This window comes from Actinokineospora iranica, from assembly GCF_900101685.1.
Classification (GTDB): domain Bacteria; phylum Actinomycetota; class Actinomycetes; order Mycobacteriales; family Pseudonocardiaceae; genus Actinokineospora; species Actinokineospora iranica.
The window spans coordinates 1-56,327 of the sequence record NZ_FMZZ01000018.1 but is presented as its reverse complement, the minus strand read 5'-3'; the positions used below and the strand labels follow the sequence as shown (position 1 = coordinate 56,327).

Genomic DNA, 56,327 nt, shown 5'->3' with positions numbered 1-56,327 from the left:
CCTGGCGCTGGACAAGTTCGACGGCGTGACGTGGTCGACCGACGGCGGGCAGCGGTGGCTGGGCGACGCGCTGCCCTCGCCCGCGCACGCCACATCGCACACCGCCCGGATCGAGGGCGCGGCCGGGCCCTGGGTGCCGAGCCAGGCGCTGCCCGCCGCGGTGACCGGTCCCCGACTGCTGGTCGACGAGGCCACCGGCGCGCTGCGCCTGCCCGCGCGGACCGGCCCGGTGTCCTACGAACTGCGCTGGTGGGAGCCATCGGTCCAGGCGGGCGACCTGATCGACGGCGCTGTGGACCAGGTCGAGGCGCGGCGGATCGGCGACCTCGGCCCGGTGCCCCGGGAGGTCGCCGACTTGGCGCGGACCGCGGTCGGCGACATTCGGCCGTCGGCGCAGACCGCGTTGGCCCTGGAGAGGTTCCTCAGCGAGAACTACGACCTCGCCGAGGGCCCGGACATCCCGACGGGCAGCGGATGGCCGCAGTTGCGCGCCTTCCTGCTCAAGAACAAGGTGGGCACCAGCGAGCAGTTCGCCGCCGCCTACGTCGTCCTCGCGCGATTCCTGGGCATCCCCGCGCGGCTTGCCGTCGGGTACCGCGCGCCAGCATCCAGCGGCGGGCCGGTCGTGGTGCGCAACCGGGACGCCCTGGTGTGGCCGGAGGTGGCGATCGAGAACGTCGGCTGGGTCCCGCTCGACCCGACCCGCGCCGCGACGACCGGGGCGGCGCGCGGCGGCCTGGCCGAGGCCGCCGACCGGGCGCGGGCGCAACTGCCGCCCGCGGCCGATCTCGTCGCGCCCGCGCTCCGACCGCCCCCGCCGGACGCGACGAATCCGGACTCCGGGTTCCGGGTGCCGTGGCGCACGCTCGCCCTGGCTGTGACCGGCGCATTCCTGGTGGGGGTGGCCGCTGTTCCGCTCCTGACGGCCCTGCGCGCGTGGCGGCGGCGGCGCGCGCCGGGGACGCGCGCCGTGGTGGGCGCCTGGTTCGAGGCGCGGGACCGGTTGCGGGCGCACGGGATGGCGGTGACGCCAGGCACAACGGTTCGGGACGTGCTGGCCGCTGTCTCCGACCCCACCGTCGCGGCTGGGCTTTCCGATCTGGCGGATATCCTGGACGCGACGCTCTGGTCGCCCGACGGCGCCGACGACGACGCTGGCCCGCGCGCCTGGGCCGCGGTCGGGCTGGTGCGCAAGGGTTTGGCGAAGACGCCGTGGCCGATGCGCCTGCGGGCGGCCGTCGACCCGAGGCTCGTGCTGCGCCGCGACGGGTGGACCATGGCGCGCGAGACGCGGATGGAGGTTGCGGCGGCACCGCGATGACGACCCCCGGCGACGTGGTGGGCGGCGGACCGGTCGCCACCGTCTACTCAGGACAGCGCGACGGCGTTCCCGTCGCGCTGAAGGTGTTTCCGAGGGTGTTCGACCGGCGCACCAGGACCGCGTTCGAGCGGGAGCGGGCCGCGTTGCGCGGCGCCCCGTCGCTGCTGCCGGTCGACGGCGTGGAAGCGCGCGACGGCAAGCAGATCCTGCGGATGGAACTGTGCGCGCGCTCGCTGGCGGATCTGGTCGGGCGCGCGGGCCCGTTGCCCGCCCGGGACGTCGTGTCGCTGGGCCGGGCGCTGGCCACCGCCCTGGTCGCGGCCCACCGGGCGGGCGTGGTGCACGGCGGGGTCACCCCGCACAACGTGCTGTTCCGCGCCACCGGCGAGCCGCTGCTGTCCGACGCCGGTCCGACTCTGCGGCAGGCGTTCCCCCGCGATCCGCTGCACGCCATCGAGTTCCGCTCCCCCGAGGCGATCCGCACCGACGCCCCGGGCGAACGCGACGACCTCTACGCCCTCGGCGCGGTCCTGCACTTCGCCCTGACCGGGGGCTCGCCGCACCCCGGCAGGCTGGGCGAGCGCGCGGGCGACCGGGTGCTGCGGGTCCTGCGGGAACCGGTGCCCGCCGTCAACCGGCCCGGCGTGCCGGTCGAGCTGTCCACTGTGGTCGCCCGGCTGCTGGCCGTCGACCCGGCCCACCGGCCGCAGAGCGCCGACGCCGTGGCCACCCGCATGGCCGAGATCGCCGCGCTGATCGCCCCGCCGCCGACCACCCCGGCTCCACTGGCCACCCCCGTCACGGGCCGAACCCCGGTCGCCGCCTTCGACTTCCGCGCCGCCGCGCCCGACCGGCCGAAGTCCCGGCGCGCCGCGCGCCGCGCGGCGATCGGGTTGTCCGTGACCGCCGCGGCGGCGGCCGTGGTCATGCTCACCCGGACACCGTCCTCCGAACTGTCCACAGAGCCCGCTGCCGCACCGGCATCCACTGTGGACCCAAGTCGTCCAGTGTCCACTCCAGGCAGTCCGACCACGCGACCGTCCACCTCGGTGGAACTGGACGACCCGAGCGAGGAAGGCGGCAAGGCGCGGCTGACCTGGCGCGGCTCGACCCCGCTGGACTACATGGTGAAAGTCATGCCCGAGGGCGAAAAGCCCTGGTTCCTGCCCGCGGGCCGAAACTCCACGATCCTGGTCGATGTCGAGCCCGACCGGAAGTACTGCTTCCAGGTCCGGGCTGCCAACCCCACCGACACCGTCCAATCCCCCGCCAAACCCTTCCGCGGCGCGGTGTGCGCGTGACCCCGGCCCGCAGGCGACACGCGTCCGGACGCCGATGCCCCCGGGCCGCTGAAGGGGTCGTCCGGGCGGTGCGGCTGGCACTATCCCCAGTGGACTCCGGCTCGACGGGCGCTACACCGCCGATTGCTTGAGGAACCGCGATTCCTCTGCGCTGATGTGATACGTGTACTCGGAACCGTCGGGCCAGGTGAGGCGCCGGTGGGCCGGTCGGACCTGGGGCGCGTGCGGCTTCTCGGCGTGCCACAGGATTGTGGGCGGCGGGCTGCCCGCCGGGTCGAGGTAGGTGTGGCCGGTGTCGACCACGGCGACGTGGGACGGGGAGCAGACCAGCCAGGGGCCGTTGGCGGGCCGGGCGGCGTCGACCAGGGCCAGGGCTTGGGCGTTTTCCGGGCCGGTCACCTTTCCGTCCCGGCCGAAGACGTGCCCAGCGGCGCCGCCCGCGACCGACAGGATGACGCAGGCCAGGCCGCCCACCGTGCCGCGGAAGATGTTCCAGAAGAACCGGCGGACCAGTCGTTCGCCCTCGACTGTGCCGTCCTTGCGCCTGCCGGGGACGTCGAACTCGGGCTTGACCTCGCGCAGGTAGACCACGACGACCGGCTCCCGCCACTGGCTTTCGGCCAGCTCGCGGACCCGCCGCCGGAACTCTGGATTCGGTGGTGTCACAAGCGAGCAGGTTAGCTCAGCCGAACGACAGGGCGCGGTCGAACGTGGGCAGGTCCCGCTCGGCGCGGGTCTGCGGTGGGCCGATGATCCGCTTCAGGAAACCGTTGTCCAGCAGCCACTTCACATTCAGCGGCGACGGCGCGCCGGGGATGTGCGCGGCCTTGAGCTGGTACTGCCAGCCCCCTCCGGGCTGGGCGAACCAGGGCGCGATCGGGCCGGAGTCCACGACGAACGGCCGGAGAACCTCATAGGCGCGGTAGTTGCAGTACGCGGCGGGGGTGCTGACCAGGCTCTGCGGGGGAATGGACCGGCTGGCGTACGAGGAACCCTTCGGGGCGAGGAACTGGCCGTACTCGCTGCCGTAGCGGTCCAGAAGCCGTCCCGGGGCGAGTCGGGTGGGGATGATCACCGGAGTGCCCTCCGGGGACAGGAGATAGCCGTCGGCGGGCGGGTAGCGCCAGCTTCCCTGGCCGCCGTTGGCCGCCGAGTCGTAATAGGTCTCCAGGAATCGTCGCGGGGTGAGCTTCCCGGTGCGCCGGTAGCCGACGAGTTGTTCGCCGACGACTCCCCGCTTGGGCAGCACCCTGGGGCCGAACCGCGGGTCGTCGAGCGTGTGGGTCTGCGAGCACTCCGTCAGCCGCCCGGCGGATGGCTGCGCCTGCGCGGTCACGGTGGTCGGCGCCAGCAGCGCCACCGCGCCGACCACCGCGAGCAACGAGCGAATCGGCCAACTCGTCATCGAGCCTCCAGTCGTTGATGATCTTCGCTCAAGTCCACCACCACAAGGTGTGCGCTGTCGACTATCCAACCGGGTATGACTTGTCCGCCCGGCGCAGGCGGCCGACACCGGGGAAGAACCGGCCCACCCGCCGCGCGTAGCCGAGGTAGTCCGCGCCGTGCGTCTCGGTCAGGTAGGGCTCCTCGACGCGGCGCACCAGCGTGGACACCGTGGCGTACAACAGCAGCAGGCCGGTGAAGGACAGGAAGTTGGGCAGCGCCAGGGACAGCCCGAGGCCGGTGAGCAGCATCGCGGCGAAGATCGGGTTGCGGACCACCGCGAACGGGCCGGTGGTGACCAGGTCGGTGCGCTCGGCGCGGTCCACGCCGATGCGCCATGAGGCGCCCATGGACAACTGGGCGAACACCGTGGCCGCGACCCCGGCGACCGCGACGACCAGGCCGAGAACCCGCAGCGGCACGTGGTCGAGCGGGTCGATCCGGGGCAGCGCGCCGAGCAGGTCCAGGACCGGGTTGGCCAGCCCGGTCAGCCCGATCACCCCGAACGCCGCCTCGCCGCACCACTGGAGCGGGCCGGAGATGCGCAAGCCCGCGTCCCGCCCGCCGGTGCGGCGGCGCATCCGGCTCATCGGAACGCCGAAGGCGAGGACGAGCCAGAGCAGGAAGATCCCCAGGGCGACGAGGGTCACCGGACCCCGCCTCGGACGCGCGGGACTGGGCGGGGCACTGGGCTCATCAGGGTTCTCCGAGTGGTGGTGGGAACGGCGGTCATACCGGGTCTGGGCTGGTGACGGCGCGGCGTAGGTGCTCTCTGGCCACCGACTCGACCAGGGGCGAGCCGTAGGCCACCGCCAGGCGCGCCAACTGGGACACCTCGGTGACGTAGACGGCCTCGGTGGCGCCAGCGGCGACGGCGGGCGGGTCGGCCAGGGCCGCCGCCGGGGAGGTGAGCCACGGTCTGGTGGCCACCAGGACCTTGATCTGGCAGGCCAGAACCAGGTCGTCGAGCGCCGCCCCGGTCAGCCCGGCCGCGCGACCGGCCCGCTCGGCGTCCCGCGCCACCTCGGGGTCGTGGTGCGGGCGCAGCGTGGCCAGCCAGTCGTAGATCTCCATCACCTGGCGGATCACCCGCCACCGCACGCTGAACCTCTCCTTGTGCGCCAACGGTTGCACGGCTTCGGGATTGACCGGGCGCAGGGCGTTCCACAGCGGCCGCAGCAGCCGGTAGGCGCGCAGTTCCCAGAAATAGACCCGAATCCGGCCGGGAATGGTCGCCAGCGGCGGCCCGAACGGCGGCAGCAGCAGGCCGACCACGAACGCCAGCAGGCCGACCTGCCCGAACGCGAGCGACAGCGGCAGCGCGACCGCGTCGAAGTCCAGGCCGAACCACTGGCCCGCCATGGCGGTGAACCGGGCCACCGAGAAGCCGAGCCCGCCTGCCGAGCCGGCGGCCACGATCCGCAGGCCGCGCCGCAGCCAGGGCCGCCCCGCGACGTGGTGCGAGCGCGACCAGTTCAGCCCGAGGCTGATCACCCCGAATTGCGCCGCCCCATAGGCGATCAGATAAAGGCCGCTGTACACGGCCACGACCGGCTGCCGCGCGTAGTACGACTCGTAGTCCACCGGGCGCTCGACCGGCACGTCGCTGAGGGCGAACAGCGCGACCAGGGCGATTCCGATCGCGGCCAGCACCCACAGCCGCCTGCGCACCCTGGGCCAGGAATCGGAGATGTCGGCCGACCACAGCAGGAAGAGCACCTGCGCCGACGCGGCCAGCGCGATGATTCCCATGTGGACGATGAGCGCGGTCAGGTTGGCCACGCCGGAGACCCGGTTGATCCAGACCACGACGGGCGGCGCGGACAGGCCCATCACCAGCCCGGCCAGCGCGGCCACCACGGCGATCGTCAGGCGCAGCGCGCGTTTGCCCGCGGCTTCCGGCCCCGGGGGGACCTGGAACGCGTGGCGGATCTTGACCGCGCTGGTGGCGAACGCCACCCCCGCGCAGAGATAAGTGGTCGCGTATGGCGACATGGACTCCCCCAGGACTCGGCGCTATTCCAGCGATCCGGCTATCCGGTGCAGCGCGGTCGGCGCGGACACGGGAAGCGGTTCGCGGCTGCGCGTCGCCGACCAGGCGAACAGCGCCTTGTGCAGCGTGGTGGCCAGCCGTTCGGCGTCGTCCTCTTCCTTGCGGGTGAAGTCGGTCCGGCCCGCGATGAGGCGTTCGGCCTGCGGCTCGAGGTTGCCGAACAGGTGCGGACCCTCGCCGGTGTGCACGATGGCGTCGTGTTTGAGCAGCCGGTGGGCGATCTCGTGCAGGAGGACGCCGAGGCGGTAGACCCAGCTCGGACCGGGCGAGACCACGATGCCCATCGGGCCGGTGTCGTCCTTGGAGATCCAGGTGCAGCCGCTGAGCCCCATCGGCCGGACGTCGATGAAGGCCAGCTTGACCGGCCGCTTCTCCCACTCGCCGAGCACCTCGCACAGCCGGTAGCACAGCTGCTCGGTGGTGATCGCGCTCGTCACGCCCAGAGCCTCGACCAGCTCTCTCGCGACCTTCTTGCGCTCTTTGCCATTCATAGGGTTACCGTGCGATCCCTCTCGTGCCTTCCAGATCGCTGCTGTCAGGTCAGTCATGGCCGGGCTCAGCGTCGGTCCCAGCGGGGTCGTTCGCAGCGCGGTCGTTCCCAGCGGGGTCGTTCGCGGTCAGCAACTGCTCCACCTGGTCGGCTTTCTCCGGGAAGAAGGCGCGCGCCATCTGGGTCATGACCGTGCCCATCACCTGGGAGTCGACCTGCCGGGCGAGGTCGCCGCCGAGGCTGCGCATCACCACGGCCCGGACGTCAAGCTCCAGCACCGTGGAGATCCGCAGCGCGGTGGCCTCTGCGTCCACCCTGCGGGCGTAGTCGTCATCGAAGAAGTACCAGGGCTCGACGCCGAACACGACGGCGATCACCAGGATCTGCCGCAGGCCGGGGTTGTCGTTGGTCCCCTTGTAGAGATCGGTCAGCGTCGGCGCGGACAGCGTCCACCCGTCGCCGGGCAGCGTGGCGACCCGCTCGGGGACCCGGCTCACGATCTCCCGGATGCTGTAGGGGGCGCCGTTGGCCGGGCGGATGGCCTCGAACAGCGCGCGCAGCCGCACGGCGAAGCTGTCGGCGGCCACCGACCCGGGCGCGCGGTCGCGGCGGCCGCCGAGGAACCAGGCGGGGTGCACGTCGAGGACGCGACCTAGCGCGTGCACCAGCGCGTAACTGGGGTTGTCCTTCTTGCCGGAGCGCAACGCCGACAGGTACTGCGGCGTGACCTGGCAGTTCACCTCGGCCAACGCGGCGGCGAGCGCCACATTGCCGACGCCGCGTTCCTTGCAGAGCCGATCGAGGAGCTGCCAGAACCTGGGACGCTCGGTGCCGCTCACAGGCCCCCTTTCCGCAGGTCGGATACCCATGTTCCAAAAACCTGTTGCCCCCCAACGTTTAGCAACCAGAATTTAGCATCCGACCCAACGCTTCTCAAGTCTGGTTGATATCGTCGCTGTCCGGCTCTATGCTTGCAGAGTGTAAGGGAATCGCTGCGAAACGGAAGCGCGGCGGCGCATTTTGGGGGGCGGGCACCAGCCGGACGAGGGGTCGGCCGGTGCTCTTCGCCGAACTCGGGAGGGGAAGAAAGAAGGGGGCCCGATGTACGTGCAAGAGCAACACACACCACCGACCAGAGTCACCGACTCACTCGACTCCGAGCACGTGCCGTGGTGCGACACGTGCGGCCGTCCAACCCGCGACCTGATCACCGGTCTGTACGACCACTGGTCGTGGTCGGACAAGGCGCCCAGAGAACTGCGCCAAGCAGACCACGAGGGCAGCCCAGGGGCGGTGCTCTACCTCGACCTGGACGCTTTCAAGCGGGTCAACGACACCTACGGCCACGCCGCAGGAAACACCATCCTCCGCGCGGTCGCCGAAGTCCTGCGCACCGGCACCGCCCCGACCGACCTGGTCAGCAGGTGCGGCGGAGCGGCCGACGAGTTCCTGATCTGGCTACGCGGCGCCGACCGCGTGGCGGCGGAGGAAAAGGCCCACTGGCTACGCAGGCGCGTGTCAGGCTTGGTCGTCCAAGTCCAAACAGAGCACGGCCGCGAACTGGTCACCGGCCTGTCGATCTCCATCGGCGTGGCCCTGTTCCACCCCGGCCAGGACATGCGCCTCAGCCGCCTCGAACTCAAGGCCGAAGCAGCCATGCGCACCGCCAAGTCCTCGGGCGCGGGCTTCTGGCTCGCCTCCGATCGGAACAAGTGATTACCCAGACCCACCACAGAAGTCCATAATGGACACAACGGATGGCGGTGGCTGAAACGCGGACAGCCGAGCACACCCAACCACCTGCCACCGGGCCCGCCCCTGCCAGGCGCCCGATGGGATGCGCAAGGTGCGCACCCCACCTCCTACCCAGGCCGCACTTGCGCCAGCCCAGTACTCGATGTGCGCAAAGAGGTGGGCACCCGCCCTCCTGTCAGGCCGCACCTACGCTCGCCAGATGCTCGATGGGGTGGAGTGGCTTCTTCAGGGGTGAAGGAAGATCCCTGAACTCGCCGTGGTCGTGGGGCCGAAGGCTCCCCACCCGTCTTTCCCCGCGACGGATCTTCCTTCGTAAGGGCCCCGAAGAAACCACTCCACCCCATCGAGCAACCCCCACGAGACCCAACCCAGCCACAACAAGGAAAACCCGTGACACCGCAGCGATCCGGCATCACCCGCCGCACCCTCCTTGGCACGGCGGCACTCCTGCCCCTAGCCGCGTGCACACGAGAAGCGACACCAGCCGCCACCACCACCCCGACAACGCCGACCACCACGGAAACCCCCCACACCGCCCTAGCAGAGCTGGAACGAAAGTACTCCGCACGCCTAGGCGTCTACGCGATAGACACCGCCACCAACACCACGATCACCCACCACCCCGACGACCGCTTCGCCTTCTGCTCAGCTTTCAAGGCGCTAGCCGCGGCCGCGGTCCTGCACCGCAACCCGCTGTCCCACCTGGACACCACCGTCCAGTACACCCGAACCGACCTCATGAAGCACTCCCCCATCACCGCCCGGCACGTCGCCACCGGCATGACCATCCGCCAACTGTGCGACGCCGCGATCCGCTTCAGTGACGGCACAGCGGGCAATCTCCTGCTCCGCGACCTAGGCGGCCCCGCCCGCCTGACCGACTACGCCCGCGGCCTCGGCGACACCGTCACCCGCATGGACCGAACCGAGCCCGACATCACCGAGGCCACCCCCGGCGACCCGCGGGACACCAGCTCCCCCCGGGCATTCGGCTCCACTTATCACCGAATCTTGCTGGGCGACGCGCTTCCCACCGACAAGCGCGACTTCCTCCGCGACCTGCTGGACCGCGGTGTCGCGGGCGCCGACCGCATCCGGGCGGGCGTGCCGAAGGAGTGGGCCGTGGCGCACAAGAGCGGAACCGGCGATTACGGCACCCTCAACGATTTCGCGGTCGTGCGACCGCCGAACGCCGCCCCGCTGGTCGTCTCGATCATGTCGAGCAAAGCCGACCGCGACGCCGATTCCGACCCCGCCCTGCTCGCCGAGACCGCCGCCTACGTGGTGTCCGCGCTCACGCAAGGGCCCGTGTAGGTTCGACTTATGCGCGTGCTGTTCGCCAGTCTGGGGTCGGTCGGCCACACCTACCCGCTGATCCCGTTGGCGATCGCCGCGCGGGAAGCCGGGCACGAAGTCCACTTCGCAGCGGGCGAAGAGGTGCACGAACCGTTGTCCGCCAATGGGTTGCGTCCCTTTCGTCCCGCGAACTCGTTCTACGAGATCTACGCGGAAGACCTCGCGCCGGACCTGGCGCGGCTGCGGCCAGACCTCGTCATCCACGAGTGGGGGCTGCCGGGTGCGGCGGTGGCCGCGCACCGCGCCGGGATTCCCGGCCTGTGGCACGGTTTCGGCCGCATGTTCCCCGAAGGCATCGGCCTCCAGCGTCCCGCGACCGCCGACGTGCCCGCGCTGCCGCACCTCGACATCTGCCCGCCTTCATTGCAGGACAAGGACTTCGTCGCCACCGAGGAACGCGTCGAGATGCGGCCCGTCCCGTATCCGGCACCGGCCGCCCCCAGTGGCGAGCGCGGTTCCAAGCCGCTGGTCTACCTGACGCTCGGCACCGCGTTCGGTACGCCGGAACTGCTGGCCACCGTCATCGAGGGGCTGGCGCGGCTGGACGCGCACGTGGTCGTCGCCGCGGGCCGGGTGCCGCTGGCGCACCTCGGTGATCTGCCGGACAACGTCTTCGCGCGGACCTGGGTGCGGCAGTCGGACCTGTTGCCGCGTGTGGACGCCGTTGTGCACCACGGTGGCAGCGGCACCACCCTGGGCGCGCTCGGCGCCGGCGTCCCGCAACTGGTCCTGCCGCAGGGCGCCGACCAGTTCGCCAACGCGGCGGCCGTGCTCGCGGCGGGCGCGGGGCTGCGCCTGCTCCCGGCCGAGATGACCGCGGACGCCGTCACCGAGCACGCCCGGAAGCTGTTGCCGCGCAACGGGAACCACCGGGCCGCGGCTCAGGTGATCGCCGACGAGATCGCCCGGATGCCCGCGCCCGACGAGGTGGCCCGCAGGCTTTCCGACTACGCCGCCTGATTCGCCGCGCTCAGGCCCCGGTCACCTTGTCCAGGAACGCGGCCAGGTTCGCCGTGGTCCGCTCGATCTGGTCGGCCAAAGTCAGCGACTCGCGGAGCCTGCCGCCCGGCTCGACCTCCTTCTTTCCGCGCAGGTAGAGCGAGCAGGCCAGGTCGGCGCACAGGTAGGAGCCGACGGAGTTGCCCTGCTGCCCGGCCTGCCCCGCCCTGCGCGCGGTCATCAACGCGACGCCGCCGCCCGGGTGCGTGGTCAGGCACAGCGCGCACATGCTCCGCCGCGCCCGGCCCGCCTGCGCCGCGGCCTGCCGCAGCGCCACCCCGACCAGCCGGTCGCCGGACTCGGCGACCAGGTAGGCCCGCTGCGGCGCGGCCGGGTCGCGCCAGCCGAGGAAGTCCAGGTCGTCCCACGGCTGGGCGGCGAGGTCCTTGGGCACGGCCAGCCGCTTCGCCTCACCCTTGGTGCAGTTGACGAAGGACGCGCGCAGGTCGCGCTCGGCAATCGGTTTCATAGGCAGCAAGCTACCTCCCCTAGGCCGGAGGGTCGAATTATTAAGTTGTATCCTAGGAACCCTAGGAATGGAGGTGGCAGATGGCCCGCGCGGGGTTGACCGCCGAGCGCCTGATCCAGGCGGCGGCGGAACTGGCCGACGAGATCGGCTTCGAGCAGGTGACCGCCTCGGCGCTGGCGCGCCGGTTCGACGTCAAGGACGCGAGCCTGTACGCGCACGTCAAGAGCGTGCGGGAACTGAAGGCGCAGGTCGCCGCGCTCGCCCTGGCCGAACTCGCCGACCGGGTCGCCACCGCGCTGGCTGGCCGCGCGGGCAAGGACGCCCTGGTCGCCTTCGCCAACGCCTACCGCGACTACGCCCGCGAGCACCCCGGCCGCTACGCCGCGATGCGGATGGACCTCGCCCCGGACGCGGCGGGCGCGGACGCGGCGCGGCGGCACTCGGCGATGACGCGGGCGCTGCTGCGCGACTACCGGCTGTCCGAGCCCGACCAGACCGACGCCGTGCGCCTGCTGCACAGCGCCTTCCACGGCTACGCGAACCTGGAGGCGACCGGCGGCATGGGCCACCACCCGCGCTCGCTGGACGCCTCGTGGTCGCGGGCCCTGGACGCCCTCGACGTCGCTCTCCGAAACTGGCCCGCCACCGACCCGGCTGAATCCGCGCGGGAAACAGACTGAGACAGCGCTCGAATCGCCGCGCACTGTCCTCAAAGTACTGTCGGCGGACCCGCGTGACCCGCGTTACGCCAGCCTGGGCCGGGCCGGGGCCGCCTGCCCCGCCACCGTGGGAAGCGGGGCCGTTCACTACGCTGGGCGCATGTCGAAGGTCCTCAGTGAACTTCCGGTCGGCGAGCGCGTCGGTATCGCGTTCTCCGGCGGGTTGGACACCTCAGTCGCGGTGGCGTGGATGCGCGAACGCGGCGCCATCCCCTACTCCTACACCGCCAACATCGGCCAGTACGACGAGCCGAACCTCGACGCCGTGCCCGACCGAGCGCTCGCGTACGGGGCCGAGGAGGCGCGGCTGGTCGACTGCCGCACGGCCCTGGTCGAGGAAGGCCTCGCCGCGCTGGCGTGCGGCGCGTTCCACCTGCGGTCCGCCGGGCAGACCTACTTCAACACCACCCCGCTCGGCCGCGCGGTGGTCGGCACCCTGCTGGTCCGCGCGATGCGCGCCGACGAGGTCTCCATCTGGGGCGACGGGTCCACGTTCAAGGGCAACGACATCGAGCGGTTCTACCGCTACGGCCTGCTCGCCAACCCGAGCCTGCGGATCTACAAGCCCTGGCTCGACCGGGCCTTCGTCGAGGAACTCGGCGGCAGGCACGAGATGTCGGTCTGGCTGGAGCAGCGCGACCTGCCTTACCGCGACTCGGCCGAGAAGGCGTACTCGACCGACGCGAACATCTGGGGCGCCACGCACGAGGCCAAGCGCCTGGAGCACCTGGACACCTCGATGGAGATCGTGTCGCCGATCATGGGCGTCGCCTTCTGGGACCCCGAGGTCGAGATCCAGACCGAGGACGTCACCGTGGAGTTCGCCCAGGGGCGGCCGGTGGCCGTCAACGGGCAGACGTTCGATTCCGCTGTCGACCTGGTGCTGGAGGCCAACCGCATCGGCGGCAGGCACGGGCTCGGGATGGCGGACCAGATCGAGAACCGCATCATCGAGGCGAAGAGCCGAGGCATCTACGAGGCGCCCGGCATGGCGCTGCTGCACATCGCCTACGAGCGGCTGCTCAACGCCATCCACAACGAGGACACCGTGGCCACCTACCACGTCGAGGGCCGCCGTCTCGGGCGGCTGCTCTACGAGGGCCGCTGGTTCGACCCGCAGGCGCTCATGCTGCGCGAGAGTATGCAGCGCTGGATCGGTTTCCCGGTCACCGGCAGCGTCACTCTGCGGCTGCGCCGCGGGCAGGACTACACGATTCTCGACACGCAGGGCCCGGAGTTGAGCTACCACCCGGAGAAGCTGTCGATGGAGCGCAGCGCCGACCCGGCGTTCAGCCCCGGCGACCGCATCGGCCAGCTCACCATGCGCAACCTCGACATCGCCGACTCGCGCAGCAAGCTGGAGCAGTACGCGGCCCACGGCCAGCTCACCGCGTGGGACGGGCTCATCGGCGAACTGCCCCCCGGTGGGGCGGCGGCCATCGCCCAAGCCGACCACGAGGGCGCGGCGGCCGAACCCGACGCCCTCGACCGGGCCGCGATCGAGTCCGGCGCGGACTAGGCCAAGCGCCAACGGATCTGAAGCACCCGGCTCCCTCGGTTCGCCGACGGGAGCCGGGTGCTTTTCGTCGGCGCGCCCGTGTGGAAGCGGTTGGAAAAGAGGACCGAAACCGCGGCTCCCACGGCGCGACGTTGAGCAGGTTGGGCTTGCACGCGGCCCAGCGGCGGGAGCCGGGGCGGCGGGATCGTCGCCGAGGACGATGCGGTGGCGTGCTTCCGCCAGGTGCTCGACCGCGCGGAATCGGTCGCCGTCGAGCGCGACCGCGTTTTCCGAGCCCCCGGGCGGTCACGCCAGGGCGATGTCGACCGGGACCGCGTTGCCGAGTGTGTGGCCCACCGGGGAGGTGCGGGTGACCTTGGCGTGCAGGGCCTCGATGTCCGCGCGCGGGGCCGAGGACTCGATCCGGACCTTCGCGGTGATCGAGTCGAAGCCCGCGTTGCCCTCGGCCAGGCCGAGGAACACCCGCAGGTCGATGTCGCCCTTGAGGTCGATCACCAGCTTGTCGATCGCGATTCCGGCCACGGTGGCGTTCGCCGCGTAGCCCACGGCGAGGCAGTTGCCCAGCGCGCTCAGGAGCTGTTCGACGGGGTTCGCGGCGGTGTCCGCGCCACCGAGCGCGGTCGGCTCGTCCGATGGCGTCGGGGCGAACCCGCGCACCCGCGCCTCGGACTGGAACCCGCCCTTCCAGGTGACGTGCGCGGCCCAGGTGGTCTTGGCCTTGGCTTCGTCCGCCTGGATCGCGGCGACGAGGTTGCCGACCGCCGCGATGTCCACGGCGTTCAAGGGGTTCCGCACTTCCACGGTCATCTGCTTCTCCTTCTCGCGGGGGGTGAACCCCCCTCACCATGCCCGCCCGCGGCGGGCATGGTGAGGGGAACCGCAGTGTGGAACCCCGTGACGACCGGGAACGCTCGTGCTAGGAGGGGTCAGGTGGAGGTCGCCGGTGAAGGTGGCGGTCAGCTTCCCGTATTCGGCTTTCCGGTCAGCGGGGCGTTCGCGATATACCGCGAGAACGCGCCCCGCTAGTCGATCCATGGCGGCCAGGACGCGGCGCGGGCCGAACTCGACGGTCAGGCGGGAGCGGACTGGTCGACGCGGACGCAGCAGTGGTCGGGCCGGGGGGCGAGGCGGGCGGTGCAACCGGTGGCGGCGAGGCCGTCGAGGATGCCGCCCACCAGGCACAGGTTCATCCCGCAGACCAGTTCGGCGTGCCGCTGGGCGAGGCTGCGGAACGGGCAGTTCCCCAGCACCACGGCGGTTTCCTCTTCCCGGGGCGCGAAGCCCATGGACCGCAGCGCGGCCACGGCCGTGCCGGTTCCGGTGGCGCGGGCCGCGGCGCCGAGGTCACGGCCGAGGTCGCGGGCGAGCCTGCCGAGGACGGCGCGGACCGGCTCGCCGGAGGTCTCGGACTCCTGGCAGGCGTCGGCGAGCAGGCGGGCGGCCAGCTCGTAGCGCCGCTCGGGCAGTGAGACCGCGATCTGCGCCGCCGAGCGCCGGTACAGCTTGGCCGGGCGGCCCGCGCCGGGGCCGCTGCGGCCGGTGCGGCGCTCGTAGACGACCTCAAGCAGCCCTTCCGCGACGAGTTTGTCGAGGTGGAAGGCGACCGTGGTGCGCGGGGCTCCGACCGCGTCCGCGGCGTCGTCCCGGCTCACCGGGGCCGGGTGGTCGACCACGAACTCGTACAGCCGCCGCCGGGTCGGCTCGTCGAGCGCGGCGATGGCGGAGACGCGGGCGGCCCAGGCTTCGTCGGCCATTCTAAAATCCACCTTCGTTGACGAAATGTCGGGAGGGCTTCTAAGGTTAGCCTGAGTTGTCGATAGAAGGAGGAGTCGTGACCGCAGAGGCGCCCAGCATCCACCCGACGGAGTGGAGCGCCGACTTTCCGGCGCTGATCCCGCCCTCCGCGCCGCCCGCCTACGGGGACATCGACCTCGACGCGGCGCGGCGGGCCGTGGCGGACCTGCTCGTCGCCCTCGGCCGGGACCCGGGCGCGGCGCACCTGGCCGACACGCCCCGGCGCGTCGCGCACGCCTACGCCGAGATGCTCACGCCGCGCGAGTTCACCATGACGACGTTCCCGAACGACGAGGGCTACGACGAACTCGTGCTGGCCCGCGACATTCCCGTGCAGTCGCTGTGCGAGCACCACCTGCTGCCGTTCCAGGGCGTCGCGCACGTCGGCTACCTGCCCGGCGAGCGCATCCTCGGCCTGTCGAAGCTCGCCCGCGTGGTGGAGCTGTTCGCCCGCGACCTCCAGGTCCAGGAGCGGCTGACCAAGCAGGTGGCCGACTGGCTGCAGACCCGGCTCGCGCCGCGCGGCGTCGGCGTGGTGATCGAGGCCGAGCACATGTGCATGTCCCTGCGCGGGGTGCGCGCCACCGGGTCCCGCACGGTGACCTCGACCCTGCAGGGCGCGCTGCGGGAGGACGCCCGGTCCCGGCAGGAGTTCTTCGCCCTGGCGGGCGTGAACAGCTGAGGCCACAAGGGTTTCCCGCGTCCCAGGGCGGGTAGGCCGGTCACCCGGACCGAGGGAGGCGGGATGGGCGCCGTCGAGATCCCCACCGCGGGTGTGCGGCTCGCCGCGGACGTCACCGCGCCCGCCGACGCCGTGGGCTTGGTGCTGTTCGCCCACGGCAGCGGCAGTTCGCGGCACAGCCCGCGCAACCAGGCCGTCGCCGCCGTGCTCACCGGGCACGGCCTGGCCACGGTGCTGATGGACCTGCTCACCGAGGCCGAGGAACGCTCGGACGCGGCGGACCGGCGGGCGCGCTTCGCCGTCGACATGCTCGCCGACCGGCTCGTCGGCGCCGTCGACTGGCTCGGGAACCACGCGGACACCCAGGACCTCCCGGTCGGCCTGTTCGGGGCCAGCACCGGCGCGGCCGCGGCGCTGATCGCCGCCGCGGCCCGGCCGGACGCCGTGCGGGCGGTGGTGTCCCGGGGCGGGCGGCCCGACTTGGCGGGTCCCGCGCTGCCTCAGGTGCGCGCGGCGACCCTGCTGATCGTCGGGGAACGCGACCCGGAGGTGCTCGACCTCAACCGCCGCGCCCTCGCCGCGCTCACCGCGCCCGCCGAGTCGCGCACGATCCCCGGGGCCACGCACCTGTTCGAGGAACCGGGAACCCTGGCCGAGGTCGCCCGCCTCGCCGCAGCGTGGTTCGTCCGCCACCTCGCCGAAAACCGGTGACACCGCGGGAAAGCGAAACCTCTACGCGCGGGCGGCGGTGAGGCTCAGGGTGTTCCCCGGACCGGACAGCAGGCTGTTCAGGAAGCCGGTGTGCGGGCCGCAGCCGGTGAAGGCGGGAATGGTGTATCCGCCGCTCAGTGGACCCCCTTCGGCCAGGGTGAAGGCGGGGCCCGAGGTGAGAGCGAGGGCGGTGGGCGCGGTCTGGCAGTCCGCGTCGGCGCGGATGACCGGGACGCCCAGCACCGCGAGGTCGGTGACCTTGACGACCAGGGGCGCCTCGGCACGCAGAGTCCCGTCACGTGTCTCGCCCTTGAGCGGTCCGGTCTGTGTCAAGTGGACGGTCGCGGTGGCGGGAAGGACGCCCAGGAAAGCGACATTGGCCTGGATCGGCTCATCGAGCCGCAGAGTGCCGGTCACCGAGTCGTCGGCGTGGTCGAGGTCGGCGCTGAGGGTCCCGGGCCCGGTGGCCGCCTCGACGTCGGGCCGGGCGAGCCGGGTGCTGCCGGAGACCGCCAGGTCGGCGTGCTCGACGCGGGGCAGGACGTCGATCATGTGCCAGGGCTCGAAGTAGGGGACGTGGATGCACCCAGGCCGCACGACTCCCAGGCTGGTGAGGGAGCCGTCCGCCTTGCGTGGAGTGAAGGTGACCCCGAAGGCGACGTAGTGAACGGCGATCTGCTTGCCGGGGGCGGCCATGGTGATCGGTCGCACGAACCCCGTCCCCGACCAGTTTCCCGACTCGGGCGAATCGAGCGGGAGATCGGTCGCCGACCAGGTCGCGGACGCCCGACTGTCCGGGCCGAGGCCGCCGTCCAAGGCCAACTGCACCGAGGCCGTGGCGTCCATCGTCGTCGCACCGACCCTGCGGAACTCCTGGACGAAATCACGGGGGAACGCCGTCGCGGTGAAGGGCGAGGGCCGCGTCGGCACACCGGCATAGATGAGATCGGGGAAGTCCACGGAAATACTCACGCTCGCGCTGATGTACTCCCCGCCATCGGCGGAGAGTTTGCAGCTGGTGGACTTCGAGTGCGACACGGTGGTCGCCTCGGCTGTCGCCGCGCTCGCCACTGCGAGCACGCTCGCCGTCGAGAGCATGGCCAGGAAACCCGCGAACGCTCTGCGCGCCTTCGTCAACCGCATGTGCTCTCCCCAGCGTTGGGACGGCCCCCGACGTCGCCGCTGAATGTAACCCCTTCTGAGAATGTCCTCCAGAATAGAACGAGTCTCCGGAAAAATACCCGCCCGCCGCTAACCAGGGGTCGGAGAAAATGGCACGGGATGACAATCACCGAATACGTCATTCGGCCTATCGCGGCGCATTCGGCCTATCCCTCGGCAAGCCGTTCTGTCGGCGGCGGGGCGGCGAGCGGCAGCCACACCTGGAACCGGGTGTCGCCGGGGGCCGACTCGAACCGGAGGTCGCCGTGGTGCTTGTCGACCACGATGCGCCAGGAGATGTCCAGGCCGAGGCCGGTGCCATCGCCGACCGGCTTGGTGGTGAAGAACGGCTCGAAGACCCGGCCCTTGAGCTCGGGCGGGATGCCCGGGCCGGTGTCGCCGATCTCGACCACCGCGGACTCGTCGCGCCGAAACGTGCGCACGGTCAGGGTCCCGGAGCCGCCCATGGCGCCGATCGCGTTGTCGATCAGGTTGGTCCACACCTGGTTGAGCTCGGCCGCGTACCCCGACAGCAGCGGCAGCGAGCGGTCGTAGTCCTTGACGACCCGCACGTCATCGCCGATCTTGCGGCCGAGCATGACCACCGTGGAGTCGAGCAGGTCGTGCACGTCGACCTCCTGGAACGGGGCGCGGTCCAGCTGCGAGTACTGCTTGGCCGCGCCGACCAGCGTCGACACCCGGGTGGTCGCGTCCTCGATCTCGTTCATCAGCGACTCGGTCTCGACCGTGTAGGCCAGCCAGCGCACGGCGGCCTCGGTGACCAAGCCGGCGCACAGCGCCGCGGCCTCGTCCAGCCACTCGACGTCGAGCCCGGCCGCGACCAGGGTGGGCGCGAGGTCCCAGCCGCCGGTGACGCCGTGCTCGTCGAGCCAGTCGGCGACCTCGTCCTCGCGGTCGCTGGTCTCCATCGGCCCGAGCTTGGGCGCCTTCGCGACCCGCTCCACCGCGCTTTCCTGGAGTTTCACCAGGGCGGGCAGGGTGGCCGGGTCGATCGCGCCGTCGGCGAGCATGGCGAGCTTGTGCCGCATCCCGGCGACGCGCTCGCGCAGGGCGCCGGTCGCGCGGACCGCCGCGGCGGCCGGGTTGTTCAGCTCGTGGGTCAGCCCGGCCGACAGCGCGCCCAGGGCCAGCAGCCGCTCCCGCCTGCCCACCGTCGCCTGGGCGTTCTGCATCCCGAAGAACAGCCCTTCCAGCAGGTGCACGGCCATCGGGAACCACGCGCGGACGACCTGGCCGAACTCGGCGGCGGGGAGCCGGAAGAACCGGGTGTCGGTGATCGACTCGACGGTCATCTGGTAGATCGTCTTCGACGCGACGTCGGCTTCCAGGTAGACCTGGGTGGCGCCGAAGTACGCGCCGCGGTGGTCGGTGCGGTTGACCTCGACGCGGTCGCCGCCGATGGTGCGGCAGAGCGCGACCGTGCCGTCGAGCAGCACGGAGAAGCACTCGGCCGGGTCGCCCTCGCGGAGCACGCACGTGCCCGCCGCCGCGGTCTCGACCTGGCCGTGCTCGGCGAGCCAGGCCAGCTGGTCGGCGTCGAGGCGCTCGAACAGGAACAGCTCGCGCAGGTCGTCCGCCGTGAGTCGCTCAGTCACGACACCTCCAGGTAGCGGTGGACGAGGGTGACGGCCATCGCGCCCTCCCCGACCGCTGAGGCGACCCGCTTCACCGACTGCGCGCGCACGTCGCCCGCGACGAACACGCCGGGCACGCTCGCCTCCAGGTGGTAGGGGGCGCGGTCGAGCGGCCAGCCCGCCGGGGCGGCTCCCTCGGCGACCAGGTCCGGCCCGGCGAGCACGAAGCCGTGCCTGTCGCGGGCGAGCGTGCCCGCCAGCCAGTCGGTGCGCGGCGCGGCGCCGATGAAGGCGAACAGCCAGGACGCGGGCACGGTCGTCGTCTCGCCGGTCTGGTTGTCGCGCAGCGTCAGCGACTCCAGGTGGTCCTCGCCCGAGCCCGCGACCACCTCGGTGTGGCTGCGCACCTCGATGTTGTCGACGCCCGCGATCTGGTCGATGAGGTAGCTCGACATGGACTGCTCCAGCGACGCGCCGCGCACCAGCAGCACGACCCGGCTGGCGTGCTTGGCGAAGTGCATGGCGGCCTGGCCCGCGGAGTTGGCCCCGCCGACCAGGTAGACGTCCTGCCCGGCGCAGTGCGGCGCCTCGGTGGTCGCCGCGCCGTAGAACACGCCGCGGCCCGCCAGCCGGTCCAGGCCCGGCGCGGCGAGCATCCGGTAGGACACACCGGTGGCCAACAGGACGGTGTGCGCGGCCAGTTCGGTCCCGTCGTCGAAGCGCACGACCCGGGCCGAGCCGCGCGCCTCCAGCGCCACCACGTCCCGGGTGGTGAGCATCTCGACGCCGAACTTCAGCGCCTGCCTGCGGGCGCGCTCGGTGAGCTGCCCGCCGGAGACGCCGTCAGGGAAGCCCAGGTAGTTCTCGATCCGGCTGCTGGTGCCCGCCTGGCCGCCGGTGGCCATCCGCTCCACCAGGACGGTCCGCAGCCCCTCCGAGCCTCCGTAGACCGCCGCGCCCAGGCCCGCGGGCCCGCCACCGACGACGATCAGGTCGTAGAAGTCCGCGGACGGCTGCGTGGTGAGCCCGACCCGGCCCGCGAGTTCGGTGTCCGACGGCTGCACCAGCGCGTCGCCGTCGGCGGTCACCACCACCGGCAGCTTGCCGCCGTCCTGGCCCGCGGCCTCCAGCAACCGGGCGGCCTCGGCGTCCGCGCCGTCCAGGGCGTGCCAGCGGAACGGGACGGAGTTGCGGGCCAGGAAGTCGCGCACCTCGTACGACCGCGGCGACCAGCGGTGCCCGATCACCTTGACCTGCCGCGGCGGCTGCCGGTCGGTCACCGACCAGGCCCGCAGCAGGTCGTCCAGCACGGGGTAGAGCTTTTCCTCCGGCGGGTCCCACGGCTTGAGCAGGTAGTGGTCGAGGTCGACCACGTTGATCGCGGCGATGGCGGCGTCGGTGTCGGCGTAGGCGGTCAGCAGCACCCGGCGGGCGTGCGGGAACAGGTCCATCGCCGCCTCCAGGAACTCGATGCCGTTCATCTGCGGCATCCGGTGGTCGGCGAGCAGCACGGCCACCTCCTCGCCGCGCAGCTTGATCTCCCGCAGCGCGGCCAGCGCCTGCTCCCCTGACTCCGCCCGCACGATGCGGTAGTGCTCGCCGTACTGCTTGCGCAGGTCGCGGGCCACCGCCCGGGACACGCCGGGGTCGTCGTCCACGGTGAGGATCGAGGGCCGCGCCGCCCGGGTCTCGGCGGCCTGCGGTGGAGTCAGCGGTGTCGCGGTCATGGCACCAGTGTGAATCAGCCGTGCCGTCCACTGCCGACACCCCGAGGTGAGCCTCCCCCGGGCCGGGGAGCCCGTTCGCGCAGGGCAGAGCCGAAGGGCGCGGTCCCACCATCGTGTCCGGGGACTGCGCGGCGTTCCCGGCTCTGCGACGCTGGCCAGGACGCCTGCGAGTGACAGGAGCGAGAACGTGAGCGAGGACCCACTGCTGTGGCCACCGCCCCCGGTCAAGGTTCTGATCGTCACCGACGACCGGGGCAATTTCTCCGATCGGGCCTGGGGACTGAACGCGCTTATCGCCGCGCTGAAGACCACACCATCGGTCAAAGTCGAGGTGACCACGGCCCACCGCCAGAACACCCTGGAGTCGGCCGAGGCCGACCACAAGAACTTCCGGTTCGACACCCATGATCTCACCCAGTACGACCAGATCTGGCTGTTCGGCGTGTATCGGGAAAAGGAACCGCTGAGCGACAAGGAATTGCGGAAGCTCAGCGAGTTCATGAACGACGGCGGTGGCGTGTTCGCCACCGGCGACCACGAGAACCTCGGCTATGCCATGTGCGGCAAGGTTCCCCGGGTCCGCAGTATGCGCAAGTGGTACTACCCCAAGAAAGATCCGACGGCGCGGACGGAACAGACGGACGAGCCCATCGCCCCGCCCGAGTTCGGCCCGGACCGGCTCGACACGCTGCTGTCGGGAAGCGACGACGTCTTCACGCTCGACGACCAGTCGGACGACATCCCGCAGACGATCTATCCGACCTTCTACTCGGTGAACGATCCCACGGGCAAGCCGTATCGATGGCACACCCACCCCCTGCTGAGCGGGTGCCGGGGGACGATCACCGTGCTGCCGGACCACCCGCACGAGGGCGAGTGCTACGTCCCGGCCAAGCGGGACAACAAGTTCACCTTCGACGGCCACGAAGTGGTCGAGTACCCGCAATCGGTCGCGCCCGTGCTTGTCGCCCACGCCACGGTCGGCGTCGTCCCCGATCCCGCCAAGCACTTCAAGGGAGCGCTGAACCGGCAGTCCTTCGGCGTCATCGGCGCCTACGACGGCCAACTCGCGGACGTCGGCCGGGTGGTGGTCGACGCCACCTGGCACCATTTCTTCAACATCAACCTCATCGGTGACAAAGAAAACTGCGACCCGGTGAAACGCGCGGGCTTCCTCGCCTCGGAAAAGGGGCGGCAGGCGTACGAGGACATCAAGTCGTACTTCCGCAACATCGCGCTGTGGCTCGCCCCACCCCAGGTGCAGTTGTTGATGTGGTGGCGGACGGCCTGGGCGCTGCGCTGGCACCACCAGATCTCGATGAGCCTGCGGCCGGAGTACCTGGCCGATCCCAACAGCCTGACCTTCGATGAGATCAGGCGCGTTGGCCACCTGGCGCGCTCCGCGCGGGTCGAGGGAATCGTGGTCGAGTGGGTGGGCCGCTTGGGCATCGGCGCGCTCCGACCGGAGATCTGGGACACACTGGGCAGTCAGGTCGATCCCTGGCTGGCCACCGCCGCGGAGTCCGGGGGCAGCGCGCTGGACCCCGACCTCGTCATCGAGTCGGCGCTCGGCGCGGTCGTCTACGGCATCGCCGCCGAGTTCCCGGACCCCACCGCCGAAGCCGTCGCCCGAGCCGAGACCGCCGACTGGGCCGAGGTCCTGTCCCCGGCCGTCGACCGCGCGCTCGCCTTGCTGTCCGACCACGTTCAGCGGACCACCGAACAGCTCACCGGCCTCGGCCGCACCCTCTCAGCCGGGTAGCGCGCCCGCGGCCGCTGCTCCAAGCGGGTTGGACCGCTACTGGATCGGCCCAACATGTGCCACGGTTGCGGTATGCGGGGGGTAGCCGACGCGGTCGGAGCGTCGTTGTCGTCGGTGTCGAAGGTGTCCAAGGTGTCGAAGGTGCCGTCGGCGGCATCGCTGTCGTCGGTGGTGCGGGGCCGGTGGCCGCTGCGGGTCGGCGCGGGCCGCGCCGAGTGGCGGCACGCGGTCGTGGTGGGCGCCGGGATCGCCGGGCTGTCGGCCGCCCGGGTGCTGGCCGACCGGTTCGAGCGGGTCACCCTGGTGGAGCAGGACACGGTCGACGCGGACACCGAATACCGCGGCGGCGTCCCGCAGGCCCGGCACACGCACGCGCTGCTCGCCCGCGGCGCGGCCATCCTGGAGGAGCTGTTCCCGGGGCTGCGGGCCGAACTCGCCGGGCGGGGCGCGCCGGTCTTCGACCTCGGGGAGTCCGGGCGGCTGCTGCTGCCCACCGGCTGGGCGCCGCGCGGCGCCATCGGCGTGCCGATCCAGAGCGCCACCCGCGCCGCGCTTGAGGCGGGCATCCGCCGCCGGGTCATGGCGAATCCGGCGGTCACCGTCCTGGGCGGCGTCCGCGTCGACGGCCTGTGCTGGGACGGCGACCGGGTCACCGGGGTGCGCGGCGGCGGGCGGACGATCGAGGCGGACCTCGTGGTCGACGCGAGCGGCCGGACGTCCACGCTGTCCACCGCCGCGTTGGCCGAAGCCGGGCACCCGCTGCCCGCCGAACGCGTCGTGCGGGGCGATCTGTCCTACAGCTCACGGCTTTACCGTGTCCCAGCGGACTTCCAGGCCGACTGGACCGCGACCGCGTGCCTCACCTACGCCCCCGGCACACGCCGGGGCGCGGTCGTCTTCCCGGTCGAGGGCGGGCGCTGGCTGATCACCCTCATCGGCGCGGGCGGCGAGGTCACCCCGGCCGACGAGGCGGGATTCCTCGCCTACGCCCGATCCCTGCCCAACCCGCACATCGCGGACAGCGTCGCGGCCGCCGAACCGGTCGCCCCGCTGTACCGGGTCGTCAAGCTGAACAACCGGTGGACCCTGTTCCACCGCGCGCCGCGCTGGCCGGAGCGCCTGCTGTGCGTCGGCGACGTCGTCTGCGCGCTGAACCCGGTGTACGGGCAGGGAATGACGGTCGCGGCCATGCAGGCGCTGGCCCTGCGCGGCCTGCTCGCCGACCACGCGCGCCGCGGCGACCTGACCGGACTGGCGCGCCGGTTCCAGCGCCAGGCGGCACGGGACCTGCGGCTGCCCTGGCTCATGGCGACCAGCTCGGACCTGGCCTGGAACCTGGACGAGGCCGCCGCGCACACCCGCGTCGCGCACTGGTACTTCGACCGGGTGCTGGACCTGATCCCGCGCGACCGCGACCTGTTCCGGCGCTTCTACCTGACCGCGCACATGGCGGCGAGCCCCGCGGCGCTGCTGCACCCCCGGGTCGTGGCCGCCATCGCGGCGAACTCGGTGCGGCGACTGGGAAGCGCGGCGTGAGCGGCCCCGTCGACGCCCGGGTGCGCCCGCCGCTCGACACTGCGGAGACGTTCGCCCCCGACTGGCACACGGCGGCGGCGGACCATGTGGCCTGGCTGCGGCTGCGCGATCTGGTGCCCGGGCGGGAAATCCACCGCTACCAGGCGCAGGGCCTGTGGAAGCTCATCGCCTACAGCTACCCGCGGGCGCAAGGCGCGGCGCGGCTGCTCCTGATCGACATCCTCGGCTGGTTCACCGTCCTGGACGACCACTTCGACGGCCCGCCCGGCCGCGACCCGGAGCAGGCCCGCGCGTTGGTCGACCTACTGGTGAACGCCCCGGCCGACTCCCCGGCCGACCCGCGCACCGCCGCGATTCTCGCCGCCTGGCAGGACATTCGCCGCCGCCAGTGCCTCGGCATGTCCGACGCGTGGGCGCGGCGGACAGCGGCGGAGTGGGCGCGCTGCCTGGACACGTTCGTCACCGAGGCCCGCCACCGCGCGGACGGGACGCTGCCCACCCCGGACGACGCGGTTCCGCTGCGCAGGCACGCGAGCTGCCTGTACCCGTTCATGAACATGCTCGAACGCGTGCGCGGCGCCGAGCTGCCCGACCGGCTGCGCGCCGACCCCGCGTTCGACCGCCTGCGCGCGCACACCGCCGACGCCGCCACCCTGATCAACGACGTGTTCTCGCTCAGCCGGGAGGAGGAGCGCGACAGCCCGTTCAACATGGTCGTGATCCTCCAGCGCCACCAGGGCGCCGACCGGCCCGCCGCGCTGGCCGCGGTGCGCGCCTGGATTGAGGGCCTGCGCCGGGAAAGCGACGCCCTGCGCGAGAGCCTGAGCCGCGAGTACCCGGACCAGAGCTGGTACCTGCGGCAGACCGCGCGGCTTGTCGACGGCGTGCACCGGTGGAGCAGCACCACTTTCCGCTACCACCACGCGGTGACCGGTCACCCGAACTGAGCGACCGGGGCGTCGGCGTCGGTGTCGAGATAGAAGTCCCGGATGAGCGCGCCAAGCTCGGCGCTGGTGATGAACCCGTCGCCGTCGCTGTCCAGGTCGCGGAAAACCTGCGCGACGTCGACGTCGCCGAACCCGGCGACGGTCAGGTAGTCGGCGAACTCCTGCTCGTCGAGCCTGCCGTCGCCGTTCTCGGCCACGACCCCCACGATCGCGTCGGCCACCGGCTGCGCCACCCGCGACCAGGGCTCACTGGCCACGTCCCGGGGGAAACCGAGGAACAGGTCGATGTACTCCGCGCGCGAGATCCGCCCGACGCTGTCGATCTCGGCCTGGTTCCGCAGCCACTCCCACAGCCCGTAGAACCGCTTCTCCAGCGTCTCGTGCCGCTCGGTGCCCGAGTCGGCGAACCGCGTGTTGAGGCGGTCGATGAACAGCTTCCAGTCCCGCCATTCCAGGTAACCGCTGCGCGTGACGTCGAGGGCGTCGAATTGGCTCTCGATCCGGCGGCGGATGTGGTCGATGGGCATGGGCACTCCCGGGGGTGTCACGAGTCGTGAGCGTGGCTAAGCCCGACGCGGCGGGGGAACTTCCGCGCAGGGGGAAGCCACAGTAGTGCACGGTAAAGCACCCACCCCCGATCTTCACCCGATCGAGGCGATCGTGACAGCGGGTAGCGCGACAATGCCCATGTGTACTGTCTACAAGCGGTGACCGCCACCCGCCCTGTGCTGCGCCAACTGGTTGACGATCTGGAGCACGCGGTCGTCATGCCGCTCGGACACCACCTGTCCCTGCTCCCGATGACCACCGCCCTCCGCGCAGCGGTCGCCCGCGTCGGAGCACCCCCGGAGGCCGGGTTCGCGGACCTGCCCGCCGGGTTCGACCGCGCGCTGGCCGCCTGCTCGGTTCACGGTCCGGTGGCCTATCTGGAAGCCGAGTACTTCGGCGGCGTCGGCGCGCAGAGCGCACAGGTGTGGGACGGCGGGAACGTCGTCCTCGGCCCGCTTTACCTGGCCGAGGGCGAGCCGTTCCCGGCCGAGGGCACGCCGATCTCGCGGGCGCTTCGGCGGCTCGGCGTCACCAGCGGTGGCCACCGCGACGAGTTCGATGCCGTGGGCCTCCACCGCCACCGCGACACTCTGGGTTGGCTCTTGGGTTGAGGGTTTCCGCGCGCTGTCCTGCCTTTTCTTCGGCGAAGTCTCACTGGGGAGGTCAATGACATACTTGAGGGGCGGTTTTCCCCGGCTGAAAGGATTGATCGGCGTGGACGCCCAAGAGATGACGCGCTATATCCGCGAGAGCTTTCCCGGAGTCCGGGTCGCGGAGAACGCCGGGGACGCGTTCTTCATCCACGACCCGGACGGCGACCTTCCCGCCGAGCGCGGGTTTCCCTTCGCGACGGTCGTGACCGGCGATCACTACGACCAGGTCTCCCGGTTGGACCGGCCAGGTGTTTACCGGGTGAACATCGGTCTCACCAAGGCCCGCTACAGCGAGCTTTTCGGGGCCGCCCCGACCACACGCGACGGCGACGGCGTGTGGGAAACGGGTTTTGACTACTCCACAGTGGACACTCTGCTGCCGCATCCGGTCTATGCGGGCCGGCACTGGGTCTGCGTGGTCTCGCCCGGCCCCGCGACGCTGGACACCGTGCGGGACCTGTTGGCCGAGGCCCACCGGTTCGCGGTGCACAAGCACGCCAACCAACGCGCCCGGCGGACCAGGTCGTGATCACCGGTGCGCCGCTCGCCACAATCCCAAGCGCACCAGCTTGTCCGCTGGTGGAATCGAAGGCATGGGCGACCTGCTGCCACCCGAGTTCACCCGGCACACCGTCGACGCCGACGGGGTGCGGATCAACGTCCGCGTCGCGGGAAGCGGCCCGCCGCTCCTGCTGCTGCACGGCTACCCGCAGACCCACCTGATCTGGCACCACATCGCGCCGAGGTTCACCGCCACCCACACCGTGGTCCTGACCGACCTGCGCGGCTACGGCGACAGCGACAAGCCACCGTCGGCCCCCGACCACGCCCCGTATTCGAAACGCGCGATGGCCCGCGACCAGCTGCTGGTCATGCGGGACCTGGGCTTCGAGCGGTTCGCCGTCGCGGGCCACGACCGGGGCGGCCGGGTCGGGCACCGCCTCGCCCTGGACCACCCGGACGCGGTCTCCGCGCTGGCGGTGCTGGACATCGTGCCGACGCGGCACACGTTCCGCACCGCAGACACCGCGTTCGGCCTCGGCTATTTCCACTGGTTCTTCCTCGCAGCGGGCGGCGGCATCCCCGAGCACCTGATCGGCAAGGACCCGGAGTTCTGGGTGCGCAACCGAATGGACATCCGGCACAGCGGCAGCACCCCCTTCTCCCCCGCCGCCCAAGCCGAGTACGTCCGCTGCTTCGCGAACCCCGATGCCATCCACGCCTCCTGCGAGGACTACCGCGCGGCCGCGACCATCGACCTCACCCACGACGACGCCGACGCCGACGCGGGCCGCGGAGTCACCGCGCCGCTCCTGGCCCTGTGGGGCGAACACAGTTTCGTCGGCCGCCACTACAACGTCCTCGACATCTGGCGCGACTACGCCGACGACGTGCGCGGCCAAGCCGTCCCCAGCGACCACTACGTGCCGGAAGAGGCCCCCGAACCCACCACGAGAGCACTCGCGGAGTTCCTGTCCACGGTGCGATAATCGACAGCCTCCACACCGAGGAAAGGCTTGCCATGGCGTCACTGCGCACCCTGGTGTTCATCACGCTGCTGGCAACCGCGCTGGTCACACCGCCCGCATCAGCCACCCCAACCCAGGCGATTCCCATTGCCACGGCAAGGACTCTCCCGTTGGGCACGGTCGTCACCGTGCACGGCACGGTGACCACCCAACCCGGCGCGTTCGAGTCAAGCTTCTTCGACAAGGGCTTCGCCCTGCAGGACGCGAGCGCGGGCATCTACATCAGCCTGCCAACCAAACTCGACGCCAAACCCGGCCACCGCGCCCGGGTGACCGGCACCCTGCGCGACAGCTTCGGCCTACTCATCCTCGTGCCCACAACCGACACCGACGTCACACTAGGACACCCCGGCCCACCAATCCCACCAAAATGGGTGCCCACCTCCGGCGTAAACGAATCAACCGAGGGCAGGCTAGTGCGGGTGTTCGGCAAGGTCACCCAGACACCCACCAGCGACCTCCCGTTCGGCCACAAGTTCTGGGTGGACGACGGCTCAGGCGAGGTCCAGGTCTTCGTCAACCTCGAAACCGGCATCGACGTCACCACTTTCCACCCAGGCCAACGAATGCTGATAACCGGCTTCAGCGGCCAATTCAACGCCGACTACGAAATCCTCCCACGCTCCCCACACGACATCCGCACGCACTAACCTCCAGAAACACCCGAGCGCCTGCCAGGCCGAACCGAGGCTCGCCAGGTGCTCGATGGGGTGGAGTGGTTTCTTCGGGGAGAAGGAAGATCGCTAAGCTGGCCGCGCGTGTGATGCCGCAGGCTTCCCACCCTCTTTCACACGGGCGATCTTCCTTCGTAGGGGCCCTTGGTCTCAACTGGTCAGTGCGACGCTGTGGGATGATCTTGGGGACTGATCGGAGTGTCGTCCTGTGGCGTTGAATGTGTCGTTGTCGTTGGATGAGCGGGAGACGATTTCGCGGGAGTTGGCCTCTGGTCGGTCTCATCGTGGGATCGCGTTGTTGGTGGGCAGGCATCATTCGGTGATCTCTCGGGAGATCGCCCGTAACGGTGGCAACCAGAAATATCGTGCGGTGGCCGCTGATCGGCGGGCCAGGCGGATGCGGGCCCGGCCGAAGGAACGGAAACTGGAACGGGCGGGTCGGGTCCGGGACTATGTGATGGAGAGGCTGGCCTTGCGGTGGTCCCCATGCCAGATAGCGACCCGGTTGCGTGCGGATCACCCCGACGACGAGGAGATGCGCATCTCGCACGAGACGATCTATCAGACGTTGTTCGTCCAGGGCCGGGGCGAGTTGCGGGCGTTGTTGTACCGGGCGTTGCGGTCGGGGCGGGCGAAGCGGGTCTCACCAGCGAAAAGGGCCCCGGCGCATGACCGGATCGCGGGCATGGTCTCGATCAGCGAACGCCCCAAGGAGGCCGACGATCGGGCGGTGCCCGGGTTCTGGGAAGGCGACCTGATCCTCGGGTCGGCCTGCAAATCCCAGATCGCCACACTGGTAGAACGCCAGACCCGGTTCGTGATGCTGATCCGGGTCCCGCACGACCGCTCCGCCGACCGGGTGGCCACCTTGTTGACGTTGAAGATGCGGACGCTGCCCGGGTTTCTGAAGAACTCGTTGACGTGGGACCGGGGAACGGAGATGGGCGAGCACGCGAGGTTCACCCTCGCGACCGGGATGCCGGTCTATTTTTGTGATCCGCATTCACCATGGCAGCGCGGGTCGAACGAGAACACGAACGGGTTGCTGCGCCAGTACTTCCCGAAAGGCACCGACCTGTCGGTGCACTCCCAGGCCCACTTGGACGAGGTCGCCCGCGAGCTCAACGGGCGGCCCCGCATGACCCTGGGCTGGGCAACCCCCACCGAAAAACTCAACCAACTCCTGATCAACCACGGTGTCGCAACGATCACTTGAGACCAAGGCCCCGAAGAAACCACTCCACCTCATCGAGCAAACCACCAGAGCCAACCAGCGAACTAGCCGTCAACCTCCGGAACCGCCACCGTAGACATAATTCGCCCCACCAGCTCCCCAAAGAACTCCGGCCGAACCGCCCCAGGCACGATCCAGTGATCAATCCCCAGCCCAACCCCCAACGCGTGAATCCCCAACGCCAACTCCATCGGGTCAACCGAACCATCGATCCGCCCAGCCCGCTGCTCATCCGCGATAATCCCGGCGATAGCCCGAGGAATCGCCGCGATCCGCTCGATGAACCGCTCACGCAACGCCGGGTCCCGCGCGGCGACCAGTGAGAACTCCAAGTTGAGCAAGAACCGATCCGGGTCGTCCCGAACCTGCCGGGTGCTCGCGTCCGCCAGTGCCTTGACCCGCTCAGCGAACGTCCCACTGGCCTGCGCGAAGAACGCGGTGATCATCTCGACCCGGTCGTCGGTGCTGGCGTCGAACAGCGCGAAGAACAGCTCCTGCTTGCTCTCGAAGTTCGAGTACACGGCACCGTGGCTGTATCCGGCTTCTTCGGCGATGTCGGCGATCGACGCCCCGGCGTATCCGCGCCGGGCGAACACCCGAGCCGCAGCGGCCAGCAGTTCCGCCTTGGTCTGCGCGGCCCGCTCCGCGCGCGGCATTCGGCGTGCAGTCACTGTCGGTCCCGCCCTAGAGGTCATCCGTGGAGTGAACCCGGCGAGAGTACCTGGAGAGATGCTGCCAACTCGCCGCGTTCGCCAGCACCGCTACGCTAACATTGCGACCGCAATCTGGATGACGATCACAATCTGAGGGGGCGTCATGCGCGAGCCGGACAACGGGCCGGACAGCGGCGGCGCGGACTTCGCCGACTCGGCGGGGGCGCTGGACGAGCTGATCGGGCGGCAGGCCCAGATCGAGGCGCTGCTGACCACTGACGGGTTCACCGTCGACCCCGATGGCGCCCGCCGCGCCGCCAAGGCGTGCCGGGACCAGGCCAAACGGGTCGAGGACGCGCTCGCCGCCGCGCGGGTGCTCGCCCGGGCGGACAACTTCGGCCAGTGCGCGGTCGGCGACTCCCTCTCCCGCAAGTTCGCCGCCAAGGCTGGCGACGGGCCAGCGTCGATGGTCGGCCTGCTAACCCAGTCGCGCGACCTGCTCGCGCGGCTCGCGACCGCCTACGACACCGCGGCGGCCGCCTATGACAACACCGAGACGCACGCGACCGCGGAGTTTCGGAACCTGGCCGAGAGGACGCGCGCGTGAACGCCGTCGAACAGCTGCTCAGTCCCGTCCTGGAGGTGCAGTCCGCGCTGGTCGGCACCGACGGCCCCGGCGCGCGCGAGGCCCGGGCCCGCGACCAGGCCCTGGCCACCGCGGACCGCGACGCCCGCCGGGACGCGCTCGCCGCGCAGGGCGACCAGAAGGCCGACGCGGCTGGCGCGGGCTTCGACGCCCCCACGATCGCCGAACTCGACAACTGGCGGGCCTGGGAACTCCAGGAGATGCACGCCCTGCTCGACGGGATCAACCAGGACGGCATCGCCGCGACCGGGTCGGACTGGCAGGCCTTGGGCAAGCAGATCACCGACAGCTTCGAGACCTTCCGCCGCGAGGTGACCTCCGCGGTCGCCGAGACCTGGACCGGCGCCGCCGCGGCGGCCGCCGACGGGTACTGCGCCGCGTTCGCCGAGTGGGGCACGGCGTTCGGGGCTGCCGTCGACGGCACCGGCACCCGGATCCACCAAGCCGCGGCGGCCGTCGACCTCGCCAAGGTGAACCTGCCCGAGGCGCAGGACTTCAACTGGCAGCGCCTGCTGGTCGTGGCCGCCGAGGGCGCGCTGATCGGCGGCGTGGTCGGCGCGGTCGCGGGCGCGGTGGTCGCGGGCCCGGCCGGGGCGCTGGCTGGCGCGGCACTGGGCGCGGCGGCAGGCGGCGCGGTCGGCGGCGGTGGCGACATGGCCGTGCAGTTCGCCGAGCACGAGCAGGCGCGGCAGCGCGCGGCCGAGGTGATGGACCGCTACTACTCCGGCGGCTACGTCGAGGTCGACTCGACCACGCCCGCGTTCGCCGCGGCGGTCTCGTCCGCGCACCCGGGCAGCGGCGGTGGCACGACGGCGAGTTCGTTCGCCGGTGTGCCCGGCGGCGGCTCGGCTTCCGGCCTTCCCGGTGTGGCCACGGGCGTCACCACCGGCGTCGGAAACGGCGTGCCGGGCGGCCTTCCGTTCGGCCGCGGCCCGGTGACCGGCCTGGGCCCGACGGGCGGCGCGGCCCGCCCCGGCTCGCGCGGCGCGGCAGGCGCGGGCGGACGCGGGCTGGGCCACGGCGTGCCCGGCGGCGCGGGCGGGCGGGCGCAGGGCGACGACGACGACGAGGAACGGTTGACCAAGTACGTCCAGAAGGAGGACACCGGCCTGTTCTCCGCGGACGCCCCGTGCGCCAAGCCGATCATCGGCGGGTGAGCGCATGTGGTCGTTGAGCACCACCGAGTTCGACTTCCTGTGGCAGACCCTGGGCCTCGGGGACTACCCGTTCCCGTTGCAGGTCCCCAGCTTCGGCCGCACCGACCGCGAGCGCGCCGCCATCGCCCAGCGCGTCCGCGACGACCTGCGCGGGCGCGGCCTCTTCCACGTGTCCGCCCCCGACCCGGACCTGGAGCGGGCGCTGCGCGTGGTGGCGCGGGCCGACCACTGGCTCGACTCGGTGTGGCTGACCGGCGGCGCCCAGTCCCCGGTCCGGGTGATCACCGCCCGCTGCGCCGACCGGACCGTCCTGCTGCGCCAGGAATCCGGCCCGTCCCCGCACACGGGGGGCGACCTGACACTCACCGACATCGCCCCACAGCGCCTGGTGGACGCGACGCTGGGCGAGCTGCCCGGCTCGACGCCAGGACAGTGGCGCCCGCGACCGGTCCCGGCGGACACACTGTCCACACCGGACTCCCCCGAGCCCGACCCGGACCCGTGGGACCCCGCCCCCGACGCCCCGGCCGACCTGCGCGCCCTGCTGCGCGGCACCCACCCCGCGGGCGGCCAGATCGGCATCACCCTGCGCGATTCGTCCGGCCGCAAACGCCGCGCCCTGGCCGCCCGCTGGTTCGACCGCCGCGACGACGGCCGCTACCTGGCGATCACCTCCCCCGGGCCGGACGGCCGCCTCTGGGTCACCGTCACCCCGGCGGACGCGACCGCCCTGCGCTCCCACGTCCACCGCGCCTTCGGCGAACTCGCCGCAGGCTGAGAAAACCCCGGCGCACGACCTCGCCCTGCCGAAGGGGCTGGTTCCTGCCCGCAAACTGTGGACTCAGGGTCAAGCACATGTGCACGTGCGGACTACGTCCGGCCCCCGGTCCTCGGGCACGCTGGGCAGGTGAGCCGAGAACCGGGGGCGCGAGGAAAGCGCGGCCGCCGCCGGACCAGGGAGTGCGTCCCGCGCCCACCGGGCAGGCCGCCGATGCCATGTGAGCCAAGACCCTCGTCCCGACCGAGTCGCCGCTGGCCGCCGAGGGGTGCGGCCAGATCGACTTCCGGGACGGCGTGGCGCTCAGGGCGCGTAGGTGAGGTGGGTGACCAAGCCGGTGTGCCGCACGCCGAGCGGGGTGAGGTCGATCCGGCCGACGCCGTCGAACAGCCGCTCGCCCCGGCCGAGCAGCACGGGCGCGACGTGCAGGCGCAGTTCGTCGATGAGTCCGGCGGCCAGGAACTGGTTCACCGTGGCCGCCCCGCCCGCGATCGCGACGTCTCGGTCGCCCGCCGCCGCCCGCGCGCGGTCCAGTGCCTCGGTGATGCCGCCGGTCACGAAGTGGAAGGTCGTGCCACCGGCCATCGGCAGCGGCGCGCGCTCGTGGTGGGTGAGGACGAAGACCGGGGCGTGGTAGGGCGGCTCGTCGCCCCACCAGCCGGTCCAGTCCAGGTCCCACTCGCCGCGGCCGGGGCTGAACATGTTGCGCCCCATGATGAACGCGCCCGCGTCGGTGATCTTGGCCAGTTCGGCGGCGTTCGCGTCGGGCTCGTCGAACATCCACCGGTGCAGGCTCGGCTCGGCTCCCTCGCCCAGGGGCTGGTCCAGCCGCTGGTCGGGACCCGCCACGTAGCCGTCGACGGAGACCGATATGTCGCAGGTGACCTTGCCCATCGCTCACTCCTCGTGTCGGGCGGGACGCCGTCGCCCCGCACCGCACCTAAGACGGAGCGAAGCGGCGGGTCTCGACGTCCCCGGACGATATCTCCGGTGTGGGCAGGACCACGACCCCGCGCTCCAGGTCGACGCCGTATCCGGGCGGGCCGCCCTGGGCGTCTTCTTCGCGCATCATCGACATGGAGTCGCGGTGGTCGAGTTCCATCCGCTTGGCGCCGTAGAAGATGGCGGTGAACTCGTTGACATAGGTCGCGGTGACCGGTGTCCCGGAGCGTCCGCGCCGCCGCTGCCGCCGTAGCTCGCACACCCCGGCGGCCACCAGCAGCAGCGTGCTGCCCGGGATGGCCAGACTCAGCACCAGCTCCGTCGTGTCCACCCAGCGACAACGATTCGGTCACCCGAACGGGTTCCACCATCGGGTCTGCGGGCGCGGAACCGACGCGTCCGCCTGGTCGTTGTCCGGACGTGGCGGAGCAGGACCTCTACGCGGTCCTCGGGGTGGCGCCCACCGCGTCGGCCGAGGAGATCGGGCGCGCCTACCGGGACCTGGTCCGCCGACTCCACCCGGACACCCGGGCCGGGGGCGACCCGGCCGCGGCCGAGCGGGCGCTCGCCCGGGTGATCGCCGCCCACGAGACGCTGCGCGATCCCCTGCGCCGGGCAGCGTACGACCGGGCCCACGGCCGCGGCCGCGCCGAACGGGCGACCGGCTCGGCATCCCAGGGCGACATCACGGACCGCGTCGGCGTCCGTCGCGTGCGTGGGCCGTTCATCCGTGTCGGACCGGTCCGCAGGCACCGGTGACGCGGGTCCACCTCACCCGAGATCGGAAAAGCTCACGGCCACGGCTCGGGGCGCTCGGGGACCGGGCGGTGCTGGTCGGCGACGTCGGCCGGGTCCGCCTCGCCGACGGTGGCCTCTTCCAGGTCTTGGGTCTGCTCCGCGTCGTCGACCTCGTCGCGCACCCGGGCGAACCGTCGCTGCTCCACGACGTCGGCGATCGGCTTGTCGAAGTCCTGGTCAGGAAGATTCAGAGGATTCATGGTGGGCACCTCATCGAGTCGTCCGCGAACCCGGGACACGCGGGAGGTCCCGATGGCCGTCTCGGACAGGCGTCTCTCGGACGCGAGGGTGACCCCTGGGGGACGCACCACGACGGACCGGACAGCCACGGGACCATACCCGCTCGGCAATGGCTCACTACGGTTCTCGCACATCACCGCGCGGCCGGAGGCGACCGCTGACGGGAGTCGGCAGCGGGTGTCGACCGGCCCGCTCGCCGCGCTCCCGGACTGGACACCGGCCGGACCCGGACGCCGGGGACTTCGGGGCGCTCGCGCGACACCTCGCCGAAGTTGGCGGCGACGATGGCGTCGAACTCCGCGCGCACCCAGTCCTCGTCGTGGGACACCAGGTCCGCGAATGTCCAGTCCTGCCTCAGGTTCAGCACGTCGGCTCACTCCCCGGACTCTCACCAGGCAACTAACCGATGTAAGATTTATATAGCAACCGCTGTAGGTTTCGTCAAGCGCCTACTGCCGCTATCACCGGGAAGGGAAACGGCCCGTGGGCCTGAGCGACCTCGACGACGAGGACTACCCCGCCTACACCACCGGCCAGGCCGCTGACCTGCTGGGCGTGCGGCAGGCGTTCCTGCGCGGCCTCGACGCGGCCGGGATGCTGGTGCCGCACCGGTCCTCCGGCGGCCACCGCCGGTACTCGCGCCGCCAACTCGCGTTCGCGGTGCGTTTCCGGGCCCTGTTCGACGACGGCCACACCCGCACCGCCGCCGCCCGCATCCTGCGGCTGGAGGACGACCTGGCCGCGGCCCGCACCGAGATCGCCGAACTCCGCGTCCGCCTCGGCCACGCCACAACCACCGACGGCACAACGACCGACGCCACCGCGACCGCCGACGACACCGCGACCAGGGATGGCGGCGCGACCGCCGACGGGGCCCGCTAGCCGGTCACGGCGAAAATCCGGGCCCAGGCGGCGAAACAGGTCACCCGCCACAGCCGCAGGACCGTCGTCTTGTCCGGCCGCGACGGGGCGGCCGAGGCACGTAGCGCGGTCGGGTCCAGCAGGTCGGGCCATTCCTCGGCCGCGCGGTCGGCTTCGGCCCGCAGGCGGTCGAGCGAGTTGTCCAGCAGCCAGGCGACCTCCAGCCCCGAATAGCTCACCTTCTCCGCCCGCCGCAGCAGGCGTGGCGGGACGAGGTCGCGGACGGCCGACCGCAGCACCTGTTTGCTGTGCCCGTTCACCAGTTTGTGCGCGCCGCCCAGCCCGATCGACAGGTCGACCAGGCTCCGGTCGAGGAACGGCGACCGCGCATCCTGCCCGAAGGCCGAGCCGATTTCCCGGTTCTGGCGCAGCAGCATCGGCAGCGCGCCGAAGCGCAGGTGGTGGCGGCACAGCTCGCCGAACGACCGGATCGGCGGGAAGCGCTCGTCCCGCATGGCCTCCGCGCCCACCGGCCGCAGGTCTTCCGCGAGCCAGCCCAGGTGCGCGTGCGGGTCCGCCAGGTGCCCGGGCGGGTGCGACGTGCTCACAAAGGGCAGGCCCGGCACGTGGTCGCCCCGCCGCGGCGCCGCGAACGACCGCTGCCACGGCACGTATCCGCCGAGTTGCTCGTCGGCGCCGATGCCGTCGAGGCTCACCCGGACGCCGTCCTCGGCCATCCGGGCGCGCACCGCCCAGTGGGCCGCGATGATGGAACGCTCATACGGGACTTCGAGCGCGGCGACGAGAGTGTCCCGGTGCCGCATCAGATCGGCGCCACCGACCATCGCGCGATGGTGGGTCATTCCGCCGCGGGCAACGACTTCCGCGACCACCTCGGCCTGATCATGCTCAGGCACACCGAAATACGCCTTGTAGGTTGGCACAGCTGGTTCGGCGGGCAGGAAAGCGGCGATCGCGGAGCTGTCGAGACCGCCGGACAGCAGCAGCGCGCCCGGCGCCGCGCGGCGCACCGCGGCCCGCAGCCGAGTCCGGAACTCGGCGGCCGCCTCGTCCGGCCCGAGGTCGAGCGTGTCCGGCGCGGGCAGCGGGCACCATTCCCGCACGGCTGGTCCCGCGGCGCCCGGAGTCCACTCGCGCAGGTTCAGATCGAGGACCGAACCCGGTGGGAGCTGGTGGATTCCCTCGATGAGCGTGCTGTCGTCCTGATCGGTGAAGCCGTTGACGAGGAAGTCCACCGCGGCCGCCACGTTCAGCCTCGGCTTGCCCACGCCGAGCGCGCTGACCCGGTCGGCGATCACGAGGCCGTCCGCGTTCTCTTGCCAGTACAGCGTTTTGCCCCCGAACCGGTCGCGGCCCGCGATCAGCCGTCGGCTTTCCCTGTCCCAGAACACGAAGGCGAACTGGCCGTCGAGGTCACGCAGCCCGGCCACCCCGTGCTCGGTGAGCTGGTCCAGAATCAGGTCCGCGGTCGCGCTGCCCGCGCCGAAAACGCTTCCGGTGACCGCGATCCGGCGCGCGCCGTGCCGGGCCGTGGCGTACCCGTTGCCCCAGGTCGGCGGGCGGCCGTCCGGCTTCCAGCGCCACATCAGAAGAGCTGCCTGTCACGGTCGGCGGAGAGGACCGAGCCCTGTTCGGAGTGCGGCGCGTCCACGCTGGCGGGCAGCACGGAGGGGAACAGGTTGAGCCGCCGCCACCGCGGGAACCCGGCGGGCCGCATGGATTCCGGTGTGGACTTCGGGTTCGCCCACACGATGAACTCGCGGCCGTCGAAGCGGACACTCGCCACGACCGTCACCGGCCGCCGCACTGCCACGCACACCCGGTGCAGCGCCTCGAAGAAGAAGTACGGCCGAATCTCGAAGGCCCCCGGTTGCGAGAGGACAGTCCACGCCAACTCCGCGGCTTGGTCGCCGTCGAGCTCATCCGACGAGGGCAGTCCCTTGATCCGCTCGACGGTGAGATAGCGGGCCCCGTCCCAGAGCCGCCACCGGGCGGGGAAGACCAGATGATTCCACTTGGCGCAGTGCAGGTTGCTGAACATCGCCATGCTGAACTCGGTCTTGACCCCCAGATACGGCATCAGCCCGTTGACCGCGAACAGGCCGAGCACCAGCGCCAGCGGCGACCACAACCCGGCAGGCACCTGGTGGTCCGCGGCCCCGGGGTCGGCGAAGGTCTGCGCGACCGCCAGCAGGAACCATGCCGTGAGCAGACCGAACACCGTCTGGATCACCCACGCCGGACCGCGGTGCCGGTAGGGCAGGTTCCAGTTGGCCCGGTGCGGGGTCACCAGCCACACCAGCGCGACGGCGGCCACCCCGGCGACGGCGGCCGTGGCGTCCAGCGGGAGCGCGGGCCAGTCCGAGTGGGCGGCCCACGGCAGAAAGGCGGCGAGCCCGGCGTACATCACGGCCGAGAAGTTCACGATGCCCACCAAAGCGAGGCCGAAGTGGAACGCGATGCCCACCAGCATTCCCACGCCCCGGGTCTGCGGCGCGATCAGCAGCACCGGCACGGCGAGTTCGCACACCAGAGTGCTCACGATCGAGCAGCTTTTGATCCGGTCGACCAGCCGCGGATCGCGGACGTCTCGGTCCCAGCAGACGAACGCGGCGAGAGCGCCCGCGTAACCGTCCAGCGAAAGGAAACCGCGGTTGAGCTTGTGCGTGAACGCCAGCAGGTAGGTGAGAATCACCAGCCACTGGACGCCGACGGCCTGCACCGCCTGGCTTTCCGCCCTCGGCACGCCGAACAGCGCAGCGCAGTCGGCCAGCAGGATCACCGCGAGCATGAACAGCGCCAGCACCAAGTGGTTCGACACCCGCAGCGAATAGCTCGCGATCACCAAGAGCAGCAGCGAGAAGACCGCCAGGTGCGCGAGCGGCGACGACGGCTGGACCGTCATCCAGACACACGCGGCCATGAACGCCAGGTGCAGCACGGCATGGGTCCGGGAGCGCAGCCGCAAGCCCAGCGTGGGGACGAAACAGCGCCGCAAGTACTCGCCGCCGTCGCGGGCCAGGTAGAGCAGCTCGTGCGCCAGCAGCGCCGCGCCGAGAAGACAGGCGATGATCACGACGGCCGCCTGCCCGAGACGACGCTGTAGAGCGGGCTTTCCCGCAGCAGGTAGGCGCGCGCCCGCTCGGTGCGGGCGGACCCGCCGCCGGGCGGGGCGTCCAGGAAGCCGAGCGCGGCCTCGACGGCAGGCATCGCCCCGGCCGCGCGGCCGGTTGTGCCCGGCCGGGCCGCGGTCTCGGCGATGCCCGCTGGGGTGGCGGCGAGGATCTCGAAGAGCCCCGTGTCCAGGGCGGCCAGTTGGGGCATCGGGAGCAGGTGGCGGCCGTGCCGCAGCCGCAGTGGCGCGGTGTCGCCACCCTCGCCAGCCTCGTCGACCTCGGGCGCGGCTGTCACGGGCGGGCCACCCAGTGCGCGTAGAGCGGGCGGACCTCGGTCGGGAGGGCGTCGAACTCGGCCGCCACGAGCGGCGGGGCCGTGGTGGGCCTGCCGTCCATGAGTTCGTCCACGAGCAGCGCCTGCGTGGAGCCTGGCCGCCGGACTTCGAGGTTGAGCCACCAGGGCGCGTACCGGACGGCCAGCGCGATCCGGCTTTCCCCGGCGCGGTTAGGCGCGACCGCGTGCCACAGGCGGGCGTCGTAGAGCACGGCGCTGCCCTCGGGCCCGGTCACCTGCCGTTCCTCTAAATGCGGCCGGGCGGCGATGGCGTCGCCGTAGGGCTGCGGGATGCGGGCGGCCGTCGACTGGTCGAACGGCCAGTCGCAGTGCCAGAACCCGCGCCGGGCGCCGGGCCGGGTCACGATGCCGAAGTCGCTCGACACCCGCGCGTAGCCGCCGAGCAGGCTGCGCACCACGCCGATCAGGCGGTCGCCTGCGACGAAACCGGCCCGCTCCCCCAGTTTCGCCACGATCCCCGCGGCCTTCGAGATCCGCTGGTATCGGCTGGTGTCCGCGCTGCCGTTGCTGGTGGGCGTCCAGGTCGCGGCGCACGCGGGCGCCTGCGCGTGGTCCTCGGCGCGGATGAGGTCCGCGACCGCGGGCAGCGCGCGGTCCGGAATCACCTCCGGCAGCACGCACCACCCCTGCTCGTGGACTTGTTCGGCGAGCGGGTCGAGGTCGTCGGTCACCAGGGCCGTTCCTAGAGTTCGATGAGGTCGGGGAACTCGCCGCGGCCGTGGTCGCGCACGGCGGCCTCGGTCTGCTCGACGGTGATGCGGTTGAAAATGGCCAGCCTGCCCGAATAGAGGCGCCGGATGCGCTCGGCCGCCCCGTCGCGGGCCCAGCCTTCCATCAGGGCGGCGGTGTAGCCGATGTGCCGGACTTCGTCGCGCACCAGGCCTTCGAGAATGCGGCGCGTGGTCGCCTTGTTTCGCTTCGGGGTGAGCCCGAAGACAACCGGAGCGAACAGGTGCATGTGCAGCCGGGTGCGGATCTCGCCGATGTTCATCTGCACGAGATGGTCGATCAGGTGTTCCTGTGGAATCGGGTTCTCCGTTTTGACCAGCGGGCGGGCCCGGACATCTGGCAGCGACCACTCCAGCCGGTCGCCGGACTCTGGCGACAGGAATCCGGGAAACGCGGTCTCGGTGAGCCGGACGAACAGCCGGGAATGCGCGGCCTCGTCGCGCGCGTGGTGCAGGATCTGGTCGGCCGCCGCGGTGTCGTGGTGCACGGACCGCCACAGCCGGAACAGTTTCTCCGACCCCTCGCTTTCGGCGGGACCATTGGCCAGCACGGCCCTGGCCGCGTATCCCGGAACGGTCGTCGCGCAGCGCCAGAAGAACTCGACGTAGCGCGGCCGCGCGAAAACCGGTACGGCGTCGGAAAACGCGGCCGTCACAGCGTCGGTGTAAAAAGGAAGGTCGTCGTCGGTGTGCTCTCGCACCACGTCCAGCAGTTGGTCTAGATAGTCTCGCGGACAGACGTCGCGGACGTAGTGCCGCAGGGCGGAGTGCGAGAGAACGTCCCGATCGTCGGTGGAACCGTCGCCCATCTCCCCGCCCGTCAGGAAAGGGAGGCGAGGTGCCGGTTGTACGTGGTGATCGCGGCCACCTGGATCTCGGTGCCGGTGGCGTCCGCGATCGCCGCCGCGCCCGCCTCGGCGTCCTCGGCCGAGTCGGCCTCGACGATGTCGATAGTGGTGTCCTCGGAGGTCTGGTAACTCGCGGTGACGAAGAAACTCGGCGCGGCCTCGCGGTAGGCCCGCCGCACGCCGCTGCTCTTGGCCAGCAGGTCGGAGCCCTCCAGGAGGCCGGGCGGGAATTTCGTGGTGAGCAGATAAAGCCCCATTGTCGTGTCCCTATTTTCGTCGGGCGGAATGCCCGGAATCAGCGCGCCGTGGTCTCCGGGTCGACAAAGTGGGCGTTCCACGCGCGGTAGGACGGCTCAAGCGGCCCGTCAGCCGCGGCGGCGCCCGGCGCGTCCGGAACGGCGGCGAGCACCGCTTCCTGGTCAGCCGACAGCTCGAACGAGAGTGTTTCCCACATTTTCACCGCGGTCCCCCCCTGGTTATTCACCCTGATCCCTGTGTCGCCACCGGATAGCGGCGCGGGGCATGACGTTACCGGGACGCGGTGTGCGCAGCGATTCCCCGTTCGAGCGGTGACAGATTCACCCGGGTAGCCTAATGCCGCTACGGCGACGACCAGTGGCATTGCCCGTTCGGACGCCAGGACGCGGCCCGGCGACCGTTACCCGCCGACAAGATCCTGGGCACGACCGGAACGGCCGATCAGCAGGACGCCCAGGCATACGGGAAGTCACGGTAAGTGCCGTCCGGCGACGACCGGGACCAAGGCCCCGCGGAGGGTGAGCAGGGCGACCAGAATCAGTCGAACAAGAATCTCATGATTGCCTCGCTGAATATTTGACTTCCCCTGTCCCGCCCGCTGAATGTGCGCGCCAAGGCATTTCCCATGAGCACCCCACCCGTGGTGACCGCAAGGTCTTCCATGCTTGAGGGGGACGCGGGCACCCCGGTCCGGGAAGCTAGCGGCGCGGCAGCGCACGGGCGATGGCGACCTGGGCCGGGTCGAGCGCGGTCTTGCCGTCCTCGATGTCCCACAGGGCGTTCTGCAGCACCCGGCCGAGCGTCCACCTGGCCGCCCGCCGCCGGTCGAGGCCGATGGCCTCGGTCAGCAGGTCGAAGCGGCGCAGCGCGGCACGGGTGGCCGCGGCCGGGGTCAGCGCGGCGTCCGCCCGGCTGATCATGGCGGGGAGCAGGTCGAAGCCGGGGTCGCCCGCGAGGGGTTCCGGGTCGATGGCCAGCCACGGTTCCCGCTCTCCCGCCAGCACGTTGTCGTAGTGCAGGTCCCAATGCAGCAGTCGGTCGCCGGGTTCACCGATCACCTCGGCGACAGCGGCCGCGCAGGTCAGGACCAGCCGCCGCTCGGCGGGGTCGCGCAACCCGGGCACGGCGCGGGGCGCTTGGTCGAGCATGGCGGCGGCGATGTCGGCCAGCCGCCGCAGGCCCGGCGGGGCGGGTTTGGCGACCAGCCGGGCCAGCAGGTCGGCGAGGACGGCCATGGCCGGGTCGTCGGGCAGCGTGGCCAGCGAGCGGGCGCCGTCGAGCCGTTCCAGCAGCATGGCGCTGGTGTCCGGGTCGTGCGCGAGCAGGCGCACCACGCCGTCGCCGTCCCAGGCGCGCAGGCCGACCGGGGCGGCCAGGCTCTCCTCGGTGACCCGTTGCAGCTTCAGCGCCGCCGGGGCGCCGTCGGCGCGGATCACCGGCAGGACCAGCGAGGCCTCGCCGTGCCGGGCCGGGCCGTCGAGCCGTAGCTCCCAGCGGTCGGCGAGAGTCGCGGCCAGCGCGGGCAGCGCGGCGATGAAGGCGCGGCCGTCGCCGCTTCGGCTGTGCGCCGCGGCGAACGCGGCGGGGACGTCGATGCGGATCGACGCGTGCATCGGGGTTTCTCCTTCGTGGGGCTCCGAAAAGGGGGCTGTGACACGAAGGAGGCACGGTGGCGCCCGAGAATCTGGCTGGGGTCAACGCATACCGCCACCCTATCCCCGCGAGGTGGCGGTATGCGCGGGGTTTTCTAAGGAGTGGCGCCGTCGACGTACCGGAACTCCGGGCAGTAGCGCCAACCGCTCTCGTCGGGCAGGGGGAAGGTCATGATGTCCCTGGCCAGCTCGCGCATCGCGCCCATGCGGCCGATGGCGGTGCCCACCAGCTCCTTGGCGCGGACGGGGTCGTCGGCGCGCCAGGCTTCCTCAAGGCTCAGGAGCATTCCGCTGTAGGTGTGGTTGAACGAATAGAGGGTGTCGACCACGTGCGGGTGGTGCTCGGGGATGCCGGGGTCGGCGGCCCACCCGCCCGCGGGGACCTCGGCCGCGGCGTAAGTCCTGGGCATGGCGATGGGGTCGCCGGTGAACGCCCAGATTCCGGCGGGACCCTTGACGAGCTTGCGGCCGTGGTACAGCTCGCGGAACGCGTAATAGTGCGAAAGCTCGCCCTTGGTGAGGTAGTACGGGTTCTCCGGCGATGTCGAGGTGCCTTCGCCCTGTTCCATGATGATGTCGAGGCACTTCAGGACCGTCGTCAGGTTGGCCATCGGGATGATGGCGTTGCCTTCGCCGTGCTTCTGCGACAGGTCGAAGCTGATCTGGCGCTCGGGGCGGATCAGCGCCGGGTCGATGGCCAGGAACGCGGCCTTGATCTTCGCGTAGAACGCGCCGATCGAGGGGTAGTGCTCGGAGTCGAGGGAGACGATCGGCACGTCCGGCTTCTCGATCTGGGAGTACATGTCCAGGCTCGCCCTGGTCAGCCCGCCGAGGCGGACCTCGAGTTCCGGGCGCACCCCGCCGGGGAGGCGGCCGGGGTAGCGCGGGACGACGCCCTGGCCCGCCAGCAGCGGCTCGCCGCCGATGGCGGTGAGCATGTTGCCGACCAGCGCCATGTGCGACATCTCATCGAAGATGATCTCGCGGATTGTCTTGTGGACGTTCTTGTCCCGCTCCGGGTCGATGATCGACCACAGCCCGCACGAGTAGGGCGGGATGGTCGCCAGTTCCAGGATGATCGCGTGCTGCAGCGCGGTCCGCAGCCAGTCGACGTCGAGGTCCTCGTCCGCGGTGGCCATCAGGGTCGCGATGGTCGTGTCCGGCCCGGCCGATGTGGTGGTCATATCGCTTCCTTCGCCTGGTTCAGGTCGCCGAGGTGGTGGTCGCGCCCACCGGCCGCACGGACTCGACGCTTTCGGCCTGGGTCGGCACGGTGATCGCGCATTCGTCCACTTTGTACTGGACGGCCGCCGGGTAGTCGTCGCGGCGCAGCCGGACGCGAACCAGGATCGGCCCCTTGTTGATCTCGTCGGCCGGGTTGTCGATCCGGCCGAAGGCCCGCTCGACCTGGTCGAGGTCGCGCACGTCGAACGCGGTCATCTTCGTCTCGTCTGTGGTGAACACCTCGGCCAGCGCCTGGTAGTTCCAGCGGTGCAGGATGTTGTAGAAGTCGGCGTCCGCCGCGGGCGGCTTGGTGTAATAGCAGGACTGCACCAGCATCTGCTCGATGCCGTAGAAGCCCTCGTTGTCCAGCACGAACACCACCGGCCGCAGGCCGTGCCGGACGTGCGTGGACAGCTCCTGGCAGGTCTCCTGGAACGAGCCGTCGCCGACGAACACCAGCGGCCGCCGGTCGCCGCGGGCCATGGCCGCCCCGGACGTCGCGCCCACCGAGTAGCCGATGGACAGCCAGCTGTTCTGCGCCAGGTAGGTGTCCGGCTCGGCCATGTGCAGGTTCATCGAGCCCAGCAGCGCGAACGCCGCGTCGGACACCACCGTGTACCGGCCCGGCGAGTCGCGCAGCAGCCGGTTGACGCGGCAGAACAGGCTGTCGTAGGTCAGCTCGTTGCCTTGCGGGGCGGCGAAAGTCTCGCTCCGGTAGGCCGCGACGCTGCCCGGCACGTCCAGCCCGGTGGCGTTGCCGATGCTGAAGTAGTCGGCCTCGAAGGAGCGCGTGCCGAACCGCTCGACCAGCCGCTGCCGCAGCGCCTTGATGAACTCGCCCAGCTGCACGTCCGGGAAGTAGGACGCGCCGACGCTGACACCTTCCTTGGCCGCGACGATCCAGTCGGAGCCGACGCTCTGCTCACCGCCCAGGTTCTTCGACGTGGACCAGGACCCCATGCCGATCCGGCAGCCCGCGACGTTCTTGAAGATCTCGCGGACCTTGGGCAGGCTGGCCTTGCCGTTGTAGACGCCGACGAAGTCCGGATTGTCCTCCGACAGCACCGCTTTGCCGCCGATGGTGGTGCAGAAGGGAATGCCGGTGTCGGCCACCAGGTCGGCGAACTCGCCCGCGAGGTCGAACCGGTCGATCTCCTCGCCTGCCCACAGGATCGGCGTGCCGAAGTCCTCGATCAGGTCGACCGCGGCGGCGACGGCCTTGCCGAGCATCTTGCGGTTGGCCTCGGTGACCGGTCGCCGCCGGGCGGTCAGCGTGCCGTGCGGCGCCTCGCACGGCGCGGTCCAGACGTCCTCCATGACCTCCAGGTACACCGGGCGGCGCTCGGACAGGCAGGCCACGATCGCGCCGTCGATCTGCATCGGGGCCAAGCCGGGGTTGGAGATCACCTGGGCGTCGACGGTGACCTGCCGGTAGACCTCCAGGTTGCTCTCCCGGCGCTGGCTCATGTGCGAGGTGAGCAATCCGATGGCCTGGTAGTTCAGCCACTGCTCGTAGGTCGGGGACGCGTTGATCGCGATGATCGGGATGTACTCGACGTACGCGCCGCCGATGGGGTTGAGCAGGCTGAACGACCCGACGCTGTATGTGGTGGCCGCCGCGGCGATCCTCGGGTGCGTGCCGTCGACCCGGCGGGTGCGGGCGTAGGCGTCGGCGGCGAAACCGGCGCCGATCTCGGTCGGCGTGCCCACCCATTCCACCGAGGTGTGTTTATGCAGGATTTCCAGGAACGGGCCGAGGTGGTTGCCGGGAACGCCGAACAGGTGTCGGATTCCGAGCTGTTCCAGCCTGGTCGCCAGGTATCGGCCGACTGTCCATTCGCTACTGTTCGTCTCCGCCATGAGATCATGGTGTCAGCGCCGTGGGAAACCGGGAACCGTTCACGCGGGCGGACGTCCGTTTGCCACCGAGCCGAACCCGATCAAGTGAGAGTTCATTACCCACGGCTGCGGAAAAAGCGGATACCGCTGACCGCAACCCGCATACGGGGGACAACGAAAGAAATCGAATTCGACAACGCGTGTCCGGCGTGGCGTCGGCCCCGCCACCTGCCCGCGCGCCGCCGACGCCAGGACCGCCCTCACCCGCTGGCAGGCGGCTGAACTAGGCTGGGTGCGGCTTGTAGTGATGGCAACCACGAGGATGTGCGAATGTCCAGGACACTTGTGCGGGATCTTTCCGCGCACGTCGGTGAGCGGGTGACCGTCTACGGTTGGGTCAACACGTCCCGACTGCAGCGGAAGATGCAGTTCATCGTGGTCCGGGATCACACCGGGATGGTGCAGGTCACCAACAAGCGCACCGAGCCCGCGTCCGAAGTGGAGGAGACCTTCGAGCGGGTCCCCACCGAGTCGGCGGTGAAGGTGACCGGCACGGTGGTGGCCAACCCCATCGTCAAGCTGGGCGGGGTCGAACTCGTGCCGGACGCGGTCGAGGTCGTCAACGCGGCGGTGTCGCCGCTGCCGATCAACGACCAGACCGGCATCGACCAGCGGCTGGACTGGCGCTTCCTGGACATCCGCCACCCGGCGCGGCAGCTGATCTTCCAGGTGCAGACCACGGTCGAGGCCGCCATGCGCGAGTTCGCCTACGGCGAGGGCGCGACCGAGTTGCACACGCCGAAGTTCATGGGCACCGCGTCGGAGTCCGGCGCCGAGGTGTTCAAGGTCAAGTACTTCGACCGCAACGCCTACCTGGCGCAGTCGCCGCAGTTCTACAAGCAGATGGCGATCTCCGGCGGCATCGACAAGGTCTTCGAGATCGGCCCGGTGTTCCGCGCCGAGCCCTCGTTCACCTCGCGGCACGCCACCGAGTTCATCAGCATCGACGTCGAGCTGGCCTGGATCGACGGCGTCGAGGACGTGATGAGCTTCGAGGAGCGGATGCTCGCGCACGTGCTCGCCGCGGTCGCCGAGAAGCACGGCGAGGAGATCCGCGAGCTGCTCGGCGCCGAGGTCGTCGTCCCCGAGCTGCCTTTCCCGCGCATCCCGATGCGCGAGGCCATCGAGCTGCTGACCGACCAGGGCTGGAAGCCGGAGAAGGTCAAGGGCGACCTCGACCCGGAGGGCGAGCGGTCCATCTCCGCCCTGGTCAAGGAGCGCTTCGGGCACGAGTTCGTGTTCATCACCGAGTTCCCCGCCGGGGTCCGGCCGTTCTACCACATGCGCGCCGAGGGCAACCCGGACGTGACCGAGAGCTTCGACCTGCTCTGGAAGGGCATCGAGATCACCACCGGCGCGCAGCGCGAGCACCGCTACGACGTGCTGGTGAAGCAGGCCGAGGAGAAGGGGATGGACCTGGAGCCGCTGAGCTCCTACACCAACTCCTTCCGATTCGGCACCCCGCCGCACGGCGGGCTCGGCGCGGGCCTCAGCCGCATCCTGATGGTCATGCTCGGCCTGGACAGCATCCGCGAGACCACGTTCCTGTTCCGCGGCCCGAACCGCCTGGAGCCGTAGAGCGCAAGCCGGATGACCGAAGTTTCACCACATCGGTCATAGTTTTGTCCGGATCTCATCTCCGGCGTTTATTCTCGGCGAACGCGGTCGAGCGATATTCGCCGGAGATGAGTCCGTATGACCACCAAGTCGACCATTCTGATCGCCACCAACGGAACGACCGACGGAAGTCGGGTTTACCGGGGCAAAATCGAGCAGCTCTGCCGCACCCTGCGCGAGAGCGGGCACCGGGTGCTGGAGGTCGACACCGCGGGCGACGCCGCGTCGGTGGTCGCCTCCCAGGCCGACCTGGCCGCGGCCATGGTGAGCTGGGACAGCTGGGACACCGACGACCCCGCGCACGACAAGTGCAGGCCTGCCGAAGGCATCCTGCGGTCGCTGCTGCAGCGGTACTCCGCGCGCCTGCCGGTGTTCCTGCTGACCAGCGGCGAGTACGACGACCACACGCCGCTGTGGGTGTCGGAGGTGGTCAACGGGTGGGTGTGGCTGCTGGAGGACACCCCGGAGTTCATCGCCGGGCGGATCGACTTCGCCGCGCGGCAGTACCTTGAGCACATTCTGCCGCCGTTCTTCGGGCGGCTGCGCCGGTTCGAGGACACGCACGCGTACTCCTGGCACACCCCCGCGCACGCCGGTGGCGTGGCGTTCCTGAAATCCCCGGTCGGCCGCGCGTTTTTCGACTACTACGGCGAACCGCTGTTCCGCACAGACATCTCCGTCTCCGTGGGCGAACTGGGCTCCCTGCTTGAGCACACCGGGCCCATCGGCGATGCCGAGCGCAACGCGGCCCGGGTCTTCGGCGCGGACCGGACGTACTTCGTGCTGCACGGCTCGTCCACCTCGGACCGGATGATCGTGCACAGCGTGGTGCCCGACGACCGGATCGCGCTGCTCGACCGCAACTGCCACATGGCGATCAACCACGGCGCCATGATCACCCGCGCCCGTCCGGTGTACCTGGTGCCGACCCGCAACGGCTACGGCATCACCGGCCCGGTGCCGCCCAAGCGGCTGGCCCCGTCGGCGATCACCGCGGCGATCGAGGCGAGCCCGACCGCGTCGGCGGCGCGGGACAAGGCCCCGGTGTACGCGGTGATCACGAACTCGACCTACGACGGGCTCGCCTACGACGCCGGCCGGGTCACCGAACTGCTCGGCCAGTCGACGCCGGTGCTGCACTTCGACGAGGCCTGGTTCGCCTACGCCCACTTCAACCCGCTCTACGCTGGCCGCTACGGCATGTCGGTCGACGGACAGACGCGACCGACGGTGTTCGCCACGCACTCCTCGCACAAGCTGCTCGCCGCGCTGTCGCAGTCGGCGATGATCCACGTGAAGGAGGGGACCGCAGCGCCATTCGACCACGAGCGGTTCAACGAGACCTACGCGATGCACTCGACCACATCCCCGCTGTACCCGATGATCGCCTCCTGCGATGTCGCCGCGGGCATGATGGACGCGGGCGCGGGCGCCTGGCTGACCACCGAGGCGATCACCGAGGCCATCCGGTTCCGCAAGGCGATGATCGGGCTGGCCCGGCAGATGGCCGCGGTCTCCGACCGGCCGCCGTGGTTCTTCGGCGTGTGGCAGCCGACCGACGTCACCGACCCGCGCACCGGCCGCACCACCGACCTCTACGACGCGCCGCTGGACCTGCTGCGCACCGAGCCGGGCTGCTGGACCCTCGACCCGGACGCCGACTGGCACGGCTTCCCCGACCTCGAACCCGGCTTCTGCCAGCTCGACCCGACCAAGACGACGATCACCTGCCCCGGCGTCGACGCCGCGGGCGGGGTCTCCGACACCGGCATTCCGGCCCGCATCGTCACCGCGTACCTGGACCGGCGCCGGATCGTGGTCGAGAAGACCGACGCCTACACGTTCCTGGTGCTGTTCTCGATCGGGATCACCAAGGGCAAATGGGGCACCCTGCTCGACGCCCTCACCGACTTCAAACACTTCTACGACAACGCCGCCCCGCTCGCCGAGGTGCTTCCCGACCTGGTGAGCGCGCACCCCAAGCGGTACGGCGACCTGACCCTGTCCGACCTCTGCGACGAGATGCACCGCTACCTGTCGTCCAACGACGTCATCGGCCTGCTCAACCGGGCGTTCACCAACCCGACCCCGCCGACGCCGGTGCTGACCCCCGCGGAGACCTACCAGCGCCTCATCGGCGGCGAGACCGAACTGGTGCCGCTCGCCGACCTGGCGGAACGGGTGGTGGCCACCCAGGTCGCCGCCTACCCGCCGGGCATCCCGGTCCTGATGCCGGGCGAGCGCACCGGCCAGCACGACGGGCCGCTGCTGACGTACCTGCGCGTGCTTGAGGACTTCGACCAGTGCTTCCCCGGGTTCACCACCGAGACCCACGGCGTGCGCAAGGAGAAGGGGCAGTACTGGATCTCCTGCGTGACCGGCCTCGACGGCTGACCCGCGCCGCTGGGCAGGCGGAACCCTGCGAAATTCGGCATACCAGGGGCCGTTTTCGCGGAAAGCCTTGTGCGCGACCGCTTACACTGCGTGCGTGGGCGACGACTCGGGCGGAACGCGCAACGAGGTCGGCCCGGTCGACGGGGGAACCGTCGTCCAGGCCGGGGTGATCCACGGCGGGGTGCGCGTCGCCGCGCCCGGATGGCGGCGGCCGGTCGTCGCCTCGACCGCGCTCGTGGGGCTGCTCGGCGCGGCGGCCGTGTGGTGGGCGAGGCCGCCCGAAGCCCCGCCGCCGCCCCCGGCGGCACTGGACGTCTCGGCTCGGGTGGACAGCCACTGCGCGCTCCGGCTCGTCGGCGACGGCAGGCCCGCGGGCGTGCCACTCGCGTTCACCGACACCGCGGTCATCCACCTGACGGCCCAGAACCGCAGTGAGGAAGAGGTGCTGATCCTCGCTGTCCGGATCGTGGTGCAGCGCCGGGAACCGCCGCCCAAGGCCGGCCGCCTCGTCCGCGAACCCTGCGCACCGTCGCCGCTGCCCGTTCGGAACTTCGTGGTCGACCTCGACGCCGATCCGCCGCCGGTCCGGCCAGAGCCCGCGGCCGCGAAGCCACTACCGAGTGGGGCCGCCCCCGCGCCGGAAGTGGCCGCTTTTCCCTTCAAGGTCAGCCGAAACGATCCGGAGGTCTTCCGGCTGGGCTTCACCGCGGAAACCTGCGACTGCACGTTCACGACGGTCGTGGACTGGGTGTCCGGCGGCGAGACCCACGAGGCCGCGGTGGGCCCGCACCGGATCGTGCCCATGGTCGACGCGCTCATCCGCCGTGAATGAGCGCGCCGACCGGATCGAGCGTCTTAACAGGTCTTCCGCAGGACCGAGCCGGAGGTGCCCGACAGCGACACCGACGTGACGGAAGCCCCGTCCGGGCCGAGGAAGGAGCGGCCGAGCGGGACGGTCACCGCGCCGGTGCCTGTCTTGTTGGCGTTGACGACGGCCACTCCGCAGGCGAAGTCCCGGCGGAAGACGTTGGTTCCCACCGACTGGTAGGCGCCGGTCGGCGCGCCGAGGTCCCAGTCGTACTCGGGGTGCCAGGGGGTCGGGTCGCCGTAGGCGTCGGTTTGGGCGACCTCGGCGATGGCGGTGTTGCCGCCCGCGGCCATCAGGTAGCTGGCGAGGACGTAGCGGAACGGGTGGTCGTCGCCCGCGTCGAAGTGCGGCTGCACCCAGGTGGTCTTGCCCGCCGCCTCGTTGGCCGCGATCTGGGCGACCTGCCTGCTCCACCCCTCGGGGTACTCGGAGAGCAGGTTGCCGCTGCTGAAGGCCAGCCACCACTCGTCGAATCCGCCGTCGAGGTTGGCCATGTAGGCGTCCCACGCGCCGGTGTGCAGCCGCGCGTTCGACAGGTTGGCGACCGTCTTGAGGCCCGCCGCGGTGAACTTGGCGCGGGTGTTGGCGAACATGGACTTGTAGGCGTCCTGGATCGCCGCGTTGGTCGGGTATTTCGCCGGGCAGACGCCCGCGTGGTAGGCGTCGCAGGGGAACAGGGCGTTGTCCATGAACACCCCGTCGAAGCCCGCCGCGGTGCTGCTGGCGATCACGTTGTCCGCCCAGGCGTTCTGGTAGGCGGTGTTCCCGACATCCATCTGCCAGTGTCCGGAGTAGCCGCTGTACTCGAAGCGCTGGCCGGCCGGGCCGAGCAGGAACCAGTCGGGGTGGTTCTTCTCCGCATCGCAGTAGCCGACGCCGGTGGGCAGGTGCGGGTCGTCCACACCGCCGCGGCAGGCGTAGCTGCGGGTCGAGGTCAGGTCCTTGTAGACGAACACCTGGACGGCCGGGTTCGCCGCCTTGAGCTTGGCGACCAGCCCGCCCTCCCAGGCGTTGAGGACGATGTGGCTGCGCCGCTTCGCCTCGGTGGCGAGCATGGCGTCGGTCGTGGGGGTGCTGTTCATGTGCAGCCAGAACGAGCGCACCCGCCCTGCCGCGGCGTCGAGCACCGGGGCGGGCGCAGGCCCGGCCCCGGGCGCTGGGGCAGGCGTTGGCGCTGGGGCGGGCGTCGGGGCTGGGGCGGGCGCTGGGGCGGACCCGGGCGCAGGCGTCGGCGCGGGCCTGGTCGCCGAGGGGCGGTCGGGGCGCCGCCAGTCCGCTGCCGTCTCCGGCGCGGCCACCAGCGACGTGGTCAGGCCCGCGAGGGCCAGCACGGCTGCGACGAGCGCATGGGCGGACGGGAACCAGGGCATGACGAACTCCTTGCGCGGCGGCGGGCGGGCCAAAGGCAGCGCCGGGCGAGCCGCGGTATGACGGTGGGGACCGGGGAGCGCCCCGCGGGGGCCGCTCGGAACGAGGCGCGTGTGCGCGTCGAAGTCGATATTCGCTTTGTACTGGGGGATTCGGGGTTCAGTCGGCAGTCAAACCGCTGCTTTAGGGGCAAGTCAAGTAATGCGGGTCACAGTCAAAAAAGGATCTCCTTTCGGGCCGCTTTTTTGAGATCACGCGACGGAAATCAGTCCAAGACCGCACCGCAGGTCATGTTGATCGCCGCCCCGGTCACCGTCCTGGCCCAGTCCGACGCGGCGAACACCGCCACGTCGCCGACGTCGGCCAGGGTCGCGGCCCGGCCGGTCAGGGTGCGGGCGATCAGGTCGGCCTCGATGGCGGCGCGCTGGTCGGCGTCGGCGGGGATGGACTCGGGGATGCCGGAAGTCTGGAGGGTGACCACCCGGACCCCGCTGGGCCCCAGCTCGGCCGCGAGCTGGCGGCGCATGGCCTCCACGGCGTCGAAGGCCGTCAGCAGGCCGCCGAGGTGATAGGCGCGCATCGGCGCGCGGTCCCCGGTGCCGCCGAACATCATGATCACCCCGGAGCCCTGCCGGACCATGTGCCGGGCCGCGGCGCGGGCGGTGAGGAACTTCGAGGTCACCGCCGTGACGACCGGGCTGAGGTAGTCGGCCAGGGACATCTCGACCATCGGCGTGCCCTGGACGTCGGAGTCCGCGATGACGTTCAGCGACACGTCCAGACTGCCCGCCATCGCGACCACGCCATCCGCGTGGTCGTCGACCGCCCCCTCATCAAGCGCGTCGACCACAGCGGTCTCCGCGACCCCACCCTCGGCGCGTATCACCGCCGCCACCCGCTCCAGCGACACCGCCGTCCGGCCCGCGAGGAACACCCGCGCCCCCGCCCGGGCGAACGCCCGCGCGACCGCCCCGCCAACCGAGCCACCCCCGCCGTAGACGACCGCGTTCTTCCCGTCGAGCAACAGCATGTTCGCCTCCCGTGTCGATGTCTGACACCACTACAACCCTGGCAAGCCGCCAAACTCATCGCTCGGCGCGGAACTACTTCAAGATTTTCTCGGGCAGCCCGAACCGGCCGAGGTCAACGGTCACGAACGACGCGACCTCCGGAACCTGGGTCAGGCGCGGTGGTGGTCTTTCCTGGGCAGGAAGACCACTACTCAATCAAGGCTTCGACGGTGTTCAGCCGGTCGGCCGTCCTGGTCGAGGACATGCGTGCCGCGTATTCCCGTGCGTTGTCCAGGGTCGCCTTGGCGGCGTCCAGCAAACCTGCGCAGGCGTAGGATTCAGCGAGCCACGAAAGGTACAGCGCGACTTCGCGGGCGTGTTCCTCTGGGTAGGTGGCGAGTGCCGAGGACAACAGGGGGGCAGCCTTGTCCGGTATCCCCAATTCGATGAAACATCGACCAGCCATCACATCGATTTCAGCCCTGTTAAGCCAGTAAACCCACTCGGGCTCCTCGGCATCGGTGAAGCGCTGCTCGTACGCATCGTCTACCGCGTCCAATGCGCGCAGCGTCGCCCCACGGTCCTTGACCTTGGCGGATGCCCAAGCCACCCGCTCCAGCAGCAGCGCGCGGACCACGGGCGTAGCGTCTCGGGCACCCGCGACCGCAGTACGGGCAAGCAGCACCGCGTCATGTGGATCACCCACATTCGCGATCTGATAGCTGAGCGAGGAAAACAGCTGTGCCACTAGCGGGTCGTTGTCCGCCTCCGAAGCCACGGAAACGCCATCGAGGTACAGCCGCTGCGCTTCCGTGTGTCGGCCCGCATCCGACGCCACCCACCCGGCAAGCTGTGCGAGCTCCCCGGTCACGGTGAACAAACTCTGACCGACCGGCCCGGCGTAGGAACCCTCCCGCACCAATGCTTCGGCTTCGGCAAGCTCTCGCCGGATGGCGGGCAACAAGTCGGCGCTTCCGACAACATCGTCAAGGTGTCTCAGTTCAGCCACCCGGGCGTCCAAGGCGTCTACGAGGGAACTTCCCAAACGGCGACCCGCACGGCGCTGCATAGCCGCAGGAGAATCCCTTACCAGCCACTCATGGGCGCGACGAACGGGATCGCTTCCAATCGAGACGCCGAGCAACTCCTCGTAGGCGCCGATGACTCCCGGCGGCACTCTCCGCTTCCCGGTCTCGATCAGGCTCAAATAGGCCGGACTGTAGTGGAGGCGTTGAGCCATTCGAGTGAGGCTGACTCTGGGCTCCGCAGCCTCACGCGCCGCTCTGAGAGCGTCGCTTAGTTCCGACACGCCTACTCCCGGTCCACGTTGTCAACGTCTGTAAACGCTCCTCCAGCATAAACGCAAAGTACAGCCGGTAGGAACGAGGAAGGCACACCACGATGACGACGACCAGGCGAGAGGCACCGGGTGCGTATCACAAAAGAGGCTCTGTTCCTTCGTCCACGGTCGGTGATCCTGCAACCTGAGACACTGTGCAATCTCGATTGCGGATACTGCTACCTGCCCTTCCGACATGCGCGGAACACCATGCCGGTCCCGGTCGCGCGGTCCGTGGCACAGTCCATTCGGCCTTGGACGACCTACGGGACCGTCGATGTTTGCTGGCACGGTGGCGAACCACTGGCGACGGGCCGCACCCACCTCGCGAAGTTGATCGACACATTCGCGGGACTGGACGTGAAGCACGGGGTGCAGACAAACGCCACTCTGATAGACGACGCCTGGTGTGACTTCTTTGCCGAGCGCGACATGTACGTAGGAGTCAGTATCGACGGAGCGGAATCAGACAACACGAATCGTGTGGATCGGCGCGGGAAACCGGTGTACGACAGGGTCATGCGGGCGATTCAGCTCCTCCGAGCGTACGGCCATGACTTGTACGTGATCGCCGTCGTCTCCGACCCCACGCCCGATCGCGCGCGCTGTCTCTATTCGTTCGCCACAAGTGTCGGAATCAAGTCTCTGGGCGTCAACATCGAAGAGCAGGAAGGCGCCAACGCTAGGGCAAGCGTGCACGACCGAAAGTCAGTGGAAGGGTTCTGGTCGGAGTTGACACGTGCTTGGCGGGCGAACCCAGTCACCCGAGTTCGAGAAGTCGACCGGGTGCTCAGTTATGTCCGCGAAGTGTTGGGAGGCAGCACCGGGGTCCGCCGGGAGCGGCCGTTTATCGACCCGCTGCCGACCGTCGCTCACGACGGCTCGGTGACTCTCATCTCTCCCGAACTGGCCGGGTTCAGGTCAACCCAGGGTTGCTTTTCAAGCGGAAATATCCTGACCGATTCGCTCGGCGACATAATCGAACGGTCAGCAGCGAAAACTCCGTGGATCTCCGCATTCGCTCGGGGCGTGGACGGCTGCGAGCGAACCTGTCCCTACTTTGCCTTCTGCGGTGGTGGCCACCCGGCAAATCGCTACTTCGAGCAAGGTCGCATGAGCGGCACCGAGACAGAATATTGCCGAAACAGCAAAATCGCACTGATGGAAGGGGTGTTGCAAGTTGCCCAACTCGATCCTGTTGGAAGACCGAATTCGGGAACGCAGTACGGGACTGGCTGACCTGGGCGAGTTCAGGCGGTGGAAGCATCTGATTCGAGGAGTTCGGTGAATACCTCGCTGGGTTTCTTCCAGTCGTGGATCTTACGGGGTCGGTCGTTGATCTCGGCGGCGATCGCGGCGAGGTAGTGCGGGTCGCTGGTGATGGTGGTGCCCTTGGGCAGGTATTCGCGGACGATGCGGTTGAGGTTCTCGTTGCTGCCGCGCTCCCACGGCGAGTGCGGGTGGGCGAAGTACACCGGCAGTCCTGTCGCGGTGATGTCCTTGTGCAGAGCCATTTCCGCGCCGCAGTCCCACGTCAGCGACCGCTTGATCGACGCCGGGAGCGGCCCGACGGCGG

Annotated in this window: 58 protein-coding genes (1 of these 58 running past the window's edge); 26 read left to right on the top strand and 32 right to left on the bottom strand. The window is 70.6% G+C overall.

The features are described 5' to 3' along the window. Both BLS56_RS26860 and BLS56_RS26855 read left to right on the top strand, forming a co-directional pair. On the top strand, positions 1-1,321 hold the 3' portion of the coding sequence (locus BLS56_RS26860) for a transglutaminase family protein (protein ID WP_091456446.1). It extends 773 nt beyond the left edge of the window; 1,321 of the gene's 2,094 nt are visible here — the last part of the coding sequence; its start codon lies beyond the left edge, outside the window; the stop codon is at positions 1,319-1,321. Beyond that, positions 1,318-2,622, top strand: a complete 1,305-nt coding sequence (locus BLS56_RS26855; RefSeq protein WP_091456443.1) for a serine/threonine protein kinase — start codon at positions 1,318-1,320, stop codon at positions 2,620-2,622. Before BLS56_RS26860 ends, BLS56_RS26855 begins: the two co-directional genes overlap by 4 nt. 111 nt (positions 2,623-2,733) lie before the next feature. On the opposite strand, the gene BLS56_RS26850 is transcribed toward BLS56_RS26855, so the two are convergent. The 6 genes from BLS56_RS26850 to BLS56_RS26825 form a co-directional block, all read right to left on the bottom strand. After that, positions 2,734-3,288 (bottom strand): hypothetical protein, encoded by a 555-nt coding sequence (locus BLS56_RS26850; RefSeq protein ID WP_091456440.1) that lies wholly within the window; start codon positions 3,286-3,288, stop codon positions 2,734-2,736. 16 nt (positions 3,289-3,304) lie between these two features. Beyond that, positions 3,305-4,027 carry a TNT domain-containing protein gene (locus BLS56_RS26845; RefSeq protein WP_091456438.1) on the bottom strand — a complete coding sequence of 241 codons (723 nt, stop codon included), beginning with the start codon at positions 4,025-4,027 and terminating at the stop codon, positions 3,305-3,307. A 61-nt stretch (positions 4,028-4,088) separates the two neighbouring features. Beyond that, positions 4,089-4,715 (bottom strand): methyltransferase family protein, encoded by a 627-nt coding sequence (locus BLS56_RS26840; protein WP_228771965.1) that lies wholly within the window; start codon positions 4,713-4,715, stop codon positions 4,089-4,091. A gap of 79 nt (positions 4,716-4,794) precedes the next feature. Beyond that, on the bottom strand, positions 4,795-6,060 hold the full coding sequence (locus BLS56_RS26835; protein WP_139191016.1) for an MAB_1171c family putative transporter: 1,266 nt from the start codon (positions 6,058-6,060) through the stop codon (positions 4,795-4,797). Positions 6,061-6,081: 21 nt separating this feature from the next. Continuing rightward, positions 6,082-6,609 (bottom strand): hypothetical protein, encoded by a 528-nt coding sequence (locus BLS56_RS26830; RefSeq protein ID WP_091456433.1) that lies wholly within the window; start codon positions 6,607-6,609, stop codon positions 6,082-6,084. A gap of 49 nt (positions 6,610-6,658) precedes the next feature. Beyond that, positions 6,659-7,447: a helix-turn-helix domain-containing protein gene (locus BLS56_RS26825; protein ID WP_091456430.1), complete on the bottom strand. Its 789-nt coding sequence runs from the start codon at positions 7,445-7,447 to the stop codon at positions 6,659-6,661. A gap of 262 nt (positions 7,448-7,709) precedes the next feature. Between BLS56_RS26825 and BLS56_RS26820 the strand changes: the two genes are divergently transcribed. From BLS56_RS26820 to BLS56_RS26810, 3 genes are all read left to right on the top strand, one after another. Then, positions 7,710-8,324 (top strand): GGDEF domain-containing protein, encoded by a 615-nt coding sequence (locus BLS56_RS26820; RefSeq protein WP_091456428.1) that lies wholly within the window; start codon positions 7,710-7,712, stop codon positions 8,322-8,324. A gap of 429 nt (positions 8,325-8,753) precedes the next feature. Next, a complete protein-coding gene (gene bla, locus BLS56_RS26815) occupies positions 8,754-9,677 on the top strand; it encodes a class A beta-lactamase (RefSeq protein WP_091456426.1) in 924 nt (307 codons plus the stop codon). 9 nt (positions 9,678-9,686) lie between these two features. Next, positions 9,687-10,679 (top strand): glycosyltransferase, encoded by a 993-nt coding sequence (locus BLS56_RS26810; protein ID WP_091456424.1) that lies wholly within the window; start codon positions 9,687-9,689, stop codon positions 10,677-10,679. Positions 10,680-10,689: 10 nt separating this feature from the next. Here BLS56_RS26810 and BLS56_RS26805 read toward each other — a convergent pair whose 3' ends face one another. Beyond that, a complete protein-coding gene (locus tag BLS56_RS26805; RefSeq protein WP_091456421.1) occupies positions 10,690-11,187 on the bottom strand; it encodes an FBP domain-containing protein in 498 nt (165 codons plus the stop codon). Positions 11,188-11,267: 80 nt separating this feature from the next. Between BLS56_RS26805 and BLS56_RS26800 the strand changes: the two genes are divergently transcribed. Next, positions 11,268-11,867: a TetR/AcrR family transcriptional regulator gene (locus tag BLS56_RS26800; protein ID WP_091456418.1), complete on the top strand. Its 600-nt coding sequence runs from the start codon at positions 11,268-11,270 to the stop codon at positions 11,865-11,867. Positions 11,868-12,006: 139 nt separating this feature from the next. Beyond that, the gene (argG, locus tag BLS56_RS26795; RefSeq protein WP_091456415.1) at positions 12,007-13,425 is read left to right on the top strand and encodes an argininosuccinate synthase; all 1,419 of its coding nucleotides are present in this window, start codon (positions 12,007-12,009) and stop codon (positions 13,423-13,425) included. Positions 13,426-13,710: 285 nt separating this feature from the next. Here the strand turns inward: argG and BLS56_RS26790 are convergent, their stop codons facing one another. Together BLS56_RS26790 and BLS56_RS26785 are read right to left on the bottom strand one after the other, a co-directional pair. Next, positions 13,711-14,232, bottom strand: a complete 522-nt coding sequence (locus tag BLS56_RS26790) for an OsmC family protein (protein ID WP_091456412.1) — start codon at positions 14,230-14,232, stop codon at positions 13,711-13,713. 263 nt (positions 14,233-14,495) lie between these two features. Continuing rightward, positions 14,496-15,179, bottom strand: coding sequence for a helix-turn-helix transcriptional regulator (locus BLS56_RS26785; protein WP_091456410.1), 684 nt, complete (start codon positions 15,177-15,179; stop codon positions 14,496-14,498). 134 nt (positions 15,180-15,313) lie between these two features. On the opposite strand from BLS56_RS26785, the gene folE reads away from it, so the two are divergent. Together folE and BLS56_RS26775 are read left to right on the top strand one after the other, a co-directional pair. Next, entirely contained in the window at positions 15,314-15,901 is a 588-nt protein-coding gene (gene folE / locus BLS56_RS26780) for a GTP cyclohydrolase I FolE (RefSeq protein WP_091456513.1), read from the top strand. 63 nt (positions 15,902-15,964) lie between these two features. Then, positions 15,965-16,612, top strand: a complete 648-nt coding sequence (locus tag BLS56_RS26775) for a dienelactone hydrolase family protein (RefSeq protein ID WP_091456408.1) — start codon at positions 15,965-15,967, stop codon at positions 16,610-16,612. Positions 16,613-16,633: 21 nt separating this feature from the next. Here the strand turns inward: BLS56_RS26775 and BLS56_RS26770 are convergent, their stop codons facing one another. The 3 genes from BLS56_RS26770 to BLS56_RS26760 form a co-directional block, all read right to left on the bottom strand. Then, on the bottom strand, positions 16,634-17,755 hold the full coding sequence (locus tag BLS56_RS26770; RefSeq protein WP_091456405.1) for a DUF6801 domain-containing protein: 1,122 nt from the start codon (positions 17,753-17,755) through the stop codon (positions 16,634-16,636). 185 nt (positions 17,756-17,940) lie between these two features. Continuing rightward, on the bottom strand, positions 17,941-19,389 hold the full coding sequence (locus BLS56_RS26765) for an ATP-binding protein (protein ID WP_091456403.1): 1,449 nt from the start codon (positions 19,387-19,389) through the stop codon (positions 17,941-17,943). Next, positions 19,386-21,095, bottom strand: coding sequence for an FAD-dependent oxidoreductase (locus BLS56_RS26760; protein WP_091456400.1), 1,710 nt, complete (start codon positions 21,093-21,095; stop codon positions 19,386-19,388). Before BLS56_RS26760 ends, BLS56_RS26765 begins: the two co-directional genes overlap by 4 nt. 187 nt (positions 21,096-21,282) lie before the next feature. On the opposite strand from BLS56_RS26760, the gene BLS56_RS26755 reads away from it, so the two are divergent. The 3 genes from BLS56_RS26755 (at position 21,283) to BLS56_RS26745 (ending at position 25,340) form a co-directional block, all read left to right on the top strand. After that, positions 21,283-22,857 carry a hypothetical protein gene (locus BLS56_RS26755; protein ID WP_091456398.1) on the top strand — a complete coding sequence of 525 codons (1,575 nt, stop codon included), beginning with the start codon at positions 21,283-21,285 and terminating at the stop codon, positions 22,855-22,857. A gap of 72 nt (positions 22,858-22,929) precedes the next feature. Further along, positions 22,930-24,393, top strand: coding sequence for an FAD-dependent oxidoreductase (locus BLS56_RS26750; RefSeq protein ID WP_091456395.1), 1,464 nt, complete (start codon positions 22,930-22,932; stop codon positions 24,391-24,393). Next, positions 24,390-25,340, top strand: coding sequence for a terpene synthase family protein (locus tag BLS56_RS26745; RefSeq protein WP_091456394.1), 951 nt, complete (start codon positions 24,390-24,392; stop codon positions 25,338-25,340). The genes BLS56_RS26750 and BLS56_RS26745 overlap by 4 nt, the downstream gene beginning before the upstream one ends. Here BLS56_RS26745 and BLS56_RS26740 read toward each other — a convergent pair. Continuing rightward, positions 25,328-25,867, bottom strand: coding sequence for an EF-hand domain-containing protein (locus BLS56_RS26740; RefSeq protein ID WP_091456391.1), 540 nt, complete (start codon positions 25,865-25,867; stop codon positions 25,328-25,330). The genes BLS56_RS26745 and BLS56_RS26740 overlap by 13 nt on opposite strands. Positions 25,868-26,047: 180 nt before the next feature. Here BLS56_RS26740 and BLS56_RS26735 point away from each other — a divergent pair, with 180 nt between their 5' ends. The 5 genes from BLS56_RS26735 to BLS56_RS26715 all read left to right on the top strand — a co-directional run bounded on the left by BLS56_RS26735 (position 26,048) and on the right by BLS56_RS26715 (position 29,961). After that, on the top strand, positions 26,048-26,500 hold the full coding sequence (locus BLS56_RS26735) for a hypothetical protein (RefSeq protein ID WP_228771964.1): 453 nt from the start codon (positions 26,048-26,050) through the stop codon (positions 26,498-26,500). 55 nt (positions 26,501-26,555) lie between these two features. Beyond that, complete coding sequence (locus tag BLS56_RS26730; protein ID WP_228771963.1) at positions 26,556-27,071, top strand: DUF6194 family protein; 516 nt, start codon at positions 26,556-26,558, stop codon at positions 27,069-27,071. 64 nt (positions 27,072-27,135) lie between these two features. Continuing rightward, positions 27,136-28,032 carry an alpha/beta fold hydrolase gene (locus BLS56_RS26725; protein ID WP_091456384.1) on the top strand — a complete coding sequence of 299 codons (897 nt, stop codon included), beginning with the start codon at positions 27,136-27,138 and terminating at the stop codon, positions 28,030-28,032. 32 nt (positions 28,033-28,064) lie between these two features. Then, complete coding sequence (locus tag BLS56_RS26720; protein WP_091456381.1) at positions 28,065-28,721, top strand: single stranded DNA-binding domain-containing protein; 657 nt, start codon at positions 28,065-28,067, stop codon at positions 28,719-28,721. A gap of 232 nt (positions 28,722-28,953) precedes the next feature. Beyond that, positions 28,954-29,961, top strand: coding sequence for an IS30 family transposase (locus BLS56_RS26715; RefSeq protein ID WP_324187541.1), 1,008 nt, complete (start codon positions 28,954-28,956; stop codon positions 29,959-29,961). Positions 29,962-30,023: 62 nt separating this feature from the next. Here the strand turns inward: BLS56_RS26715 and BLS56_RS26710 are convergent, their stop codons facing one another. Then, entirely contained in the window at positions 30,024-30,650 is a 627-nt protein-coding gene (locus BLS56_RS26710; protein ID WP_228771962.1) for a TetR/AcrR family transcriptional regulator, read from the bottom strand. Between the two features lie 145 nt (positions 30,651-30,795). On the opposite strand from BLS56_RS26710, the gene BLS56_RS26705 reads away from it, so the two are divergent. The 3 genes from BLS56_RS26705 to BLS56_RS26695 are packed head-to-tail and all read left to right on the top strand — an operon-like array spanning position 30,796 to position 33,213. Next, positions 30,796-31,239 carry a hypothetical protein gene (locus tag BLS56_RS26705; RefSeq protein WP_091456377.1) on the top strand — a complete coding sequence of 148 codons (444 nt, stop codon included), beginning with the start codon at positions 30,796-30,798 and terminating at the stop codon, positions 31,237-31,239. Beyond that, positions 31,236-32,435, top strand: coding sequence for a hypothetical protein (locus tag BLS56_RS26700; protein WP_091456375.1), 1,200 nt, complete (start codon positions 31,236-31,238; stop codon positions 32,433-32,435). Before BLS56_RS26705 ends, BLS56_RS26700 begins: the two co-directional genes overlap by 4 nt. 4 nt (positions 32,436-32,439) lie before the next feature. Next, a complete protein-coding gene (locus BLS56_RS26695; RefSeq protein WP_091456372.1) occupies positions 32,440-33,213 on the top strand; it encodes an ESX secretion-associated protein EspG in 774 nt (257 codons plus the stop codon). A gap of 303 nt (positions 33,214-33,516) precedes the next feature. On the opposite strand, the gene BLS56_RS26690 is transcribed toward BLS56_RS26695, so the two are convergent. Then, the gene (locus tag BLS56_RS26690; protein ID WP_091456370.1) at positions 33,517-34,107 is read right to left on the bottom strand and encodes a dihydrofolate reductase family protein; all 591 of its coding nucleotides are present in this window, start codon (positions 34,105-34,107) and stop codon (positions 33,517-33,519) included. A 46-nt stretch (positions 34,108-34,153) separates the two neighbouring features. Then, positions 34,154-34,486 carry a DUF6191 domain-containing protein gene (locus tag BLS56_RS26685; RefSeq protein ID WP_091456368.1) on the bottom strand — a complete coding sequence of 111 codons (333 nt, stop codon included), beginning with the start codon at positions 34,484-34,486 and terminating at the stop codon, positions 34,154-34,156. Between the two features lie 89 nt (positions 34,487-34,575). Between BLS56_RS26685 and BLS56_RS26680 the strand changes: the two genes are divergently transcribed. Continuing rightward, on the top strand, positions 34,576-34,914 hold the full coding sequence (locus BLS56_RS26680) for a J domain-containing protein (protein ID WP_175483064.1): 339 nt from the start codon (positions 34,576-34,578) through the stop codon (positions 34,912-34,914). A gap of 32 nt (positions 34,915-34,946) precedes the next feature. Here the strand turns inward: BLS56_RS26680 and BLS56_RS26675 are convergent, their stop codons facing one another. Further along, on the bottom strand, positions 34,947-35,153 hold the full coding sequence (locus BLS56_RS26675; RefSeq protein WP_091456365.1) for a hypothetical protein: 207 nt from the start codon (positions 35,151-35,153) through the stop codon (positions 34,947-34,949). Positions 35,154-35,326: 173 nt separating this feature from the next. Then, positions 35,327-35,560 (bottom strand): hypothetical protein, encoded by a 234-nt coding sequence (locus BLS56_RS26670; protein WP_091456363.1) that lies wholly within the window; start codon positions 35,558-35,560, stop codon positions 35,327-35,329. 116 nt (positions 35,561-35,676) lie between these two features. Between BLS56_RS26670 and BLS56_RS26665 the strand changes: the two genes are divergently transcribed. Continuing rightward, positions 35,677-36,075, top strand: a complete 399-nt coding sequence (locus tag BLS56_RS26665) for a helix-turn-helix domain-containing protein (protein WP_091456360.1) — start codon at positions 35,677-35,679, stop codon at positions 36,073-36,075. On the opposite strand, the gene BLS56_RS26660 is transcribed toward BLS56_RS26665, so the two are convergent. The 10 genes from BLS56_RS26660 to BLS56_RS26620 form a co-directional block, all read right to left on the bottom strand. After that, positions 36,072-37,661, bottom strand: coding sequence for an asparagine synthetase B family protein (locus BLS56_RS26660; protein ID WP_091456358.1), 1,590 nt, complete (start codon positions 37,659-37,661; stop codon positions 36,072-36,074). The two genes, BLS56_RS26665 and BLS56_RS26660, sit on opposite strands and share 4 nt — an antisense overlap. Further along, positions 37,661-39,151: a hypothetical protein gene (locus BLS56_RS26655; protein WP_091456356.1), complete on the bottom strand. Its 1,491-nt coding sequence runs from the start codon at positions 39,149-39,151 to the stop codon at positions 37,661-37,663. The genes BLS56_RS26660 and BLS56_RS26655 overlap by 1 nt, the downstream gene beginning before the upstream one ends. Further along, a complete protein-coding gene (locus BLS56_RS26650) occupies positions 39,148-39,486 on the bottom strand; it encodes a hypothetical protein (RefSeq protein WP_091456354.1) in 339 nt (112 codons plus the stop codon). The genes BLS56_RS26655 and BLS56_RS26650 overlap by 4 nt, the downstream gene beginning before the upstream one ends. Then, positions 39,483-40,217: a phytanoyl-CoA dioxygenase family protein gene (locus BLS56_RS26645; protein WP_091456352.1), complete on the bottom strand. Its 735-nt coding sequence runs from the start codon at positions 40,215-40,217 to the stop codon at positions 39,483-39,485. Before BLS56_RS26645 ends, BLS56_RS26650 begins: the two co-directional genes overlap by 4 nt. A gap of 11 nt (positions 40,218-40,228) precedes the next feature. Next, entirely contained in the window at positions 40,229-41,083 is an 855-nt protein-coding gene (locus tag BLS56_RS26640; RefSeq protein WP_091456349.1) for a hypothetical protein, read from the bottom strand. Between the two features lie 11 nt (positions 41,084-41,094). Next, complete coding sequence (locus BLS56_RS26635; protein WP_091456347.1) at positions 41,095-41,379, bottom strand: hypothetical protein; 285 nt, start codon at positions 41,377-41,379, stop codon at positions 41,095-41,097. A 38-nt stretch (positions 41,380-41,417) separates the two neighbouring features. After that, positions 41,418-41,576, bottom strand: coding sequence for a hypothetical protein (locus BLS56_RS31815; protein WP_175483063.1), 159 nt, complete (start codon positions 41,574-41,576; stop codon positions 41,418-41,420). A gap of 502 nt (positions 41,577-42,078) precedes the next feature. Further along, a complete protein-coding gene (locus BLS56_RS26630; RefSeq protein ID WP_091456344.1) occupies positions 42,079-42,993 on the bottom strand; it encodes an aminoglycoside phosphotransferase family protein in 915 nt (304 codons plus the stop codon). A 134-nt stretch (positions 42,994-43,127) separates the two neighbouring features. Beyond that, positions 43,128-44,216: a ferritin-like domain-containing protein gene (locus BLS56_RS26625; protein ID WP_091456342.1), complete on the bottom strand. Its 1,089-nt coding sequence runs from the start codon at positions 44,214-44,216 to the stop codon at positions 43,128-43,130. Positions 44,217-44,235: 19 nt separating this feature from the next. Continuing rightward, on the bottom strand, positions 44,236-46,116 hold the full coding sequence (locus BLS56_RS26620; protein ID WP_091456340.1) for an alpha-keto acid decarboxylase family protein: 1,881 nt from the start codon (positions 46,114-46,116) through the stop codon (positions 44,236-44,238). 309 nt (positions 46,117-46,425) lie between these two features. On the opposite strand from BLS56_RS26620, the gene aspS reads away from it, so the two are divergent. The 3 genes from aspS to BLS56_RS26605 all read left to right on the top strand — a co-directional run bounded on the left by aspS (position 46,426) and on the right by BLS56_RS26605 (position 50,998). Beyond that, on the top strand, positions 46,426-47,733 hold the full coding sequence (gene aspS / locus BLS56_RS26615) for an aspartate--tRNA(Asn) ligase (protein WP_175483062.1): 1,308 nt from the start codon (positions 46,426-46,428) through the stop codon (positions 47,731-47,733). 117 nt (positions 47,734-47,850) lie between these two features. Then, a complete protein-coding gene (locus tag BLS56_RS26610) occupies positions 47,851-50,166 on the top strand; it encodes an Orn/Lys/Arg family decarboxylase (RefSeq protein ID WP_091456336.1) in 2,316 nt (771 codons plus the stop codon). Between the two features lie 94 nt (positions 50,167-50,260). After that, positions 50,261-50,998, top strand: coding sequence for a hypothetical protein (locus BLS56_RS26605; RefSeq protein ID WP_091456334.1), 738 nt, complete (start codon positions 50,261-50,263; stop codon positions 50,996-50,998). Between the two features lie 23 nt (positions 50,999-51,021). On the opposite strand, the gene BLS56_RS26600 is transcribed toward BLS56_RS26605, so the two are convergent. The 3 genes from BLS56_RS26600 to BLS56_RS26585 all read right to left on the bottom strand — a co-directional run bounded on the left by BLS56_RS26600 (position 51,022) and on the right by BLS56_RS26585 (position 54,721). Beyond that, positions 51,022-52,404: a putative glycoside hydrolase gene (locus BLS56_RS26600; protein WP_139191014.1), complete on the bottom strand. Its 1,383-nt coding sequence runs from the start codon at positions 52,402-52,404 to the stop codon at positions 51,022-51,024. 263 nt (positions 52,405-52,667) lie between these two features. Further along, positions 52,668-53,432 (bottom strand): SDR family NAD(P)-dependent oxidoreductase, encoded by a 765-nt coding sequence (locus tag BLS56_RS26590; protein WP_091456325.1) that lies wholly within the window; start codon positions 53,430-53,432, stop codon positions 52,668-52,670. A 188-nt stretch (positions 53,433-53,620) separates the two neighbouring features. Continuing rightward, the gene (locus BLS56_RS26585) at positions 53,621-54,721 is read right to left on the bottom strand and encodes a helix-turn-helix domain-containing protein (RefSeq protein ID WP_091456323.1); all 1,101 of its coding nucleotides are present in this window, start codon (positions 54,719-54,721) and stop codon (positions 53,621-53,623) included. Positions 54,722-54,841: 120 nt separating this feature from the next. Between BLS56_RS26585 and amcB the strand changes: the two genes are divergently transcribed. Then, positions 54,842-55,990: a cyclophane-forming radical SAM peptide maturase AmcB gene (gene amcB / locus BLS56_RS26580; RefSeq protein ID WP_091456321.1), complete on the top strand. Its 1,149-nt coding sequence runs from the start codon at positions 54,842-54,844 to the stop codon at positions 55,988-55,990. Between the two features lie 11 nt (positions 55,991-56,001). On the opposite strand, the gene BLS56_RS26575 is transcribed toward amcB, so the two are convergent. Continuing rightward, the coding region (locus tag BLS56_RS26575; RefSeq protein WP_139191013.1) for an IS30 family transposase at positions 56,002-56,327 on the bottom strand (326 nt) is incomplete at its 5' end.

Coding starts and splice junctions, on each gene's coding strand:
- BLS56_RS26640 (WP_091456349.1), bottom strand. CDS start 41,083: ATGGGCGACGGTTCCACCGACGATCGGGACGTTCTCTCGCACTCCGCC.
- BLS56_RS26785 (WP_091456410.1), bottom strand. CDS start 15,179: ATGGCCGACGAAGCCTGGGCCGCCCGCGTCTCCGCCATCGCCGCGCTC.
- BLS56_RS26630 (WP_091456344.1), bottom strand. CDS start 42,993: ATGCACGCGTCGATCCGCATCGACGTCCCCGCCGCGTTCGCCGCGGCG.
- BLS56_RS26620 (WP_091456340.1), bottom strand. CDS start 46,116: ATGGCGGAGACGAACAGTAGCGAATGGACAGTCGGCCGATACCTGGCG.
- BLS56_RS26660 (WP_091456358.1), bottom strand. CDS start 37,661: ATGTGGCGCTGGAAGCCGGACGGCCGCCCGCCGACCTGGGGCAACGGG.
- BLS56_RS26725 (WP_091456384.1), top strand. CDS start 27,136: ATGGGCGACCTGCTGCCACCCGAGTTCACCCGGCACACCGTCGACGCC.
- BLS56_RS26770 (WP_091456405.1), bottom strand. CDS start 17,755: ATGCGGTTGACGAAGGCGCGCAGAGCGTTCGCGGGTTTCCTGGCCATG.
- BLS56_RS26750 (WP_091456395.1), top strand. CDS start 22,930: ATGCGGGGGGTAGCCGACGCGGTCGGAGCGTCGTTGTCGTCGGTGTCG.
- BLS56_RS26760 (WP_091456400.1), bottom strand. CDS start 21,095: ATGACCGCGACACCGCTGACTCCACCGCAGGCCGCCGAGACCCGGGCG.
- BLS56_RS26720 (WP_091456381.1), top strand. CDS start 28,065: ATGGCGTCACTGCGCACCCTGGTGTTCATCACGCTGCTGGCAACCGCG.
- BLS56_RS26740 (WP_091456391.1), bottom strand. CDS start 25,867: ATGCCCATCGACCACATCCGCCGCCGGATCGAGAGCCAATTCGACGCC.
- BLS56_RS26845 (WP_091456438.1), bottom strand. CDS start 4,027: ATGACGAGTTGGCCGATTCGCTCGTTGCTCGCGGTGGTCGGCGCGGTG.
- BLS56_RS26805 (WP_091456421.1), bottom strand. CDS start 11,187: ATGAAACCGATTGCCGAGCGCGACCTGCGCGCGTCCTTCGTCAACTGC.
- BLS56_RS26810 (WP_091456424.1), top strand. CDS start 9,687: ATGCGCGTGCTGTTCGCCAGTCTGGGGTCGGTCGGCCACACCTACCCG.
- BLS56_RS26695 (WP_091456372.1), top strand. CDS start 32,440: ATGTGGTCGTTGAGCACCACCGAGTTCGACTTCCTGTGGCAGACCCTG.
- BLS56_RS26820 (WP_091456428.1), top strand. CDS start 7,710: ATGTACGTGCAAGAGCAACACACACCACCGACCAGAGTCACCGACTCA.
- BLS56_RS26775 (WP_091456408.1), top strand. CDS start 15,965: ATGGGCGCCGTCGAGATCCCCACCGCGGGTGTGCGGCTCGCCGCGGAC.
- BLS56_RS26690 (WP_091456370.1), bottom strand. CDS start 34,107: ATGGGCAAGGTCACCTGCGACATATCGGTCTCCGTCGACGGCTACGTG.
- BLS56_RS26625 (WP_091456342.1), bottom strand. CDS start 44,216: ATGACCACCACATCGGCCGGGCCGGACACGACCATCGCGACCCTGATG.
- BLS56_RS26610 (WP_091456336.1), top strand. CDS start 47,851: ATGACCACCAAGTCGACCATTCTGATCGCCACCAACGGAACGACCGAC.
- BLS56_RS26635 (WP_091456347.1), bottom strand. CDS start 41,379: ATGGGGCTTTATCTGCTCACCACGAAATTCCCGCCCGGCCTCCTGGAG.
- BLS56_RS26790 (WP_091456412.1), bottom strand. CDS start 14,232: ATGACCGTGGAAGTGCGGAACCCCTTGAACGCCGTGGACATCGCGGCG.
- BLS56_RS26730 (WP_228771963.1), top strand. CDS start 26,556: ATGACATACTTGAGGGGCGGTTTTCCCCGGCTGAAAGGATTGATCGGC.
- BLS56_RS26675 (WP_091456365.1), bottom strand. CDS start 35,153: ATGAATCCTCTGAATCTTCCTGACCAGGACTTCGACAAGCCGATCGCC.
- BLS56_RS26830 (WP_091456433.1), bottom strand. CDS start 6,609: ATGAATGGCAAAGAGCGCAAGAAGGTCGCGAGAGAGCTGGTCGAGGCT.
- aspS (WP_175483062.1), top strand. CDS start 46,426: ATGTCCAGGACACTTGTGCGGGATCTTTCCGCGCACGTCGGTGAGCGG.
- BLS56_RS26800 (WP_091456418.1), top strand. CDS start 11,268: ATGGCCCGCGCGGGGTTGACCGCCGAGCGCCTGATCCAGGCGGCGGCG.
- BLS56_RS26855 (WP_091456443.1), top strand. CDS start 1,318: ATGACGACCCCCGGCGACGTGGTGGGCGGCGGACCGGTCGCCACCGTC.
- BLS56_RS26590 (WP_091456325.1), bottom strand. CDS start 53,432: ATGCTGTTGCTCGACGGGAAGAACGCGGTCGTCTACGGCGGGGGTGGC.
- BLS56_RS26600 (WP_139191014.1), bottom strand. CDS start 52,404: ATGCCCTGGTTCCCGTCCGCCCATGCGCTCGTCGCAGCCGTGCTGGCC.
- argG (WP_091456415.1), top strand. CDS start 12,007: ATGTCGAAGGTCCTCAGTGAACTTCCGGTCGGCGAGCGCGTCGGTATC.
- BLS56_RS31815 (WP_175483063.1), bottom strand. CDS start 41,576: ATGTGGGAAACACTCTCGTTCGAGCTGTCGGCTGACCAGGAAGCGGTG.
- BLS56_RS26835 (WP_139191016.1), bottom strand. CDS start 6,060: ATGTCGCCATACGCGACCACTTATCTCTGCGCGGGGGTGGCGTTCGCC.
- BLS56_RS26705 (WP_091456377.1), top strand. CDS start 30,796: ATGCGCGAGCCGGACAACGGGCCGGACAGCGGCGGCGCGGACTTCGCC.